Here is a 57,671-nt window from a genome sequence, read left to right as displayed (position 1 = left end):
TAGCAGGAATCCGTGGGCAAGGCCACGACGCCGCCGGACTGGATGATTTGTGCCGCCTGCTTGATCAGGCGCAATTGCGGATTCTCAGGGTGAATATGAAAAAATTGACTCATGTGTAAGCATTCTGGCGAACCAGCTTGTTAAGTTAGCATTATTGTACGCCGCGCAGCGCGGCAATACGTTGTTCGAGAGGCGGATGGGTGGCAAACAGCGCGCCCCAGCCGCCATTGCCGCCGCTGATGCCCAGCGCCTGCATCGATTGAGGCAGCTCGCCCGGCGGTACGCCGCCCAGGCGGGCCAGCGCATGCATCATCGGCGTGGGGCTGCCCAACAGTTTGGCCGAACCGGCATCGGCGCGAAATTCGCGCTGGCGCGAGAACCAGGCCACGATGATGGAAGCGAGCAAGCCAAAGATCACTTCGCACACCATGACGGTGACGAAATAGCCGATGCCGCGTCCGCCGCCTTCGCGGTTGTTATTTTTCAACAGCACATTGTCGACAAAGAAACCCACCACGCGGGCCATGAAGACGACAAAGGTATTCACCACACCCTGGATCAGGGTCAGGGTGACCATGTCGCCATTGGCGACGTGGGCGATCTCGTGGCCCAGCACGGCTTCGACTTCATCGCGGTTCATGCTTTGCAGCAAACCCGTCGAGACAGCCACCAGCGCCGAATTTTTGAAGGCGCCCGTGGCGAAGGCATTCGCCTCACCTTCATACACGGCCACTTCCGGCATGCCGATGCCGGCCCGCTCGGACAGGGCGCGCACGGTATTGACCAGCCACAATTCGGTTGACGAGGTCGGGTTGTCGATCACGCGCGCGCCCGTGCTCCACTTGGCCATGGGTTTGCTGATCAACAGGGAAAAGATCGACCCCGTGAACCCCACCACCAGCGAAAACACCAGCAGGCTGCCCAGGTTCAGAGTGCTGCCGCGTGCCGGGTTGCCCACGCCCAGCAAGCTGAGGACGAGCGACAGCACCAGCATCACGGCCAGGTTGGTGACAACAAAAAGGACGATACGTTTCATGGGCGATGGCTCCGAAAAACAATAATAACTAAAAGATAAGTATGTGGTCGCGACTTTTCAAGCCCTGCTCGGCAGGCGCCGGCCAGCCGTACCTTAGAACCAGTCGTGCCAGATCGGGGTCACGTTGGCAGGTAAAGGCGGCAGCTTGGCAAAATCCACGCGCGACTCGCCTGGCGCATGGAAATCCGTGCCGCGCGAAGCGAGGAAGCCGTAGGCGTTGGCCAGCTGCGCGTATTCCGGATACTGATCCGGACTGTGACTGCCCGTGACGACTTCGATAGCCACGCCGCCGAGCTGCTTGAATTCATCGAACAGCACGCCTTGCGCCATGTCGCTGAAGCGGTAGCGGCCCGGATGGGCGATGACGGCCACGCCGCCCGCGCCGCGTATCCAGCCCACCGACTCGGCCAGGGTGGCCCAACGGTGCTCGACATAACCCGGCTTGCCTTCCGACAGGTATTTCTTGAACACGTCAGGGATATTCGCGCATTTCCCCATTTCCACGATGTAGCGGGCGAAATGCGTGCGCGACATCAAATCCGGGTTGCCGACAAATTTCAAGGCCCCTTCATAGGCGTCGGGGATGCCGGCCAGGTCCAGCTGGCGGGCGATTTCGCGGCCGCGCGCGTCGCGCCCGGAGCGTGTCTGGTGCAAGCCCTGTACGAGACCCGGATTGTTTTCATCGACTTGCAAGCCCACGATGTGCACGGTCTGGCCGGCCCAAGTGATGGAAATTTCCACGCCGGCCACGAAACGCATGCCCAGGTCCAGCGCGGCCGTGCGCGCGGCGGCGATACCGGACACTTCATCGTGGTCCGTGAGTGCCCACACATCGACGCCCGCGCGGCAAGCGTACGCGGCCACGGCGGCAGGCGCGAGCACGCCGTCGGAAATATTCGAATGACAATGCAGGTCGACTTTAAGCATGTGAAAACAATACCCTGCACGGGCTCAGCATGAAAGAAGCTTTCATTGTACGCTGCTTGCCCGATAAGGAAGTCGCGTTAGCGACACAGTTGCGCCAATGCATTACTGCGCCAGGAAGGTTTCCACCAGGCGCGCCAGCTCCGCCGGCTGGTCATGGTGCAGCATGTGGCCCGCGTCCGCCATCATTTCGCAGCGCACATCCTTGATGCAGGCCAAACGCCGGTCGATTTCGATGCGCGCCTCGTCCTTTGGTCCCATCCATTGCCACATATTCGTCTCCATCGCCTCCACCCACAGCACGGGCGCCGTGATGCGGCGCCAGCACGCCATCACTTCTTCCACCTGATACAGGATGGGATTGACGCGCTTGTGCTGCGGGTCGCCCATGATGTCCCACTCGCCCGCCTCGTTCTGCGCCGACCAGTGTTCGGCCAGGAAAGCTGCGCGCGCGTCCGGCAGGCGCGGATTGGTCTTTTGCAGGCGCTCGGCCACGGCCTGTTGACTCGGATAGCTGCGCATGGCGGGCGGCTCGCGCAATTCGTCCAGCCACTTGGCGTAGCGGCCCGGCGCCTGCTCCGGCTCCGTCGCCATCATGCCGAAGCCTTCCAGGTTGATGAAGCGGCTGATGCGCTCGGGCCGCACGCCCGCATACAAGCCGGCCACGTTGGCGCCCATGCTGTGACCGAGCAACTTGACGGGTGCGTCCGGCGAATAGTGCAGCAGCATGGCGTCCAGGTCGGCCAGGTAATCGGGGAACCAGTAAGTATCGGACTGCGTGTAGTCGCTGAGGCCAAAACCGCGCCAGTCGGGCGCGATCAAGTGCCAGTCGCCTGCCAGCTCGTCGACGACGAACTGGAACGAGGCGGCCACGTCCATCCAGCCGTGTACCATGAACAGGATGGGCGCGCCTTCGCGGCCCCAATGACGCACATGCGTGCGGGCGCTGCGGATGTTGATGAATTCGGAACGGGAAAGTTTCATGGGTTTCATCTCATTGCCTGCCTTGAAAGTGGCGCGGATGGCGCCACATGCTGTGTCTGTAAATAGTACGAACATAAAAGTACGACCGTTCGATAATTATACCGGATTGGTGGTCGGCGCCAGGATTTGCCCTGCAACAGCGTAAAATAGCGTACATAGCAGGTAAGCCAAGCAAAACTTCCGCGTCCGGCCCAGCCCGGCGCTTCCACCACCGCCATAGGCTAACGATGACACTCTACCAATTGGGCGCCGATGCGCCACAGATTGACGCTTCCGCTTTTGTTGCCGACACGGCCAACGTGATCGGCAAGGTGACGCTGGAAGCGAATACGTCCGTATGGTTCGGCGCCACCATCCGCGGCGACAATGAACGCATCACCGTGGGTGCCAACAGCAATGTGCAGGAAGGCGCCGTGCTGCACACGGATCCGGGCTACCCGCTCGACATCGGCCAGAACGTGACCATCGGCCACCAGGCGATGTTGCATGGATGCACGATTGGCGATGGCGCCCTGATCGGCATCCAGGCCGTGATCCTGAATGGCGCGAAGATCGGCAAGGGCTGCCTGGTCGGCGCAGGCGCCCTGGTCACGGAAGGCAAGGAATTTCCCGACAATATGCTGATCATCGGCTCACCGGCGAAAGCCGTGCGGGCCCTGACGGTAGACGATATCACCAGGCTACAAGGCAACGCCGTGAACTATGTGCAACGCGGCCAGCTATTTAATACGCAACTCAAGAAGATTGGATAAGAGAATGACGACTGAAACCACGGGCGCTGTCAGCGCAGCCGCCACCACCCAGGATACCTTGCAAAAATTTATTTTTGACAACGCCGCCGTGCGCGGTCAGTTCATCGACGTCTCCGGCACCTGGCAGGAAGTAGTTGCGCGCCACGCCTACCCGACGGCCGTGAAAAAAGTGCTGGGTGAAATGGTCGCCGCCGCCGCTCTGCTGTCGGCCAACCTGAAATTCAACGGTTCCATCATCATGCAAATCCATGGTGACGGTCCCGTGCGCCTGATGGTGGTCGAGTGCGATTCGGACTTGCGCCTGCGCGCCACGGCCAAGCTGGACCCGGACGCCGCCATTCCCGAGGTCGCCACCGTGCCGCAATTGCTCAACGCCACGGGCAAGGGTCGCTTCATCATCACCCTGGACCCGGCCGACAAGGTGCCAGGCCAGCAACCGTACCAGGGCATCGTGCCGCTGGACGGCGACGACATGGCGACCGTGATCGAAAACTACATGTTGCGTTCGGAACAACTCGACACGCGCTTGTGGCTGGCCACGGACGACAGCGTCTCGCGCGGCCTGCTGCTGCAAAAGCTGCCGCACCACGGCGGCAAGGCCGAAGCGACGCCTATCTCCGAAGAAGACGCGCTGGACACATGGCACCGCGCCGTGATGCTGGCGTCGACCCTGAAAGAGGAAGAAATCCTCGCCACCGACATCGAAACCCTGATGCAACGCTTGTTCTGGGAAGAAACGATCCGCGTCTTCGACCCGCTGCACCCAAGCTTCCATTGCAGCTGCACGCGCGAAAAAGTGGGCAATATGCTCAAGATGCTGGGCGAGGAAGAAGTCAACGGCACGCTCGACGAAGTGGGACAAGTGGGCGTGAACTGCGATTTTTGCGGCCAGCACTACGAATTCGACAAGGTCGATTGCGCGCAGCTGTTCATCACGGATGCGCCGGCCGAAGTCTTGATTCCCCCCGCAGCGAGTATTAACTAAGCATTACAGTTTCGCCATCATTCCCGCGCCGCCCCTCAGGCGGCGCCATTGTTTCGACTGTCATCTTCCCGTCATCAGTTCGTCATCAGCCCGTCACGCGCCGCCGTTACGCTGCGCAGCTTGTATTACTTCCCACTTTCCACAGGCTGATGATGACCACCCACTTGACGCTGGCCCTGCGCCGCCATTCCTTCCACGTTTTGCTAGGCGCCTGCGCCGCAGGCATCTCCCTGCCGGCGCTGGCGCAAACGGCCGTGGCCGCCGCCGTGGCATCCGCCGCCACCGACATGGCCGCTGCCGCCCCGGCTGCCGCTGACGACAATGCCCCGATGACCACCGTGGAGATTTCCTCGCGCAAGACGCGTTCTTCGGTCGCCCTGAGCAAGAATGAAATCCAGAAAATCCTGCCCGGCACGAATCCCCTGAAAGCCCTGCAAACCTTGCCTGGCGTCAGCTTCCAAACGGCCGATCCGTGGGGCAACAACGAGCAAAACCTGTCGCTGTTCGTGCATGGTTTTTCCGGTCAACAACTGGGCTACACCATGGATGGCGTGCCGCTGGGCGACCAGCAGTACGGCAACTACAACGGTCTGTCGCCGCAGCGCGCCGTGATCAGCGAAAACGTGCGCAGCGTGGTGCTGTCGTCGGGCGCGGGCGATCTGGCGACAGCCTCGACCAGCAACCTGGGCGGCACCATCGAAACCTATTCCAGCGACCCGCTGGCCACGCAGGGCGCCAGCGTGCAGCAAACGGTGGGCAGCCACCGCACCTCGCGCACGTTTGCCCGCTACGACACGGGCGCCTTCGGCGACGGCAGCAGCGCCTACTTTTCCATCCTGCACCACGAAGCGCGCGCCTGGGATTTCGATGCGCGCCAGGGCGGCGACCAGTTCAATGCCAAGTACGTCAACCGCAGCGAGGCGGGCAAGCTGACCCTGTTTTTCAATTATTCGGACAAGATCGAGCCGAACGAAGACAGCACCGTGCACGTGAAGGGCGAGACGAGCGCACCGTACACGCGTCCCTTCCTGTATCCGGATTTCAAGGCGGCCCTGAATTACCTGTCGCCCACGGGCGCCACGCCTGCGGCGGACGGTAACAATTATCGCAATTACTACAGCGATGCGCAGCGCACCGATTACCTGGCGTACGCCAAGTTCGACGCCAACCTGTCCGAAGGCACGACGTGGTCGAACCAGGTGTATTACCACAAGGATGATGGCGCAGGCGTGGTGGCCGGCCCCATCGGCGTGGCCGGCTTGCCGGGCCTGTTCAGCGTGTACTACCCGAAACAGAACCTGAAACAGGTGTTCGGCAACTCGGGCTACGCCGTGCGCACCACGGAATACGACATCAAGCGGGGCGGCTTCATTTCCACGCTGCGCAAGGAAATTGGCGAGCATCAACTGGAAGCGGGCCTGTGGCTGGAACAGAACCGCTCGTCCGCCTACCGCCGCTGGTATGCGCTGGACGTCAACAAGCCCACTTCGCCGTACGACCGCCCCAGCAATCCTTTGATCACGCAATATGGCAGCGAGATCGACAACAAGGTGGTGCAGCTGCACTTGCAGGATGAATGGCGCATCCGTCCCGATATCGCCTTGCAGGCCGGCTTCAAATCCAGCCTGCAGTTTGCCGACGGCCAATTCCCCGTGCAACCGGCCAAGGGCGCCATTGCGGGCGGTTCGACGGCCTTGCCGGTCGGCACCATCAACACAAAGAAATGGTTCTTGCCGCAAGTGGGCGCGCGCTGGGACTTCACGCCGCAAGACCAGTTGTACTTCAATATCCAGAAAAACATGCGCCAGTTCGTCACCTACGGCGGCGGCGGGGCTTCGCCATGGAGCTTGTCGAGCCAGGCCGCGTTCGACCTGTTCAAGCGCGATGCCAAGCCGGAAACGGCCCTCACTTATGAAGTGGGCGTGCGCGGCAGTCACCCCTTGAATCTGGGCGCCATTACGGCCATCGATGGGCAAGTCAATGTCTACCACGTCGATTTCAGCAACCGTTTGCTGCAGATCAGCCCGACGCCCGTGATTTCCTCCATCATCGGTGGCAACCCCGTGCTGGCCAACGTGGGCAGCGTGCGTACGGACGGCATCGATATCGCCGGCACCGTTCACTTCGGCAATAATTTTTCGTTCTACAATGCCCTGTCATACAACCGCTCGCAGTACGCGGACAATTACAACAATGGCGCCGCGCTGGTACTGACGGCAGGCAAGAACGTGCCGGGCTCGCCGGAATGGCTGAACAAGTTCGTGGCTTCGGCCACCATTGGCGATATCGAAGTGCAACTGACGGGTGACTATGTGGGCAAGCGCTACGCGACGTACACCAATGATTTGTCCGTGCCCAGCTATTTCCTGATGGGCCTGGGCGTGTCGGGCAAGCTGCCGGCCATGGCCAGCTGGCTGAAAAACCCGCGCTGGCGCGTCAACATCAGCAACCTGGCCAACCGCGAAGGTTCGCTGAACGTGGTGGTGGGCGCGGCCGACAAGACGTATAACACCTTCCCCATCGCCCCGCGCCAGGGCTTCCTGACCTTGACAGCGGAGTTCTGATGCGCGCGCCGCATCTCGCCCCGGTGTTGCCGCAACGCCACTTTTCTCGCCGCAGCTTCGTCCAGGCGGCCGTGGGCGGCCTGGCCCTGGCCAGCGCGCCCGGCTTTGCCACCGGCCTGCTGGAAACAAAGCCAAGCCGTCCGCTGGTGTTCGCCCACCGGGGCGCCAGCGCCCTGCGCCCCGAGCACACCTTGGCCTCGTATGCCAAGGCTATCCTCGACGGCGCCGATTACGTGGAGCCAGACCTGGTCGCCACGCGCGACGGCATCCTCGTGGCGCGCCATGAAAGCAACCTGATCGACACCACCGACGTGGCGCGCCGGCCTGAATTTGCCAGCCGGCGCGGCAAGAAGCTGGTCGACGGCGAATGGCACGAGGGCTGGTTTGTCGACGACTTCACGCTGGCGGAATTGAAAACCCTGCGCGCCATCGAACGGCTGCCGAAAGTCCGCACCGGCAACACCTTGTACGATGGACAATTCCAGATCCCCACCTGGGAAGAAATCATCGATTTTGTTGCAGCGCAATCTGCCGCCAGCGGACGCATCATCGGCCTCGTGCCGGAGCTGAAAAGCTCGACGTACTTCCGCGATGCAGGCCTGGCGCTGGAAGACCGTTTCCTGTCGACCATGCTGGCGCACGAGTACACGCGCCGCGCGCCCATCGAGATCCAGTCCTTCGAAGTGGCGAATCTGAAGTACCTGCGCGAGAAGCTGGGACGGCGCGCCAACGTGCGCCTGATGCAACTGGTGGTGGGCGGCGATGTGCGCCCGATAGACGTGGCCAAGGCAGGCGGCAAGCTGACGTTCGGACAAATGACGACGCCGGCCGGCTTGCGCGACATCGCTGCCTACGCGGACGTGGTGGCGCCGCCCACGCGGGCCATCATCCCGCTGGGCGCCGACCAGCGCCTGGCCAAGCCCTCGTCCATCGTCGACGCTGCGCACCAGGCGGGCTTGCTGTTGCACACCTGGACTTTCCGCCCGGAAAACCGTTTCCTGGCGGCCGACTTCCGCGACGGGAATGGCGAAAATGCGCGCAACGAAGCCGGTTCCGTGGCGGAAATGCGGCGCTATATCGAAACGGGACTGGACGGCTTTTTCAGCGACGATCCGGGCCTGGGACGCATCGCCGCAGGATAAACATTTCGTAACAAATTCATTTTCAGGGCGTGGCCGGCGGCTACGCCCTTATTATTCATTTCTTGAATTACTGAAATTGGAATTTGAAATTAGACATATATCGCCAACTCCACTATTGTGCAATGCAACAACAGACCATTCATGGAGGGCATATGTCCACTTTTACCAACACCTACAGCAACGACAACGACAACTATTTCAGCAACCTGGGCCGCGCCACGCGCGCCTTCCTGGGCGCCCTGCTCGCTTCCAAGCCATACAGCGAACTGGCACAGAAGGAAATCATCGGCACCAGTACCAGCAGCACCGAAGAGCAACGCTATGTGCGTCCAAGCATGCGCGACATCGCCCTGCTGAACTCGGAAGCGGCACGTTATGAAAACCTGATGCCGAATCTGGCCAGCGAACTGCGCTTCCTGGCATCGCGCGGCTGATCAACCTTCAATTACTTACACACTTAGAGACTATATGATGATTCTCGAAACCACCCTGATCGCCCTGGCCGTTGCCGTCACCGCCATCCGTTTTTACCTGATCTCGACCGGCAAGGGCGAGCTCTAAGTAAAACGTCGTCGGCCGGTTCCGGCTCGCCGCGCGGACTGGTTTGCTGGTGGCTGGCCAGCGCCAGAGTTCCTTGCGCGTTTCGACAAAGTCGAACGACGACAGCGCTTGCTGCGCTGCCGGTCAATGGTCAATGGTCAATGATCAATGGCTCATGCCCGCACTTCTTCAAAACGGCGCTACACGTTGTTGCTACAGCCGCGCTGTGATTCTTCGTATTCCATTTCCCATTCCCGCTGATGGTGTGCACCGAGCCTGACACCGAGCGGCGCCAAGGTGCTGATTAAGTGGGTACTTAGCGCCCGGTTTCTTTCAAGTAAGCATTACGCGTAACGACGGCCGTATTGCTGAAGTCGCTAAAGGCGCCATCGAGGCCAGCGCGGAAAAAGCCCAGCAATTCAACTGCCGGGTCGCCTTTGTAGACGCCAGCTAGATATTTCGCCTCATTGCGGAAGGTATAACTGTGGACGAACAAGCCGGCTTTATGGGCGTCGGCGATCAGGCTCGTTGGCGTGGCCTTGTTGACGTCGGCGGCCGAACCGGTGTACGGCGTGCCATCGGCATTGCTGGCTTTGAACGGCGAAATCGTCAAGGCCATCACTTGCGGTTTCCAAGGACCGATACCGTCGGCATAGGTCTTGATTTCGGCCAGGCCCGCCGGCGTCAGCATTTCGCCGAAGAAGCGGCCGTCGCCAGCCAGCGTCCAGCTATACGGACGGCCAGAGACGAAATTATAGACATCGTTGGTGCGGTAAATCATTTCACCGGTTTTGTAATTGATGTCATTGCCATCGACCAGTTGTACCATTTTGGCCGTCAAACCGGCAGCGCGCATATATTTCAGGCTGGCGGGATCAAAACTCTGGACATAGATCGCCGCTGTTTTGCTGTTCAGATTATTGTCTTTGACGATCTTGACAATCGCATCTTCGAACGGATGGCTGCCGCTGCCGCAACCGTTGGCGATTGCCTGGGCATTATTCCATACAGGGTTTTTCGATTCCGGATAGACCGAAATCGTGCGACCGCTCGATGCGCTTTTGGCTTTGGCGATATCGATCACTTCTTGCATCGTCAGGATAGGATATTTGCCATTCAATTCGCTCGGACGCGATTCGCGCGCATCGTAGGTCGTGCCGGCAATCCATTGTTTCAGTTCGACAGCCGTAAAATCGCTGATCGACCAGTCGCCCGTATGGTCTTCGCCATCGACGATCAGCGATTTCAGCACCGATTTCGGATTGGCCGGATCGGTCAGATCGCTCAGGTATTGTGCCGGGCCGCCGTAGGTGGGCAAGGAATAGCTGACATTGACCAGACGGCCTGGCACCGTGCGTTTGCGTGCGGCGACCTGAGCATTCGTCAGTGCGACGCTGCTGATATTGGTGTTGTCGCTGAGCCAGGGATTGTGGCGCGCCATCAGCACGCAGTCTTTCGACATGTGCACATCGAGTTCCAGCGAATCGGCGCCGGCATCGGCCGCCGCCTCGTAGGCCGGGCGGGTTTTTTCGGGGTACAGGCCCGACAAGCCGCGATGGGCGATTACCAGCGGCGCCTTGCCGTCCAACGTCAACAGGGACTCGGTACTATCACCACCACAAGCGGACAAGGTCAGCGCCGACAGGCATAACAAGGTGTTTTTTTTGATGGTCATGTTAAGCGCAATTCCTGGTTGATTGTAATTATGGGATCGTGGACCGCGCATTGCTCCAGCGCGCCCGGAAACCATGCTACCTATTGTAAAAACCAGTTGTGACATAGCAGTGACCGCCAGATGACAGCCTGATGACAACAGGCCAACCTGCGCTTGCGGCATCGATTTCGTATATGCTGGAGCGGCTAAGACATGCGGAGGCGCATTGGCGGCCTGCGGCTCAAATTATCGCCGGCCGAGATCAATATCGGTAGCGTCGTGCGGGAAACGGAAAGCGACTTTTTTATGGCCGGGTGTTTCGACAGCTAACACCCAGCGCCAGCGCATGGAAAGTGCTGCTAGCCGGCACGTGATCGAACGCAGCCAGTGCCAGTAACAAGAAACCGCTGCGTATCCATAAAATGTGGCATGCGTCAGCCTGGCAATCGGTCCAGGCTGGCAAGCGGGAAGTCGTTAGTACTCAGTGTGGCGCAGCAGCGTCCACCGGCGTTTCCAGCAGTGGCGGGGTCTGGCCCTTGCGCACGATCTGCACGAAAATCTCATTCTGTTTGACCATGCCCAGCTCATAGCGGGCACGCTCCTCGACGGCGCCCGTACCATCTTTCAGGTCGCGCACTTCGGATTCGAGCTTGGCGTTGCGCGCCTTCAATTCCATGTTCTTCTTGTTGGCCACCGCCACTTGGGCTTCCATGTCGGCAACACGCAGCCAGCCGCCTTTACCCATCCAGAGGGGAAATTGGATCAACAGCAGCAGAGCTGCCAGGGCGAGCGTAATCAGGCGCATGGGGCATTCAGTTAAAAAACCGGCCGGATATCTCCGGCCGGCCAGTGGGTTTTACATCAGCTTACTTCAGATTATAGAACGCATCGCGGCCAGGGTAGCTGGCGATGTCGCCCAGATCTTCTTCGATGCGCAGCAGCTGGTTGTACTTGGCCATGCGGTCCGAACGCGACATCGAGCCGGTCTTGATCTGCAGGGCGTTCGTGGCAACGGCGATATCGGCGATGGTCGAGTCTTCCGTTTCACCCGAGCGGTGCGAAATGACGGCCGTGTAACCGGCGCGCTTGGCCATTTCGATGGCGGCGAAAGTTTCCGTCAGGGTGCCGATCTGGTTGATCTTAATCAGGATCGAATTGGCGATGCCTTTCGAGATGCCTTCTTTGAGGATCTTGGTGTTGGTGACATACAGATCGTCGCCGACCAGTTGCACTTTCTTGCCCAGTTCCGCCGTCAGGATCGCCCAGCCGTCCCAGTCGCTTTCATGCATCGCGTCTTCGATCGAGATGATCGGGTACTTGTCGCACCAGGTCGCCAGCAGGTTGGTGAACTCGGTAGCCGTCAAGCTCAGGCCTTCGCCTTCCATTTCGTACTTGCCGTTCTTGTAGAACTCGGACGCGGCGCAATCGAGACCGATGGCGATCTGCGTGCCTGGCTCGTAACCGGCTTCTTCGATGGCCTGGATGATCAGCTTGATGGCTTCTTCATGGTTGGCCAGCGATGGCGCGAAACCGCCTTCGTCGCCCACGTTGGTGTTCAGGCCCTTCTTGTGCAGGATCTTTTTCAGCGTGTGGAATACTTCCGCGCCGTAGCGGACGGCTTCCTTGAACGACGGGGCGCCCACGGGAATGATCATGAATTCCTGGATGTCCAGGTTGTTGTCGGCGTGTGCGCCGCCGTTGATGACGTTCATCATCGGCACTGGCATCTGCATGGCGCCCGAACCGCCGAAATAGCGGTACAGCGGCAAGCCCGCTTCTTCAGCGGCAGCCTTGGCGACCGCCATCGAGACGGCCAGGATGGCGTTGGCGCCCAGGCGCGATTTGTTTTCCGTGCCGTCCAGGTCGATCAGGGTACGGTCCAGGAACGCCTGCTCATTGGCGTCCAGGCCCATGATGGCTTCGGAGATTTCGGTATTGATGTTTTCGCATGCTTGCAACACGCCCTTGCCGAAGTAACGCTTGGCGTCGCCATCGCGCAATTCCACGGCTTCGCGCGAACCGGTCGAGGCACCCGACGGCACGGCCGCACGGCCCATCACGCCCGATTCCAGCAACACATCGCATTCGACGGTCGGATTGCCGCGCGAGTCCAGGATCTCGCGACCGATAATATCAACAATAGCACTCATGTCATTCTCCAAAGTTAAGCGTAACAGGGGCTGCACACTGCGTTCTGATGCGCAATTGCACAAAGGGGCAAAGAAACTCCCGGCGGTAACCATCGGGCCGGGAGCTGTCTTACGGGTAATACTGTCGCAATCGACCGCGTTATTGCGCGGCGGCGTTGGCTTCTTTGTGCGCCAGCGCTGCCTTGATGAACGAGGTAAACAAGGGATGGCCGGTGCGTGGCGTCGACTTGAACTCGGGATGGTATTGCACGCCCATATACCATGGGTGGGCATTTTCACCCGTGCGTGGCAATTCCATGATTTCGCACAAATCTTCGCTAGGCGTGCGGGCCGAGACGATCAGGCCAGCCGCTTCGACACGGGCCAGGTAGTGATTATTGGCTTCGTAGCGATGGCGGTGACGCTCGGTCACCACGCTGCCGTAGATCTCGGCGGCGAGGGTGCCCGGATTGACGGCGCAGGTTTGCGCGCCCAGGCGCATGGTACCGCCCAGGTCCGAGTTTTCATCGCGCAACTCGACTTTACCATCGTGGTTTTGCCACTCATTGATCAGTGCAACGACAGGTTGATCCGTATCAAGGTCGAACTCGGTCGAATTCGCGTTCGGCATGCCTGCCTTGTTGCGCGCGTATTCGATCAGGGCCACTTGCATGCCCAGGCAGATGCCCAGGTAAGGGATCTTGTGCTCACGGGCAAACTGGGCCGCCTTGATCTTGCCTTCCACGCCGCGCTTGCCGAAGCCGCCCGGTACCAGGATGGCATCGTACTTGGCCAGGTTGTCGCAACCTGTCGTTTCGATTTCTTCCGAATCGATGTACTCGATGTTGACGCGGCTTTCCGTGTGGATGCCGGCGTGGCGCAGCGCTTCGATCAGCGACTTGTACGACTCGGTCAGCTCGACATACTTGCCGACCATGCCGACGGTGATTTCCGCCTTCGGGTGTTCCATCGTGTAGATCAGCTTGCTCCAGATCGACAGGTCGGCCGGCGCAGGATCGAGGTCCAGCGCTTCGCAGATGATGGCGTCGAGGCCCTGGTCGTGCAGCATTTGCGGCACTTTGTAGATGGTGTCGACATCCCACACAGAAATGACGGCCTGCTCTTCGATGTTCGAGAACAGCGAGATTTTCGCGCGCTCGTCTTCTGGAATGGCACGGTCGGCACGGCACAGCAGCGCGTTCGGCATGATGCCGATTTCACGCAGTTTTTGCACCGAGTGCTGCGTCGGCTTGGTTTTCAGTTCACCGGCCGAGGCGATGTAAGGCACCAGGGTCAGGTGGATGAAAGCCGTGTTCTTGCGACCGGCGCGCAGGCTCAGCTGACGCGCCGCTTCCAGGAATGGCAACGATTCGATATCGCCGACAGTGCCGCCGATTTCGCACAGGGCCACGTCGTAGCCTTCGGCGCCGCGACGGATGTAGTCCTGGATTTCATTGGTGATATGCGGAATCACCTGCACGGTCTTGCCCAGATATTCGCCCCGGCGTTCCTTGCGGATCACCGACTCATAAATCTGGCCAGTGGTGAAGTTATTCACCTTTTTCATGCGGGTGGAGATGAAGCGCTCGTAGTGACCGAGGTCGAGGTCGGTTTCGGCCCCGTCATCGGTGACGAATACCTCACCGTGTTGCATAGGGCTCATCGTGCCAGGATCGACGTTGATATACGGGTCGAGCTTGAGCATGGTGACTTTAAGGCCGCGCGATTCGAGGATCGCGGCGAGGGAGGCGGCGGCAATCCCTTTTCCAAGGGAAGACACAACGCCACCAGTGACGAAGACAAATTTGGTCATTGCAGATGGTGCCGAACGGCACGTGCGGGAAATTGAAATTATACACTAAAGCCCGCCTTCGGCGCTCTCCACACGTGGAAATTTGCGCCAAATGATGACTATCGCCCCCGCTCCTGCGGCCTACACACAACAAAATTACTCAATGGCAATAATTGAAATATTTTCAATTCTTTAATTTGTGTGGGCGAGCGAACAGACCCTGCCGCGCCCTTGCGGCAGACTGGAATTTTTCAACGGAGGTCCATCATGAGCTACGAAGAACGCGACGCCTACGGCATGTATGTCAACCGCGGCCACAAAGGTCCCGGCCCCGAACTGATGGGTGCCGACACCCTGATCGGCGACCATGTGCACAACGCCAAGGATGAACACCTGGGCGAAATCAAGGAAATCATGATCGACATGCGCAGCGGCAAGATCGCCTACGCTGTGATGTCGCACGGTGGCGTCTTCACCATCGGCGAAAAGCTGTTCGCCGTGCCCTGGGAAGCGCTGGTGCTCGACACCGTCAACAAGCGCTTCACGCTGAACGTCGACAAGGAGCGCATCGAAAACGCCCCCGGCTTCGACACGGATAACTGGCCGAACATGGCCGATACCACGTGGGCCAATTCCATCCATAGTTACTACGGCACGACGCCGCGTTGATAACACCTGACAAAACTTACTGCGCGGTGCGCTTTGCGGCCGGCGATGCTCACTGTGCTATAGCACAGCTGCGCTTCTCGGCCACAAATCACATCCGCTCGCTACAGTTTTGTCAGGCGTCGCAGCTTTAGTAAAAAAACTAGAACCGGTACTCCAGTCCCGCCACATACGTCCTGCCCCGTGCCGTGCTCAGCGGCGTATTCTCTTGCGACTGCGACGGCATCGAGTTCAGGCGGTTCAGCGCTTCCGAAAAATCCTTGTTCATGGCGTTCTGCACCGACAGACGCAGGAACAGGTTTTTCGTCACCTGGTAGCTGGCGTACAAGTCCACCACGGCCGGGATCTTCGGATTGTCGGCCTTGACCACTTCGCCCGTCGCCTCGTCGGCCTCATTCTCCGGCGACAGGCGGCGGTTCGAACCTGTGTGCTTGAAGATGGCGCCCACTTCCAGCTTATTGTCCAGCAAGCGTGTGCCCACGTCGAGGTTGTAATACACGCTGGGGAGCTCGCTGATGTCGGCCGCGCCAAACCACGCGCTGGCGATCGAGGTGGGCTGGCGCGTCGTCTCACGCGTGTACGACAGGCGCGCATAAGCCGGCCCCAGCTGATATTGCGCTTCCAGTTCCCATCCCCGCGAGTACACGGGCGTGGCCGAGTTGATGTAGATATACATATTGGTCACGTACTCATCCACATTTTGCCAATCCTTGGCGATCACTTCCGCGATATTGCACTTGCGGCCGCTGTCGCACACGAGGAAGGACTGGCTGGTGATATAGCCGTCGATCTTGCTCTTGAAATACAGGGCCTTGAAGTGTAGCGCGTCGTTGGCGCTCAGCAAGCCATGCAGGCTGGAATTGAAGCCCAACTGGTAAGTCGTCGCCTTCTCCCCTTTCAGGAAGGGGTTCATGGAAGCGCCGCCATCGTTGGAGAAAAACACTTCCTGCGGATTCGGGCCGCGCATGGTGCGCTCGGCGCTGGCAAACGGCTGGAACCACGGCACGACCTGGGCCGACAGCATCAGCGAAGGATTCACGCCGTGTTCTTGTAGCGCAATGCGCGACGCGCCTTGCGGGAAGCACTGCACGCGCAAATCGCAGGCAGGTTTGTAGCCCGTCAGCTCGAAGCTCGTATAGTTGAGCCCGGCATTGACTTGATAGATGCCACGATTGTATTGCAGGCCGACATACACGCTGTCGATCTTTTGCCGTCCTTCCGGCCCGAAAGTATTGTTTTCAATCGATTGCTGGTACGCCTCGGGGTTGTCGGGATCGTCGACCAGGCTTTCCACATGTTTGCTGTATCTGTTACGCATCAGCTTGCCGCCCAATGTCACCAGCGCGTCGCCGCCGGCCAGCTTGAAGCTGCTGGTGTTATTGATATCGAAGGCATCGGCGCGGTTGGCCGCATTCGTGTTGATAAAATTAATCAGCGCCTCGGGCATGTATTTCTGGTTGCCACGGCTGCTGCTGGCAACCACATTGAGGTCGATCAATTCCGAAAACGGCGTGTAGTGATATTTTACGTAGTAATCGTCGCTCTGGATGTCACGGCGCGTAAAGCTGCTGCGGTAATCGCGCGCCGACAATTCCAACGCGTGGAAGTCGCTCAATTTGAGGTCCAGCTTGAGCAATTGCGACTTGGGCTTTTGCTGGTAATAGCGGTTATAGCCGAAACCGAATTCCTCGCTATTGATTCCCTTGGCATTCTTGTAGTTATTGCCGATCACGCTGGCACTGGTGGCGGCCATGAAACCCACGCTGCCGCCATCGAAGGCCGGGTTTTTCATGGCCACGGCCAGCATCGCGCTGCGCCCCACGCCATTGCTGCCGGACGACAGCTTGCTGCGCGCCCCCGTTTTCTGGCCAGAAAACACCACATCATCGACGCCGATGGTGCGGAAGTTGGCGCTGCCGGCCAGCGCATTGACGCCATCGCCGCCGATGACATTGCCGCGCGACACATCCACGCCGATGATGAAATTCGGGTCGATCAGGGCGCCGAACTGGCTGCTGGGAACGCCGCCATGCGAGACCGACGATGGCGCGCTGCCATAGTAATTCTGGCTCACGCCATCGACCATCATGTTGACGCGGCCCAGACCCGACAGGCCGCGGATATTCACGCTGACGGCGCCCTGCGCCGGATCGATCTGGGTAAACGTGCCCGGCATGCTGCGCACGATCTGGTCCACTGGCTGCAAGCGCGTGTCCGGCCCGCGCGCACTGACGGCGCCCGGCTTTTCCAGCGCCTGGCGTTCCGCAGGGACCGCCTCGCCCGACACATTCAGCGGCGAAAGCTCGACCTTGCCGCCGGTATTTTCTTGCGCCCACGCCTGTTGCGCGAACAACGCCATGCAGACGCCCACGGCTTGCGCCATTGTCTTGATATGCATACACCCTCGATTTGTTATGGATAGATTTTTTAATGAAAAGCAATCGGCATCCTCATGCCTTGTCTTGTCCTGCTTCCAGCTTGAACGAGACGGGCAAGGTGACGGTCACCGTGCCCTGGTGTAATACGTTGTCGGGCGGCGCCGGCAACGGTTGCGCGCGCTGCAGCACTTGCAGCGCTTCGCGGTCGAGCAGCACCGTGCCCGATGAAATGATCAATTCGCTGGCCAGCAGCTTGCCGTCGCGGTCCACCTGGAAACGCACCCAGGCGGCGCCGGCCCGCTTGCGCTGGCGCGCGTCACCCGGATAACGCTTGAAATGGGCCAGGTGGCTGAGCACCTGGCTTTGCCAGCTGGCCGGCGCCGCGCTGGCGGGCGGCGTATCGCTGTTGAACGGCGCAGCCTGCGGACCGCGCACGGGGCTTGGCGCCGGCGTGGCGCTGCTGCTGGCTTGCGCGGGTAATGACGCTTCCTTGGTGGCGTCCTTGCCCGGGTCCGTCACCGGACTGGCCGCCGCCTTCGCGTCTTTTTCCGCCGCGACGATCTCCGGCGCGGCGGCGCGCGCCAGCACCGGCACCGCCTCTTGCCGGGTCGTGCTCTTCGGTGGCCGAGCGGCGCTGGAGGCGGCCGACTGGCGCGCCCCTGCCGCTGCGGCCTGTCGTCTCTCCGGCGACGTCGCTTGCGCGGCAAACACCACCATCACGCTGGCGGCCGGATTGGCGGGCGCCACGGCAATGGGCTGCCAGCCGGCCCACAGCAGCAGCGCCAGTGTCATGGCGACCACCAGCGACGTGGCGATGCCCCAACTCAATAGCGGACGCAGCGCCAGCATGGTCGGCCCTTTCACCCGCCCTCCCGGCCGACCAGGCCCACTTTCAAGTAACCGGCCTGGCGCAAGGCATCCATCACGCCCAGCACGTCTTCATACGCGGCTTGCTTGTCGGCCTGGAAAAACAGCGTGCGCTGGCGGTCGCCGCCCGTCGCGGCATCGAGCAAACGGCCCAGCTGCTCGCGCGCCACGGGCGACTCGCCCAGGTACAGGCTGTGATCGGCTTTCAGGGAAACGAACAATGGTTGCTCGGGACGCGGCTCGGGCTTGGCCGTGGCGGCCGGCAAGTCGATTTTCAAGTCGACGGTCGCCAGCGGCGAGACCACCATGAAAATGATCAGCAGCACCAGCATCACGTCGATGAAGGGCGTGACATTGATCTCGCTCAATTCCGGCATATCGGCCGTGTCGTCGTCCGGGGAAGGAAACAGAGAAGCCATGGCTCAGGCCTGCTTGCGCGTGTCGAGGTCGCGGCTCAGCATCAGCAGCACTTGCGCGGAAGCGGCGCGCAGCTGCGCCTTGTACTGGTTGATGCCACGGCTGAGCACGTTATAGATGACGACGGCGGGAATCGCCGCCACCAGGCCCAGGGCCGTCGCCAGCAAGGCTTCCGCGATGCCGGGCGCGACGGTGGCCAAATTCGTGCTCTGGCTGACGGCGATGCCGATGAAGCTGTTCATGATGCCCCACACGGTGCCGAACAGGCCGACGAAGGGCGCCACGGCGCCGATGCTGGCGAGCAGGCCGATGCCTTGCGTCATCGCGCGCACCTGCTGCGCGATTAACTGTTCCTGGCGAAAGCCGGCCCGTTCTTTCAACGCCGCCGCCGGCGCATTCGCGTGCGACAAGCTCAGTTCCTGCTGCACCTCATCGAGCAAGCGTTGCGCCAGAAAAGACGCCCCGCTCTTTACTGCCGCGTCCGGCAAGGACGTGGCCGTCTTCAGCACGGCGACGGCTTGCGCCGCCGCGCGCCGGGCTTGCAGCAAACTGGCGCCCTTCACCAGCAGGACCACCCAGGTGGCCAGCGCGGCGATCAATAAACCGATGAGGACGCTTTTCACCACCTGGTCAGCAGCGAAAAACATGCCCAGCGGCGACATGTCGTGCGGCAGCGCGGACGCTTGCGCCGTGGCATGAAAGAGGGAAAGAGCGATGCCGCAGGTGGCGGCCTTGATACACAACAAAGAGAGTCGCATGGAAGCTTCAACAGGTAACAGACATGGCTGCGCCAACGGCGCGCACGCGCATGCAAAAAAAATCGGACGGACTGCCTGGCTGCTATGGAGGAGCTTGCTGGGGGAGAGTGCCGGGCAGAGCGCCCGGCGGAGGTGAAACGACTTACTTGGCGCTGGCGATGGCGAGTGCCGTAACCGGCGTGAACCACACAAAGTCCGCCTGCGGCGCCAGCACCGTGGCGCCGCGCTGCGCCAGCACCAGCACCAGCGGCGCCGGGCCGCCCGTCAAGTCCTGCACGTGCAGCGGCACGCCCAGGTCCTTGTGCGCATGGTAGGCGCCGGCGATCAGCACGGCCGGCGCGGGCGCAGCCAGCAGGCGTTCGGCCATGCGGCGGTCACGCTGCTGCTGCACCGACAGCATGGCGGCCAGGCGTGGCGCGTCGATCTGGTTGTCATGCATGACACGGATGATGTCTTTCAGTTTGTCATGCACCTTGCCATCGTTGGCCAGGTTGGAATGAGTGCCCTGCACGGCCGGCTTGTCGACAAACAATTGCTTGATTTCGCTGCGGTCCAGGTTGGCCGACCAGACGGGGTATGGCGCGCGCATCACGGTCATGACGAGGTCGCCATATTGCTCCCACTTCCAGCTGGGCTGCCAAGCCAGCAGCTCGGCCACGTGTTCGGGGCGCACGACGGGGTCCGTCTGCAGCCACGGCTTGACCTTGTCCACCTTGGCTTGCTGGTCCGGATTCAGCATTTCCAGCAGTACGCTGCCTTGCGGACGCTGGCCCTGCAATTGCTGCAGCAACCACTGCTCGATCTGGTGATGGCTGAGCTGGTCATGCTGCTCGCCGATGATCACGCGCGGGGCGGCGGCCAGCTGGGCCAGCAATTGCTCGGCGCTCAGGCGCTTGCCGCTGCGCAGGTCGACGATCTCGCCCAGCTGGCGCACGTCTGGCGTAGAAACGGTCGTGGCGGTCGTGGCGGCAGCCGTGCCAGTGGCCGGTGCGACGCTGCTGCAGGCGCTCAGCGCCAGCACGCAGGCGGGCAGGACGGCAGCGAGGGACAGGGGGAATTTCATGGGTATGGCCTTTCGGGTAAAGCGCGCATCGCAAATAGGTACAGGCGGGCATTTTAATAGAAATGATTCTCATTTACAACTCATACACGACACACCATGCAGATTTTTTTTACAACTGGCAAAAAATCAATATGGTGCTTCGATGAAATCCCCGGGCGCGGAGTAGAATAAAAAAAACGGAGGACTCGCGTGAATCAAACTGAGCAGTTGGCGGTACTGAAAAAACCGCTGCCCGCATCCCTTGCTGCCGTACTTTCCCTGATCTTTGCCGACCGCTTTTCCATGACGCAAGCCATGCGCGAACACCATGGCCGCGACGAGTCGAGCTATCCCCCCATGCTACCGGACGCCGTCATCTTCGCCCATTCCACCGAAGAAGTAGCGGCCGCCGTCAAGCTGTGCAGCGCGCACGACGTGCCCATCATCGCCTATGGCAGTGGCACCTCGCTCGAAGGCCACGTGCTGGCCCTGCATGGTGGCATCACGATTGATCTGTCGCAAATGAACGCCATGCTCGCCGTGCACAATGAAGACTTGACGGCCACCGTGCAGGCGGGCGTAACGCGCAAGCAACTCAATGAAGAAATCCGCGACACGGGCCTGTTCTTCCCCATCGACCCTGGCGCCAACGCGTCCCTTGGCGGCATGGCCGCCACGCGCGCCTCGGGCACGAATGCCGTGCGCTACGGCACCATGCGTGAAAACGTGCTGGCCCTGACGGTGGTAACGGCCGATGGCCGCATCATCAAGACGGGCACGCGGGCGAAGAAATCCTCGGCCGGCTACGATCTGACGCGCTTGTTTGTCGGCAGCGAGGGGACCTTAGGCATCATCACGGAAGTGACGGTCAAACTGTACCCGCTGCCCGAAGCAATCTCGGCAGCCGTCTGTTCGTTCCCTGGCACGGGCGAAGCCGTCAACGCCGTGATCCAAACCATCCAGATGGGCGTGCCTGTGGCGCGAGTCGAGTTTCTCGATGAAAACGGTGTAAAAGCTATCAATGCCTATGACAAGATGGCGCTGCCGCAAAAACCTTTGTTGCTATTTGAATTCCACGGTACGCCGGCCGGCGTGGCTGAGCAGGCGCAGTTGGTGCAAGCCATCACGGCGGAACACGGCGCCAGCGATTTCGCGTGGGCCAGCCGACCCGAAGACCGTTCGCGTCTGTGGGCCGCGCGCCACAACGCGTATTTCGCCCTGCTGCAGATGCGCCCCGGCAGCCGCGCCATTTCCACCGATTGCTGCGTGCCCATTTCGCGCCTGGCCGAATGCATTTTGGCCACCAAGGCCGATTGCGAGGCGCAGGGCCTGGTCTACGCCATCATCGGCCACGTGGGCGACGGCAATTTCCACGTGCAGATGCTGGTCGACCCGAATGATCCGGCCGACATCGCCCGTGCGGAAAAGGTCAACAGCGACATGGTCACGCGTGCCATCGGCATGGACGGCACCTGTACGGGCGAGCACGGCGTAGGCATGCACAAGATGGCTTTCCTGGTGGAAGAACATGGTGTCGGCGCCATCGACACCATGCGCGCCTTGAAACATGCGCTGGACCCAAAGAACATCATGAATCCGGGAAAGATTGTCAGATGGTAGGTCTGTCCCTTCTGGATCGGCATTTTCCCCACTGGGGAAAATGCCCCCTGAGGGTACGCTCCCAGTCCTTGCCGTTGGGCTAATTTTTACAACTCCATGCGCATCGGCACGAAGGCGATGCCATCCATTTCCACCTTCGGCCCCGTGGCGACAAAGCCCAGGCGTTCGTACAAGGGCAAGGCATACAGGGAGGCGTTCACCGTAAAGCCCGTCGTATTGCCGGCGGCGATGGACGCGTCGCGCGCGGCCTGCCACAGGCGGCGCGCCATGCCGCGTCGATGCAAGGCGCGCGGCACGAACATGTGGAACAGATGCGTGTTGTCGCGCATGGCCACCACGCCGGCCAGTTCGCCGTCGAGATGCGCCAGCTGATACGCGTAGCGCGACTGCGACAGATAGCCTTCGATGGCTGGCTGGCGGCAATGTTCGATGAACTTTTCCGCCCCCGCACCATCGGGATGCAAGGTCAAAAAGGGCATCAGATCGTCGATCAGGGCGACGATGGCGGGCGCGTCGGCGACCAGGGCGGGACGCAGTGTCGGTTCGGGCAAGGTTGTCATTTTCAAATAATGCCATGCCCTCCTCCCCGCCGGCAACTCTCAACAGAAATCGCGGCTGCTGATCCTCAAGCGTCCCAGCAAATGCGACATGTCGACCAGGCGCTTGGCCACCAGGTTGCATACCTGCCCTTCGCGCTGCCACACGCCATACACGCCCAGCAGCGGCGCGCTCAGCACTTCGCGCCGCTGGCTTTCCACCAGGTCGGGCCAGACGATGACGTTGACCGTGCCCGTCTCGTCTTCGAGTGTCATGAAGATCACGCCCTTGGCCGTGCCCGGGCGCTGGCGCACGGTGACGATGCCGCACGCGCGCGCCAGCTGGCCATTCGTGTAGCTGGCAAGCGTCGCGGCGGGCAGGAAACGCTGCTCCAGCAATGACTTGCGCAACAGCGCCAGCGGGTGGCGGCCCAGGGTCAGGCCCTGCGCGCGGTAGTCGCTGACGATGTTCTCGCCTTCCGTTGGCGCGGCTAGCACGGGCAAGTCTTCCTCTGGTGTGGTGGCGCGCAACAAGTCCTTGTCGGGCACGGCGCCGGCCGCCTGCCATAGCGCCTCGCGCCGGTGGCCGGCCAGCGCGTGCAGCGCATTGCCGGCAGCCAACACCTGCAAGTCATGACGGTACAGGCCGCCACGCCGCGCCAGGTCGGCCACGTCGACAAAGGCGGCGATGGCGCGCGCATCCTCGATGCGCAGGGCGGCCTCGGCACGCATGCCGAACAGGCTGTTCAAGCCCAGGCGCACGGCGGGAGCGGCTTCCTGTGCTTCCTGTGCTTCCTGTGCTTCCTGTTCTTCCTGTTCTTCCAACTTCGCCTCCCAGCCGCTGACGGCCACGTCGACGGGCAGCACTTGCACACCGTGCCGGCGAGCATCCTGCACCAGTTGCGAGGGACTGTAAAAGCCCATGGGCTGGCTGTTGAGCAAGGCGCACAGGAAGGCGGCCGGTTCATGGCATTTCAGCCAGGAACTGGCGTAGGTCAGCAAGGCGAAGCTGGCCGCGTGCGACTCGGGAAAGCCGTATTCGCCAAAGCCTTCGATCTGACTGAAGATGGATTCCGCAAACTCCCGGCTATACTCATTTTTGACCATCGTTTCGACGATGCGTTCCTTGTAATTGTTCATGCCGCCCTTGCGTTTCCAGGCCGCCATGGCGCGCCGCAACTGGTCCGCTTCGCCGGGCGTGAAATCGGCCGCGATGATGGCCACCTGCATCACCTGCTCCTGGAAAATCGGGATGCCCAGGGTGCGTCCCAGCGCCTTTTCCAAGCCCTTCGGATATTCGACGGGTTCTTTCTGCTGGCGCCGCTGCAAATACGGATGCACCATGCCACCCTGGATGGGGCCGGGGCGCACCAGCGCCACTTCGATGACGAGGTCGTAGAATTGGCGGGGACGCAGACGCGGCAACATGCTCATCTGCGCGCGCGACTCGATCTGGAACACACCGATGGTGTCCGCCTGGCACATCATGTCGTAGGTGGCGGGGTCTTCGGCGGGAATATCGTGCAGGCGAAATTGCTCGCCGCGTCGCGCACTCACCAGTTCCAGGGCGCGGCGCAAGGCCGACAGCATGCCCAGCGCCAACACATCGACCTTCATCAAACCCAGTTCCTCCAAGTCGTTCTTGTCCCACTCGATGACGCTGCGCTCGGCCATGCTGGCGTTTTCAATCGGCACCAGGCGCGACAACTTGCCTTGCGCAATCACAAAGCCGCCCGGATGCTGCGACAAATGGCGGGGAAAGCCCAGCAACTGCTGCGCCAGGCCGGCCCATTGCTGCGACAATGCCGCCTCCGGATCGAGCCCGCATTCGGCCAGGCGCTCCAGCAAATCGTGCTTGCCGTCGAACCAGCGATGCGCCTTGGCCACCTTTTCCACGATGGCCAGGTCGATCCCCAGCGCCCTACCGCTGTCGCGCAAGGCGCTTTTCGGCCGGTAGCTGATCACCACGGCGGCCAGCGCGGCCCGCTCGCGGCCATATTTTCCGTAGATATATTGAATCACCTCTTCGCGCCGCTGGTGCTCGAAATCGACGTCGATATCGGGCGGCTCGTTGCGCTCGCGCGACATGAAGCGCCCGACCAGCGAATTGCCGCGCGCCGGGTCCACTGCTGTAATTTGCAGGCAATAGCAGACGGCCGAATTGGCGGCCGATCCCCTGCCCTGGCACAGGATGTTTTGTGAGCGGGCAAAACGCACGATGTCATACACGGTCAGGAAATACGCTTCGTAAGAAAGCTCCGCAATCAGTGCCAGCTCCTGCTCGATCTGCTGCTGCACGTTTGCTGGAATGCCCAGCGGAAAGCGGATGCGCGCCCCCGCATAGGTTTCCTCGCGCAGATAGGTCGCCGGCGTGTGGCCGTGCGGCACTAGCTCGTCGGGATAGTCATAGTGCAAGCTGTCGAGGGAAAATTCGCACATCTTGGCGATGCGCACGGTTTCCGCCAGCGCTTGCGGCGGATACACATTGGCCAGGCGCAAGCGCGCGCGCAGATGCTGCTCCGCGTTTTGCGCCAGCGCATACCCGCACTCATCCACGGGCTTGCCCACGCGGATCGCGCACAGGGTGTCGAGCAAAGGCTTGCGCGAACGCACGTGCATGCACACATGGCCGACGGCCACCACGGGCAAGCCCAGCGCCTGCGCGGCGTCCTGCACGGCGCTGCGGTGCGCGTCATCCTGCGCCCGCTGCAGCAGGTTCAGGCCGATCCAGCTGCACTCGCTGCCAAAGGTGGACGCCATCCACGCGCCCTGCGCGCGCAGCGTCTCAGGCCGGGCCGGATAGCTGGGCAGCAAGATCATCAGACAACCGGGCAAACCCCGCAAATGGGCAAACTCGGACGACGGCGCGGCGAAATCGTCTGGCGTCAGCAAATAACGCCCCTTGGCCGCCCGCGTGCGCGCCATGGTGATCAGTTCCGACAGATTGCCATAGCCATCGGAATCCCGCACCAGCGCCAGCAGGGACAGGGCCGGGCTGCCGTCGGCCTGCGTCAAATGAAAATGCGCGCCGATGATCAAGGGAAAACCGGCTCGCTTGGCCACCGCATGGGCGCGCACGACGCCGGCCAGCGAACACTCGTCGGTGATCGCCAGCGCGTGATAACCGAGCTGGACAGAGCGCGCCACCAGCTCTTCCGCATGTGAGGCCCCATGCAGGAAGCTGAAATTACTCAGACAGTACAACTCAGCATACTCGGGTAAGACTGCGCCCCACATGATCTACCTCAATACTGTATATAAACACAGTATATTATACTTATCTGGAATCGGGCTTATCGTTTATGCTGGTGTTTTACCTTTTGCCTCGACCGCCATGACCGTCCATCTCTTGAAATGTTTCGGCGCCGCACCCGGTGGCGGCAATGCGGCGCTGGTCGTAGAAAACGAGCACGGCAGCGTAACGGCGCGCCAGGCCTTCGCCCGCGAACGGCAAGTGAGCGCCTGCGTCTTCATCGACCGGCAAGCGGACGGCGGCATCGTGCTCGACTATTTTTATCCGCACACGCGCAGCCCCCTGTGCCTGCATGCCAGCCTGGCGGCCGCGCATGTGCTGCTGACGGCGCCTGGCGCGCCGGCAACGCTGACGGTGACGACCGCCATGCGCGGGCAAGCCTTGCAACTGGTGCGCCGTGCGGACGGTTTATCGGACGGTTTATCGCATGGATTATTCATCGGCCTGGCGCCGCAACCGACGCCTGCCGTCAGCGTGGAAAAATACATTCCGTCGGAACTGATGGGCCAGCACATGCACCTGACCTCGCCGCCCGTGATCGCCTCGGTCGGCAGCCCGAAGCTGCTGCTGGAAGTGGCCGACCGCACCATACTGCGCGCGCTGCGGCCGAACCTGGAGCTGATCGCCGACTGGAGCGCCTTGCATCAGGTCAATGGCTGCTATGCGTATTGCCGCACGGGCGAGAGCGAATACGAGGGGCGCAACTTCAACCACCTCGACCCGGCACTGGAAGACAGCGCCACGGGCGTGGCGGCGGGCGCGCTGGCAGCGCACCGACAACAGTCGCTGCGTCTGCATCAGGGCCACGTGACGCAGCAAGCCTGTTTGATCCAGGTGCAATACAGCGCGCAGGCAATCTGGGTGGGCGGCATGGTGCAACGCAGCACCTGAACGGGGCATGCTGCACCGGTACAAGGCAAGCAAGGCAGCGGCGAAAAGATAATCAACCAGGAAACAACAGTTACAACAAATTTGTAATAACAAAACAAAGTATCGCTGGTGAATGCTGAAATGATGGCACTAGAATCAAGTCACGAATATTGCTCATCAGCCACTTGGAGATACTGCGTGCCGACCCTCACCACCTTACGTAAAGCCATCCTCATCAGCCTGTACGGCAGCGCCGCCCTGGCTGCCTTCAGTCCCGCCGCCATGGCCCAGACAACGGAAGCGGGCGCCACGGACGGTCCCGTGCAAACGGTCAGCGTGGTCGGCTCGCGCCGGGTCGCCAGTTCCGCCACCGATACGATGGTGCCAGTCGATATCATTCCCATTTCCAGGGTGGCCGAGCAAGGCGGCCAATTCGACCTGGCGCAATCGCTGCAATACATTTCCCCTTCCTTCAACTCCACGCGCCAGACGGGCGCCGATGGCGCCGACCTCGTCGATTCAGCCGCCCTGCGCGGCCTCGGCTCCGACCAGACCCTGGTGCTGGTGAATGGCAAGCGGCGCCACACGACGGCCCTGGTCAATCTGTTCGGCGCGCGCAACCGCGGCAACACGGGCACGGACATGAATGCGATTCCTTTGCTGGCGATCAAGAACGTGCAAGTGCTGCGCGACGGCGCCGCCGCCCAGTACGGCTCGGACGCCATTGCCGGCGTGATCGACATCGAACTGAAGAAAAGCCTGGGCTGCGAAGCGGTGGCAGGCTACAGCCAGTATGCCGAAGGCGACGGCAAGAATTACATGACCTCCGCGTATTGCGGCATCGCGCTGGGCGACAAGGGCACCCTGGCCATCACGGGCGAATACCTGGACCGGGGCCGCTCGAACCGGGCCGACGCGGACAGCCTGCGCATCATCGGCGACACCAAGTCCAAGAACAAGACGCTGTACCTGAATGGCGACTACGCCACCAGCAGCACAGGCAAGCTGTATTTCACAGCCGGCGTGCAGACGCGCGACGCATCCAGCGCCGCGTTTGGCCGGGGCGGCATCGGCAGCGACGACATTCCGTCGCGCAATTCCGCCGCCATGTATCCGAATGGTTTCGTACCGTTCATTAACGGCAAGATCGACGACCAGTACGCCACCATCGGCCACCGCAGCCAGATCGGCGAATGGCATGCGGATTTCTCGCAGACCTATGGCTACAACAAGATGCGCTATGACATCAGCAACACCTTGAACGCCTCGATCGCCAACCTCGACTTATTAAATGGCGGCAAGGGCGTCAGCGCCAGCCGTTTCGACGCGGGCGGCTTCTCGTTCCAGCAACTGACCAGCAACGCCGATTTCAGCCGCTACTACGACACGGTGATGCGCGGCATGAACGTGGCCTTCGGTGCCGAATACCGCAGCGAAGAATACAAGATCATGGCCGGCGAACCGGGCTCCTACAGCGACGCCGACGGCGTGGGCGTGGGCGGCAATGCGGGCAGCCAGGGCTTTCCCGGCTTCCAGCCCGGCGACGCCACCAAGGCCAAACGCCACAGCATCGCCGCGTATGGCGACGTGGAGCTGGATTGGACGGAACGCCTGAAAACCCAGGCGGCCCTGCGCTATGAAAAATTCAGCGATTTCGGCTCCACCGTGACGGGCAAGCTGGCCGCCAGCTATAAAGTGGCGCCCAACGTGCTGCTGCGCGGCTCCGCCAGCACGGGCTTCCGCGCACCATCGCTGCAGCAAGTGTATTTTTCGTCCACCTTCACCGATTTCATCGGTGGCGTGCCCACCGACGTGGTGCTGGCGCCGAATGGCGGCGCCGTCGCCAACGCGGCTGGCATCCCGAAACTGAAGGAAGAAAAATCCACCAGCTTTACGCTGGGCACCACCTGGACGCCCACGCAAGCGATTTCCGTCACGGCCGACCTGTACAACATCAAGATCAAGGACCGCATCGTGCTGTCGGGCCGCTTCAATGCAGACAACTATCCGGACCTGGCCGCGCGCCTGGCCCTCTTGGGCGTAGGCGAGGCGCAATTCTTCGTCAATTCCATCGACACGCGCACGCGCGGGCTGGACCTGACGGCTTCGCACAAGGGCGAACTGGCCGGCAACCGCCTGAACACCTTCCTGGCCTTGAATTTGAGCAAAACGGAAGTGACGAAAGTCAAGACGCCTGACTCGCTGCAAGGCTATGAAGACGTGCTGCTGTCCGAGCGCGAACGCCTGTTCATCGAACAGGGCGGCCCGCGCGCGAAAGCCACGCTGGGCTTCGACTACATCACGGGCAAGCTGGAATCGGACTTGCGCATCATCTACTTTGGCCCGCAAACCCTGGGCACCTTCAGCGGCACGGCCGCAGGCGTACCCAACGCCCGCTACAAGGCCAAGACCTCGGCCGACCTGAGCTTTACCTACAGCATCAGCAAGAACACCAAGCTGACTTTCGGCGGCAACAACATCTTCAACGTCAAGCCCACCACGCAAAACGCGGATGAAACGGACAATGGTTTCAAGTACGACAGCGTGCAGTTCGGCCTGAACGGCGCCTCGTATTTCGGGCGGCTGTGGGTGAAATTCTGATCGCGCTGTCCGCATAAGAAAACAGCGGAAAATAGCGAAAAACAGCGGCTGCGCCAGCATGGGCAGCCGCTGTTTTTCATGCTGGCATCCATACACTCACGTCCAGCCTGGATTGTCGCTTGATTTGACATGATGAAACAGCGACTCGTAAGGCCAGCCGTCCCCAGCCACGACAGTGCAATCGGTGGCGCGTACGCAGTCATGCAGCAATTTGACTGGATCAGCAATAACTGGAACAGGTAACGTATCGAATATCCGTTTCCTGGCAGCAGGCAATTCGACGTATTCCTCCACGTAGTCCTGCTCGCTAAAGCGAGCGGTCCGTCGCATCTCTTGCAAGTTGCCACCATCTGAAAACTTGAGCAGGTCGCGCCAGTAAGGCAACGCCAGCATCATGGCAATCAGCTCGGTGAGATTGGAAGCGATACAGCCGGCCTGCCCCCCGGATGTAACATACAGGACAGGGCGTCGTTCGACCTCGCCATCGCCGTACGCAAGAAAAACGCCACCGCTGCTTTCACCTGCCAGTACCATGAAAGGATTTTCTGGCTGCAGCGTGATCCAGGAACTGTCCCGCGCAGCACGGCCAAGGTCAACATCGCACTGCGATGTGAGCTCGTCCATTACAGCTTGCGATTTTTGCATATCAGCAAGAATAATCATAATAGAGAACCAAGCTTCAGTGCGATAGGTGAAAAGCCATGGACTATCCGCTTGCTTCATAGGGGAACGTGCCCCTTGGCCTGCCCCGGCGGCTCCCGAGGGGCACGCCCGCAGTGAACAATCTTTGCCCTGCGGCAGAAAGAACGGATAATAGCGCCTAACTCATAAGCACAGTATTGGATTACCTCATGGAAATTAAAGTCAACTTTCTCGATAAGCTGCGTCTCGAAGCCAAGTTCGACGATTTCACCGTCATCGCCGACCAGCCCATCCGTTACAAGGGCGATGGTTCGGCGCCTGGCCCGTTCGATTACTTTTTGGCATCATCGGCACTGTGTGCCGCGTACTTCGTGAAGTTGTATTGCGATACGCGCAATATTTCCACCGAAAATATCCGCCTGTCGCAAAACAATATCGTCGATCCCGAAAACCGTTACCAGCAGATTTTCAAGATCCAGGTCGAATTGCCGGCCGATATCTCGGCCAAGGACCGCCAGGGCATCCTGCGCTCGATCGACCGTTGCACGGTGAAAAAAGTGGTGCAAGCGGGACCCGAGTTCGTCATTGAAGAGGTCGAGAACCTCGATGCCGATGCCCAGGCCTTGCTGACCTTGAATCCGGCCCCTGGTGCGAGCACCTATATCGTCGGCAAGGATTTGCCGCTGGAGCAAACCATCGCCAATATGTCGGGTCTGCTGGCGGGCCTGGGCATCAAGATTGAAATCGCCTCGTGGCGCAACATCATTCCCAACGTGTGGTCGCTGCATATCCGCGACGCGCACTCGCCCATGTGTTTCACCAACGGCAAGGGCGCGACCAAGGAAAGCGCGCTGGCGTCGGCACTGGGCGAGTATATCGAACGGCTCAGCAACAACCATTTCTACGCCGGTTCGTTCTGGGGCGAGGACATTGCCAACGCACCATTCGTGCATTACCCGAACGAGCGCTGGTTCAAGCCGGGCCGCAAAGATGCGCTGCCGAAGGAGATTCTCGATGCCTACTGCCTGGATATTTACAACCCCGACGGCGAACTGCGTGGTTCGCACCTGGTCGACACCAATTCCGGCAATGCGGAGCGCGGCATCTGCTCGCTGCCGTATGTGCGCCACTCCGACGGCGAGGTCGTGTATTTCCCATCGAACCTGATTGAAAACCTGTACGTCAGCAATGGCATGAGCGCCGGCAATACCCTGGTCGAAGCGCAGGTGCAATGCCTGTCGGAAATTTTCGAACGGGCTGTCAAGCGCGAAATCCTCGAAGGCGAGATCGCCCTGCCCGACGTGCCGCAGCAAGTGCTGGCGAAGTATCCGGGCATCCTGGCCGGCATCCAGGGATTGGAAGAACAAGGCTTTCCCGTGCTGGTGAAAGATGCGTCGCTGGGCGGCGTGTACCCGGTGATGTGCGTCACCCTGATGAACCCGCGCACGGGCGGCGTGTTCGCCTCGTTCGGCGCGCACCCGAGCCTGGAAGTAGCGCTCGAGCGCAGCCTGACGGAATTGCTGCAGGGCCGCAGTTTTGAGGGCTTGAACGACTTGCCGCAGCCCACGTTTGCCAGCGAAGCCGTTACCGAGCCGAATAACTTCGTCGAACACTTCATCGATTCCAGCGGCATCGTCTCGTGGCGCTTCTTCAGCGCCAGGGCCGATTACGATTTTGTCGAGTGGGATTTTTCCGGCCACGGCGAGAACTCGAATGCCGAGGAAGCGGCCACCCTGTTCGGCATCCTCGCCGACATGGGCAAGGAAGTGTACACGGCCGAGTACGACCAGCTGGGCGCCACCGCCTGCCGCATCCTCGTGCCCGGTTATTCGGAAGTGTATCCGGTTGAAGATTTGATCTGGGACAACACCAACAAGGCGCTGCTGTTCCGCGCCGACATCCTGAACTTGCACCGGCTGGACGATGCCAGCCTGGAAGACCTGCTGGAGCGCCTGGAAAACAGCGAGCTCGACGAGTACGGCGACATCGCCACCCTGATCGGCATCGAGTTTGACGAAAACACGGTGTGGGGCCAGCTGACGACGCTGGAATTGAAGCTGCTGATTCATCTGGTCTTGCAGCAATTCGAGGAAGCGAAAGAGCTGGTGGAAACCTTCCTGCAGTACAACGACAACACGCTCGAGCGCAAACTGTTCTATCAAGCCTTGAACGTGGTGCTGGAAGTGGAACTCGATGACACGCTGGAGCTGGACGATTACGTGCTCAATTTCCGCCGCATGTATGGCGACGCCCGCATGGACGCGGTGCTGGGCTCGGTGGACGGCAGCGTGCGCTTCTTCGGCCTGCCCCCGACCAGCATGCAGCTGGAAGGCCTCGACAGGCACCAGCGCCTGATCGACAGCTTTAAAAAGCTGCACGCGGCGCGCGCCAAGGCTACACCCCGCTAGGACGGAAAATCAGGGCTGGCAAGCGGCTAACGACAATCAGCCGCCCGCCAGCGCCGCAATCTCTTTCTGCATGTTCGCTATCGCCCGCTCGTTGTACTGGTCGGCGAAATACGCATCGCCAAACAGCTGGCCCGCCTGCGCCTTGGCGCACAGGTGCTGCAGGGCCAGGCCCCGCTGCTGGTTGAAGCGCACGGGGTCCACATGCGCATATTCGCGGCCGATGGCTTGCGTGTACGCGTGGTAGACCTCTTCATCCTGGCCCAGGATGGCCAGGTCGGCGCTGAGCATCGCATCCTTCAGCACGTGGCTGATGCCGGGTCCCTGGAAATGGTCGGTGGCGCGTATCAATTGCGCCACATCGAGGTTGTCCCCGGCATCGAGGCCGCTGGCCAGCCATAGCTGGGCGCTCGCCTCTTCGCTGGAATACAGGGCGTCTTCGTCGTGGCTATAAACGGCGTCATGGAACCAGAAGGCTTTCTTGACCAGCGCGCTGTCGCGTTTGGGCGCATAGGTATTGTCGGCCCACACGCGGATTTCCGACAGGCCGTGCACCAGGTGGTCGAGGTTGTGATAGTGGCGGTCCGTGCCGCCATATGCCTGCGGCCCTGTCAGGTGCGCGAACCAGTGATCCGCCAGCGCGATGTCGGCTTGCGAGGCGGTGGCGTAATTCCACAGCGCTTCCCACTCCTTGCGCAGGCAGTCGAGTATCCACGCCTGATAGGCCGGGCCGGGGACGAATTTCTTCATGGTCCAGTTCCAGCCCACGGGGCCTTCCAGCGCCTTGACGAAGCTGGAGCTGACGGAACCGAGGTCGCGCGGCGGCATGACGAAAATCGTCTTGGCGCCCTGCAGCACGTCCACATTCGTTTGCTGGATCAGGTTTTCATAGTCGAAATCGGCCGTCGTGCGGATGCCGCGGATCAGATAATCGCAGCCATGCTTTTTCGCCGCGCGCGCCGTGTAATCGCCCTTGACGATGACCACTTGCACATTCTCCCAGCCGCACTCGCGCGCGCTCTGCTCGATGATGCGCTTGCGGTCTTCGGCGGGAAATTGCGGCTTCTTGGCGGGGTTTTGCGACAGGAACACGATCACCTCGTCGGCAAGCGAACGCGCTTCGCCGATCACCCACATATGGCCGTTGGTGATGGGGTCGAGGGTTCCTGAAAATCCGATTCTCTGCATGTGCGCTCCGTGGTCTGGTTCTGCTTGTTTCGCAGACAATATAGGGCCACGGCGCGCACGTCAATGCACGCGGTTAAAGATCCGCCTCATCGCGCCGCGATCTGGAGGGAAATCTGCCTCATTTTTTCGCCGTCAAGGGGAATTCCACGCGCACGCACAGGCCGCCCAGGCGCTCGGATTTGTCCAGCACCAGGCGCGCGCCATGGCGCTCGGCGATGGCCTTGATGATGGCCAGCCCCAGGCCGCTGCCGTTGGCGTCCGTGCCGGGTACGCGGTAAAAGCGGCTGAAGACGCGTTCGCGCTCCTCGGGCGGGATGCCGGGGCCGCTGTCTTCCACCGATAACGTCACGCCGACGGAGCTGGCGCGCAAGTCGATATCGACCGTGCCGCCCTGCGGCGTGTACTTGATGGCGTTGTCGACCAGGTTGCGTAGCATGATGTTGAGGGCATCGGCCTGCCCCGCCACCCTGGCCGGGTCCATGTGGTGCAGGCCCAGGTCGATCTTGCGCGCTTGCGCGATGCCAGCCATGTCGCCCAGCGCGCGCTTGACGACATCGTTCAAATCCACCGCCTGCAACTGGTCGCCGCTGGCGGCACTCGCCTCCTGGCGCGCCAGTACCAGCAACTGCTCGACCAGGCGCGTGGCCCGCTCGATGCCGGCGCTGACGCGCGAAATCGCCAGGCTGCGCTTTTCTTCCGATTCGGCCCGCTCCAGGCTGAGTACCTGCAGTTTCAGGGCTGCCAGCGGTGTGCGTAATTCATGTGCGGCGTCGGCGACGAAATGCTGCTGCGCGTCGAACGCCGTTTTTACGCGACCGAACAGCAGGTTCAATTCATGCACCAGCGGGCGCACTTCATCGGGCAAGCCCGCTTCCGAGACGGGCGACAGATCGTCCGCCTGGCGCGCCGCCACTTGCTTGCGCACGCGCGAAACGGGCGCCAGCGAACCGCTGACGACCCACCACACGACCAGCATCAATATCGGCGCCATCAGGGCAATCGGCCCCACCGTGCGCAGCGCCAGGCTGCCGGCCATGCGCTTGCGCACGGCCATGTCCTGGGCGATCTGCACGGTCTGGGAACTGGTTTGCACGGAGAAGATACGGTAAGTGGTGCCGTTGGCTTTCACATTCGAAAAACCCAGCACGGCGCGCTGCGGCAATTCCGCGCGCGTGATCGAGCGGAAGACTTGCACGCCGTCCGGCGTCCACACCTGCACCACCATGTCGTTGTTGACGGGGTCGGCCGGCAAGGCTTGCGCATGGTTGGCCAGCGGCGCGCCGGAGCGCAGCGACAGGGCCATCTGCTGCATGTGGTAATCGAAGATCTGGTCGGCGTCGTACAGGGCGCTGCGGTAGGCGATCGACGCCTGCGCCAGGGCCGCCATGATGATGGCCGCCAGCAAAAACCACAGCAGGCGGCCGCGCAGCGAATGCGTCACCGTGACCTTCATCCTCATGCCTTGGGCACCATGTAACCGAGGCCGCGCACGTTTTGGATCAAATCGCTGCCCAACTTCTTGCGCAAGCCATGAATATACACTTCCACGGCATTGCTGTTGACTTCATCCTTCCAGCTGTACAGCTTTTCTTCCAACTGCGCGCGCGACAGCACGATGCCGGGACGCGCGATCAAGGCTTCCAGCACGGCCCATTCGCGCGCCGACAGGTTGACCGGGTGGCCCTCGGCGATCACTTCGCGCGTCAGCGGATTAATGGAAACGCCCTGATGTTCGAAGATCGGCTCCGGCCGCCCCGAGGCGCGCCGCAGCAGGGCGCGGATGCGCGCCAGCAATTCGTCGAGATCATACGGCTTCAAGACGTAATCGTCGGCGCCCGCGTCAAGGCCCGCGATGCGCTGCTCGACGGCGTCGCGCGCCGTGGCCACCAGCACCGGGGTATCGAGCTTGCGCAAACGCATCGAGCGCAGCACGTCGAGACCATCCTTGCGCGGCAAGCCCAGGTCCAGCAGCACCAGGTCATAGGTCTGCGTTTGCAGGGCTGTGTCGGCCATGTCGCCATCCTTGACCCAGTCCACCGCGTAATGCTCGGCGCGCAGCAAGTCGAGCACCACCTCGCCGATCATCGTGTCGTCTTCTACCAGCAATAAGCGCATGACTTGCCTCTCTATCTCGTTATTCTCGTTTTCAACCCAAACGCACGGGGATGAAGATCTTATCGGGGCCGCGCTGTATCAGCAAGGCCACCGACTTGGCGGATTTTTCCACCACATCGCGCACCTGTTCGACGGTGTTGACGGGACGACCATTCACCGACAATAGCACGTCGCCCGGCTGGACTCCGGCATTCGCGGCAGCACCGCCCGCGTCTTCCACCAGCAGGCCGGCGCTGATGCCCGCCTCGCGTTTTTCATCCGATTGTAACGGACGCAGGGCCAGGCCCAGCTTTACCTTGCCGGCCGCGCTATCGCTTTTCGCCACCTCGGCCACCTTGTCGGCCGCATTGCCCAGGGTTGCCGTCAGGCTGACAATCTTGCCGTCACGCCAGACATCCATGCTGATCTTGTCGCCTGGCAAGGACGTGCCCACCAGCGCCGGCAAGTCGGCCGAGCCGATGATGCGCTGGCCATTCACCTTGCGCACCACGTCGCCCGATTTCAAGCCCGCCTTGTCGGCCGGGCTGCCGCGCTCCACATTGGCCACCAAGGCGCCTTCCGGCGTGGCCAGCTTGAACGAGTCGGCAAAGCCCTGGTTGACTTCCTGCACCGTCACGCCCAGCTTGGCGTGGCTGGCCTTGCCCGTGGCGACGATCTGGTCCTTGATGCGGCCGGCCAGGTCGATCGGGATGGCGAACGACAGACCCTGAAAGCCGCCCGTCTGGCTATAGATCTGCGAATTGATGCCAACCACTTCGCCGCGCGTGTTGAACAAGGGACCGCCCGAGTTGCCGGGGTTTACCGCCACGTCGGTCTGGATAAACGGCACATTGCTGTCGTCGGGCAGGGAACGGCCCTTGGCGCTGACCACGCCCGCCGTCACCGTGCTGTCGAAGCCATAAGGAGAACCGATGGCCAGTACCCACTCGCCCACTTTCAGGTCGCTCGAATGACCGAGCGGCACGATGGGCAAGTTGTTGGCATCGATCTTCAGCACGGCGATATCGGTCTTCGGATCGGTGCCGAGCACCTTGGCGCGGAATTCGCGGCGGTCGTTGAGCTTGACGGTCACTTCGCGCGCATCGCGCACCACGTGAGCGTTGGTCATGATGATGCCGTCCGGGCTGACGATGAAGCCGGAACCGAGGCCGTGCGTGGGCACGTCGCGGCCACCGCGCTGCCCGCCTTGCGGCCCCTGAAAGCGGCGGAAGAATTCGAAGAACGGGTCGTTGCCGAAATCGTCATTGCCGGCCTGGGCCGAGGGGTCATAGGCCACCTTGGTGCTGCCCGTCACGCTGATATTGACGACGGCCGGGCTGTTGCGCGCGGCGATCTGGCTAAAGTCGGGCAAGGCCACCAGCGGCGCGCTGGCAGCGGGCGCGACAGCGGCAGCCACCGGGGCGGCGGGCGTGCCAGCGGCGGCATTCGCGCCGGCATTGTTCTGATGCATCACCATGGCGCCACCGGCGCCCAGCACACCGATCGCGGCCAGCGCGGCTACGGTGCGTTTGATTTTCAGCGATGCGGTATTCGTTTGCTGTTCCATGAATTGCTCCTCATTCAATGAGATTTTGATGTATGCAATAGTGGCCCACGAGTCTTAGGCGGTGCTTAACATTTTTCCATTTGGAAACAGGCGTTTGCGCCTTTAAGCATGGTTTAATCTTGCGCACCGCATGCACCCTGCATGGCGGGCGATGAAGGGCCCGAACGGGCTCTGAACGTGACACTGGCCGGATCAACCGGCCAGTATTTTACTGCATGGGGAGGGGATGCCCCCTCCCGCCAACGCCAGCGCGTGGCGCCGAAATCAACTCAACTTAGCTCAGCTCAGGCTGCCTGGCGCTGTTCCAACGCATTAACGTTAGCGGCGGTGGCGTGGATGTCGCTGCCGGTGCCGATCTCGATCTTGCGCGGTTTCAGCGCTTCCGGCACTTCACGCACCAGGTCGATGGTCAGCATGCCGTTTTCAAACGTGGCGCCCGTGACTTTTACATGGTTGGCCAGCTGGAAACGCTGTTCGAAATCGCGGGCAGCGATGCCGCGGTGCAAGAACGTGCGCTCGACGCCATCTTTCTGCTTGCGGCCCGTGACGTGCAGCGAGTCGCGTTCGGTGATAATGTCGATCTCTTCGCGCGAGAAACCGGCCAATGCCATCACGATGCGGTATTTATCTTCCGACACCAGTTCGATGTTGTAGGGGGGATAGCTGGGCTGTGCATCGGCGCGCTGTTCGTTGAGCAGTTGGGCCAGGCGGTCAAAGCCAATGGCGGAACGGTACAGGGGAGCAAGGTCAAAAGTACGCATGATAAATATCCTTTTCAAATGAAGCGATAAGAGGGGCGGACCTCACCGTGAGCATCCGCTTGCTACCCAATCTAAGGACGATCAAGCGGTCTTCAAGGCCTTGAAATTGGCGAAAAGCGCCCCAGACGACGCTAAATTTGTAAGAAATTTTTACACGGCCAGCCCGAGGGGATTTTGCATGGCGTCCCCTATGCGGGACCGGCTTTTGGTGTATGCTGGCGGCATGAATAATGACACCGACATCCAGCTCAGCGGCCCCTTCAAGGCCACCGACGGCTACGGCCGTGCCCACGACATCAAGGCCATCCGCATCTTCGACGAAGGCTACGGCATCATCGACGTCTACGTCGATTTCGCCGCCCCGCTCGAAACAGGCGCTTACAAGGACAAGACCCTGGTCGGCCACATCCTGGCCCGCTTGCGCAGCCTCGGCTACGTCGGCCCCGACTTCGGTCATGGCGACCTGGGCTTGCAAGACAAGAAACTAATCGTTCTGGAAGCGCCCGAGGAATTTTCCGCCTTTGCCGTGGGCAAGGGCTGGAAGGATCTTTCGGCCGAGTTTGACGAAGACTGAGTACACCTGACCACATCTACTGCACGCCGCGCCAGCTTCTGCTGCCGCGGCGTTTTTCATGGGAGACAACTTAGTTCAGCTTAATTGATATAACGCGCGCTCCAGGCGGCGATGACGTTGGCGACATAGGCGGCATCATTGCGCCCCGTCAATAAGTGGTCGGCGTCATCGAGCGAAACGAAACTTTTCGGGTGCTTGGCTGCCGTAAAGATATCCATCGCATTCGACAGGCTCACCGTCGTGTCGTTCGGCGCGTGCATCACCAGCAGGGCCCGGCGCAGGCCGGCGATATGCTCTTTTAAGCTGTGGCTGCCCGCGTCGTCGACGAATTGCTGGCGAATGCGAAATGGCCGCCCTTCCAGCTGCACCAGCGCTTCACCCTCGGCGGCGATTTGCTCCAGGTGCTCACTGAACATGCGCGTCACATACGCGGGCGTGCTGGGGGCGGCCAGCGTCACCACGGCCGTCGCCTCCGGCACTTGCGCGGCAGCGGCCAGCACGGCGGCGCCACCCAGGCTGTGGCCGATCAGCAATTGCGGCGCAGAGTGTCTGGCCCGCAAGAAATCGGCAGCGGCAAGCAAATCGTCGACATTCGACGAGAAATTGGTGGCGGCAAACTCGCCCTCACTGGCGCCCAGTCCCGTGAAGTCGAAGCGCAAGACGGCGATGCCATGCTGCGTCAAGCCTTGCGCGATACGCCGCGCGGCCAGCACGTCCTTGCCGCAGGTAAAACAGTGGGCGAACAGCGCGTACGCGCGGATGACGTCGTCGGGCGCATCGAGGCGCGCCGCCAGCACATGGCCATGCGCACCGGGAAAGTCTTGCCGGGTGGATTTCATTGTCTCGGATCAAAGCTGCCGCGCAGCGCGGCCGATGGCGCATTGTAGCGCCGCCAGGCCGCCAGCTGTTTTAAGTACGCGTGGGTATGTCGATACCTTTCATGACGGCAGGGCGGGCCAGAAACGCTTCCAGCGCGCGCTGCACATTCGGGAAATGGTCGAAACCGACGAGATCGCCCGCAGCATAGAAACCCACCAGGCAGCGCACCCAAGGGAAGATGGCGATGTCGGCAATCGTGTACTGCCCGCCCATGATCCAGTCGCGGCCCTGCAGGCGCTGCTCGAGCACACCCAGCAAGCGCTTGGCCTCGCCGATATAGCGTTCCAGCGGACGCTTGTCTTCGTAGTCCTTGCCGGCAAATTTGTGGAAGAAGCCCACCTGGCCGAACATGGGGCCGATGCCACCCATCTGTAACATCAGCCACTGTATCGTTTCATAGCGCAGGCCCGCATCCTGGGGAATGAATTTGCCCGTTTTCTCGGCCAGGTACAGCAGGATGGCGCCCGATTCGAACAGGGCCAGCGGCTGGCCATCGGGACCGTTGGGGTCGAGGATGGCGGGAATCTTGTTGTTCGGATTGAGGGACAGGAATGCGGGCGACAGCTGGTCGTTTTGCTCGAAGCTGACCAGGTGCGGCTCGTACGCCAGGCCCAGCTCTTCCAGCAGGATGGAGACCTTGATGCCGTTCGGCGTCGGCAGCGAGTACAACTGCAGGCGCTCGGGATGCCGGGCAGGCCATTTCTCGGTGATAGGGAAGTCGGAGACTTGGGACATGGGAATCCTTATTGAGGTGAATGACGCGGCGCAAGCAAGTATAGCCAAGCAGGGCAATGTGCGTTGCGCGCCGCTTGAAACGCTCTGGCCGCCACTCAGCCAAACAAACCATGCAGGAACCAGCGCGGTGCGGCGTCCTCTCCGCTGCCTGCGATGCGTTCGCGGTAGACCCAGTAATGGGCGTGGTCGAGGCCTTCGGCGATGAAATAATCGCGCGCCTGCGACTGGCCCCACCAGCCCGCCTCGATGCGCTCGGCGACAGAGACCATTTTCAAAGGCGAGCCATAGAAGGGCCGGTGCTCGCGCATCAACAGGGCCACCGGTTGCGCCAGCAGCCAGCCGGGACGGGGCATGCCGGGCAAACCGGGCGGCAAGTCCGGCAACGCGCTTTTGCCGACGACCTTGGCCGGCAGCGGCAGCCACTGGTTGGCTGCTTCGGGGCGGTAATCGGCGCGTGGTGCTGCCTGCAAGACATTCTCGGCGCCCAGGCGCGCCACCAGCAATTCCATCAGGCGCTGGCGCTCCTGCGGCGTGCCACCCGGTTCGGGAAACAGGCTCTCGCTGGGCGGCGCCATGGGCTGCACCTGCAGCGCTTCCAGGGTCAGGCCGATCACGGGCGCATCCAACACCAGCTGCGCCAGACGCTCCTTGAGCAAGCGCACCAGGTGCTCGTCGCGCCAGACGGCCTCGCCTAGCGCCAGCTCGATGACGGTGGGCGGGCGCGCCACCCTGCCCCGCTCGTGCGCCAGCAGCAACTGAATGCGCTCGACGGCGAATTGCCGCGCGCACAGCCAGCCCGTCATTTGCTGCAGCAGGCGGCGCGCGCCGAACAGTAAGGCGTCTGCATGCTCCACGCGATCGAACAATTCCAGGCTGGCGCGGAACGTGGGTGGGGCTTCGAGCCACACGAACAATTCCGTTCTGTGGCCATGCGCATCGTCGAGCATATCCAGCAAGGCCACGCCGCAACGGCGCTGCAAACCGGGCCGGGGCAACTGGCGCAACTGCCCCAGAGTGCGGCAACCGATACCTTCGAACCAGTCGAGATAGGGGCGCGCGGGCGGCAGCAAGGTGCACGGCAGGCGGTCGAGGCGGCGCACGAGACTATCCATGCCTAGCACGCGGCCCCGGCGCGTACCGGCGCGCGCCAGCAGCCAGGCACCGCGCGCCGTGGGCGCGCACGACAGCTGTGCCGTGTAGCCCAGCGCGCGCAAACTGGCCGCAATCTGCCGGCACAGGGCGCGCACGCCGCCGAACAGGCGCAAGCTGGCGCCCGCGTCGACCAGCAGGGTTGCTTCCTCGCCCTGCGCCACCAGCGGCGAGTATTGCAGCAGCGCCAGCCCCACCGCTTGCAGGGCTTGCGCTTCCAGGTCCAGCGAGCGCTCGTGCAGGCGCGCCTGCGGCGCCAGCATCAGCGCGCCCGCGCGGCGCATGCCCGGCCGGATGCCGGCCGCCCGCGCCAGCGGCGACAGGGCCATCACTTGCTCCTGCTCCAGCACCGCGCCCAGCTGATCAGCCGACCAGCGCGGGCAAAACACTTCGAGCGGGAGCCGGGGCAGGCACAGGCCGATCCAGAGTCGCATGGCGTAGCAATAATGAAGGGGGTTGCAGGGGCAAGAACAGGGGCGCGTCGCGCTGCGGCCCGCGGCGCTTGATGAAGCCGATCTCGATGCCGCCGGCGGCCGGGCGCACGGACAGGCGCAGCGGCGCCGGCGACGCATCCTGCGCGCCGTGCAGCGGGCGCAGCATGCAAAACAGGGTATTGCCGCCTTGCGCGGCCAGGTGCAGCCGGCGCAGGCTGTCGCCGCGCACGTGCGACTGCCAGAACAGCAAGGCGCCGCAACTGCCGCTGCGCAAGATGTTTTCCGCCGCCCACAAGGCATCCTTGCTGCCGGCGCTCTTCAGCCACAGCAGCTGCGACGGCGCCAGACCCTGCGCAGCCAGGGCCAGCGCCTGCGGCGGATGGGGCGGCTGCAACAGCACGATGGGCAAGCCCGGCAGCTGCGCCAGCGCGGGCGCCAGCAGACGCAATTCACCGCTGCCCGGCTGCTGCACCAGCAGATCGATGAGGCTACCGCTGGGCCAGCCGCCGCCCGGTAGTTGCGCGGACAAGACGGCAAAACCCGTGTCCAGGCAGCGTGCGGCGCCCTGCCCCAGCTGCGATGCGCGCCACAGGGACGGGTGCAAGGCTTCCGGCGAGGCCATCAATTGGGAATGTTGCATAGTTAGTTATGAGGATAAATACTGTATGCATATACAGTACTATTCAGTCCCTCTTTTGGCAAGGCTTATCTGCGTATTATCTGCCTGTCACCACCGCAGGGGCCGTCCCGCCATGTCCGAAAAACCCCGTTTCTGGCATCGATTGCTGTACCATAAGCACTCTCCTTACCGCCTGGCAACACACCAGTCGGCTCCCTCCGTCCATAAGGAAACGCATTTGACCACCATCCAACTCATCAGCGCGATCATCTTCGGCCTTGCGCTCATCCACACCTTCACCGCCAAGTCGTTTGAAACCCTGGCGCAGCGCCATCCCCGCCATGCAGGCCTGCTGCATCTGTTGGGCGAAGTGGAAGTCGTGTTCGGCTTCTGGGCCTTCATTTTGATCATCATCATGGCCTTTGTCTCGGGCAGCGAGGCGGCCATCGAGTATGCCGAATCGCGCCAGTACACGGAACCGCTGTTCGTCTTTGTCGTCATGGTGGTGGCCGCCTCGCGCCCCGTGCTCGACGCCGTGCAGCGCCTGCTCAAAGGGGTGGCGCGCGTGATGCCGCTGCGCACGGAACTGGCCCTCGTCTGGCTGGGCCTGGCGCTCGTGCCCCTGACGGGCTCGATGATCACGGAACCGGCCGCCATGACCCTGGCCGCGCTGATGCTGGCGCCGCAAATCTTCCGCCCGGGCATCCCCGAATGGCTGAAATACGGCGCGCTGGGCGTGCTGTTCGTCAACGTTTCCATCGGCGGCACCCTGACCTCATACGCGGCGCCGCCCGTGCTGATGGTGGCCGCCACGTGGAACTGGGACAGCGCTTTCATGGCCAGCCATTTCGGCTGGAAAGCCGCCATCGCCGTGCTGGTCAATGCCACGGGCGTGAGCATATTGCTACGCAAATATCTGCATAGCAACACGTCCGATATCAAGCCGAAAGCCGGCGAGGTGGAACCGCCGAAAGTGCCGCTGGCCATCAGCCTCGTGCACATGATCGTGCTGGGCGGCGTGGTGGCCCTGGCGCACCATCCCGTGCTGTTCTTCGGCTTGTTCTTGTTCTTTCTCGGCTTTGTGCAGGCGTATGAGCGCTATCAGAGCCCGCTGATCCTGAAAGAGGGCTTGCTGGTCGGCTTCTTCCTTGGCGGCCTGGTGGTGCTGGGCGGCATGCAGCAATGGTGGCTGCAGCCCATCGTCTCGAGCCTGAAGCCGCTGGCCCTGTTCTTCGGCGCGCTGGGCTTGACGGCGATCACCGACAATGCGGCCCTGACTTACCTGGGCTCGCTGATCGTCGGCATGACGGACGAAGCGAAATACATGCTGGTGGCCGGCGCCGTGGCCGGCGGCGGCCTGACCGTTATCGCCAACGCGCCGAACCCGGCCGGCGTATCCCTGCTGCGCCGCGGCTTCAAGGATGAATCGATCGGCGCTGTCGGCCTGCTGGCCGGCGCCCTGCTGCCGACGGCCGTGGCGGCCCTGGCCTTCCTGGCCTTGTAAGCATCTTCATGGGGCGGCTGCCGGCCGCCCCTGCTACCCCTCAGTTTCCCTCCTCGGTTTCCCCCTCAGTTTCCTTCCTCAGTTTCCTTCCTCAGTTTCCTTCCTCAGTTCCCTTCATAAACGAGAAAGTGCAGGCGGTCATAGAACAGGCTGTAGGCATAGTCGAACGTGCCCACGCTGCGAAAACCCTTGTGCAGATACACTTGCAGCGCTTCGCTCTTTTCCCACACCGTCAAGGTGATGCGCGCACAGCCCTTGCGGCTGGCCAGGTCGCGGATTTCATGGAACATCTGCCGGAACAGGCCCTGGCCCCGATATTTCTCGTCGATGGCCAGGCTGCTGACGAAACAGTCGTCGGCGCGCGCATGCGCAAGCACGAATGCATCATAGGCATCGTCGAGCGCCTTCATGTCATCGCGGTAATACGAGACGGCGCCGCAAGCCTGGAACTCGTCCATCGTCGCGGCCGTGAAGAAGCCGATGAAGCGCCCGTCCTCGTCATGCAGGCCATGGATGTGCGCCAGGTAGGGGTCGATATTCTGCCGCCGCTGCAATTCGACGAACTGCAAATTGAGTTTATTGCCAAACGAGCAGTATTCGAGGTAACTGGTGGCAAACAGCAGCTTCGCCATGCGGTTCTTCGTCTCATCGCCCAGCAGTTCGCCCGCCACCAGCTTGAGCGGCGCATGCGACAGCAAGCCCGCCTGCACCTCGTCGCCGGACGGAGCGGCATCGCCGACGGCCGGCATGCGGCTGCCGTGGCGGCCCACGGTGGGACGCCAGAAATTGCCCGCGGCAATATGCTGCGAACGGTGGGCCAGCAGGTAGCGGCAAAAGACGGCATTCACGCGGTCCAGTTGCGGGTCGTCCGACAGCACCGAATAATAGTGGAAGTGATCGATGTCCGCCCGCAGCTGAGCCGCATACGCCATGCGCGGCACTTCCTCGATGTCGAACACATCAACAATGTTGACCAGGCGCAAAGGATCGTCGAGTTGCCAATCGATTTCATCGAGCCGCGCCACGCAGCGCGCATACGCGCGACGCTCCTCGTCGCTGAGGGGAATGTGTATATCGGTAATGATATCGTCCAGCAAACGCATGCCGCGGATGCCGCCCGCCACCGCTTCCCGCGCGCCGTCATACAGCACGCAATAGCGCTGGTAAAACTCGGCATGGCTGAGCAGGGTCACGCCCAGGTTTTTCTTCCATTCGGCATAGAACTGGCCGAACAGCTGCGCCTCGAATTGCGGGCAGGAACGGGGGATTTCCCCGTCGATGCGCGCATAAGCGAGATTCACATTACGCTGAATCACCCGCAGCGCGGCATCGTTCTTCTTGGCGATCAGCATGCCCGTTTCATCGAGAAACAGATTCATCCAGCTGACATGCTGGCGCTCTTCGCCGTCACCCTCCTTGTGCTGGAAATAATCGGGCACTTCCGGCTTCATCAGGAAAATCGTCGCCGGATTATGCGGGATCGTATCGACATCCATATACATGCCGCCGTATTCGCACATGATGAGGATGCGGAAATAATCGGACAAGGTGGCGAAGTAGCGCTGCGTATGCAGGGTATCGAGTATGTCGAAGCGGGCCGGCGCAAAGTCCAGCGCCAGCGCGCGCAGCGAGTTGATATGCAGTGTCGTGCCGCCGATGGCATAGCGGCCTATCGTATAGCGCCCGGCGCCGCCCGTAGGGCTGAAACGCGCATCATGGCGCAATTGCTGCGCATCCCAGGCCCACAGGATGGAGACATACGGCGCGCCGCCATTCTGCCGCACCTCTTCCAGCGCCGCGCCCCACTGCTGGATCGCCTCAAAGGCGATGGCCGGCAACGGCCCGCCCATCCAGATGCGGTGCAGATAACGCTCGTCATCGCCCAGCGCCCGCGTGGGGATGCAACTGAGCGAGGAACAGCTTGCGGCATTGAAATGCGTAAAATTGGCGGCAACGAAGCTGCGCAGGGCGGCGGTGCCCGCCTGGTGCTCCACGGCCAGTTGTTCCAGATCTCTGCCGGCCGGCCGGACATCGGCCAGGGTGATGTAATCGAGTTTCAGCCGGTGGATGCGAAACTCGTACTCCAGGTTGAAAATCTTTGCTTGTTCGTGTTTCGAGGCCAGGTCATCTATTTTCATGGGCGCACCATCTTCCGCAGGAGAGTGTCAGTAAACGTCGCAGGAGGTAAAACAAGGTCGAGAACATGCGCATCGTTGCGCCATCAGTGCCGGGCCAGCCGCACCTCGCTTTCCCGGCGCCCCGCCATGCCCCGCGTAAACAGCAGCAGGCAGGCGGCGATGACCACGATGACGGGGATATTCAGCAGCGCATACGTTTCCAACGCATAGCCGAAGCGCTGGCACAGCACGTTGTACAGCTGCAGCCAGGCCGACAAATAAATGCAGTACAGCAAGCTCATGGCGGCCGTCGTCAGTGTCATCGATTCCTTGCTGGCCGTGAGCGCGCTGCGGATCAGGGCGCCATTGAACAGGCCGAAGCCGATGGAATAGACAAACATGCACGCCGCAAATACATCGACGTGATGGCGGCCCGCGCCGGCGCCCAGCATGCCGGCGGCCGCGATCAGCCCGCCCAGGCGCAGCAGATGCACGAGCGGGAAATCCTGCCGCAGGCGCTGGATAGCGATGCTGCTGAGCACAAAACCGGACAAAATCACGCATTGCAGCGCGATATAGGTGGCATAGGAGGCGCCCATCTCCTGCAGCACGAAGATGGGCGAAAAGCCGATCCAGGCCGTCAGCGGCACGGTGGCAAGCCCGGCCGTGAACATGCCGAACATGAAGCGCCCGTTGCTGAAAATGGCGATATAGCTGCGCACGATGGCGCGGCCATCCAGGCGCGGCTGTGTCGGCGCCGCGCGCGGCATGGTCTTGAACAGGCCCAGCAAGGACAGCAGCGCCAGCAGGCCGGAAAGGAAAAACACGTAGCGCCAGTCCAGCCGGCTGATGATGGCGCTGCCAAGGATGGGGCCGGCCAGGGGCGCGAGGATGGTGGTGCTCGACAAAATGCTGCTGAGCTTGACGGCCGCCATGTCATCGAACAGTTCATGGATCATGGCATAGCCGACGAAGATGAAGCAGCAGCCCATGCCCTGGATGAAACGCAGAGCGAGAAATTGCTCGATCGAAGCGGCAAACGGCACCGCCAGCGTGGCCAGCAAGAACAAGGCATTGCCAGTCAGCACGAGTTTGCGCTTGCCGATGCAGTCGGCCAGCGGACCCAGGAAAATCTGCAGCGAGCTGCCGCCCAGCAGATACAGGCTCAGGGACAAGGGAACGAATTTTTTCTCCGCCTGGAACTCGTCGACGATGCCCAGCATCGCCGGCATGATCATATCGTTCGACAGATAGATATTCAGTTCAAAGACGAGGAAAAACGCAAAAAACCACAACAACTGCCTGGACTTGATGGACATGGCGCGTTCCGTAACGTGGGTGGCTGCCGTCAGTGCATGTCTACCGTCGGGGCATGGGACGGCGGACACGATACACACTGAAAACGTGTACCAATTGTATACCAGTTAGTATTTTTAGCGCCTATTTTTGTGATTTTTAAATACCGCAGCAATACCACTCATGAGAAATCGAGGGTAGGCCGGCATTCGGTGGCGGAGTTGAAAAGGGCGCGACAGGCGCGCTGGCGCGGCCGAGCGGCGGCACGGCCAGCGCTGCGGGTAACAGAGGAACGGTGCGTACCAGTGCCTGCAGCGACGTTGCGGCGCGGCACGGTGGCTTATCGGCGGTGGTGGCTGGCGAAGAAATCGAGCAGCATCTTGCTGGCGTCGGGCTTTGCCTTGTCGTTGAACGGCAGACTGGCGTCGCCACCGCTCCACGCGTGTTCAAGGTGCTCGACCTGCGCCACGCGCAGCAGCACATCCTTGCCCACCTGATAATCGTGCAAGGCATACGCATGCGCCGGGTTGCGTCCGCTCGCCGCACCGCCAGGCAGACGCTGCGCCGTCACCAGCGTATCGGCTGGCATGCGGTTGACGCGCACGCTCTGGCGCACCAGTTGCGTCTGGTTAATGGGCCGCACCACCTTGTCGGCCTGCCCTTGCAGCAGGATGGTGGGCAGGCGGGGAAACGCGGGCTGGCGCGCCAGCACTTCATCGATGGCCGCGTCGGCACGGGCGGCAGCGCCATGCTGCATCACCTGCAGCGCGCCGATCAGATTATGCCCGGCGCCAAACACGGGTCCGGAATGCAGGCCCAGCGCGGCAAACAAATGAGGATGGTTCAGGGCCACGATATGCGCCATGCCGGCACCGGCGGAAATGCCGCAGATATAAATGCGCGCGCGGTCGATCGCATAGCGGGCCGCCACCTGCTCGATGGCGCCGACGATCAGACGCACGTCGCCGCCGCCCTCCTGCGTCAGCTTGTCGTACCACTTCCAGCAGCGGCGCGCATGCGAACGCAACGATTGCTGCGGATACAGCACGGCATAGCCCTTGCGCTCGGCCAGGCGGTTCATGCGCGTGCCTTCGGCAAACTGCGTGGCGCTCTGCTCGCAGCCGTGCAGCATCACCAGCAGCGGCCGGCCCCGGCTGCGCATGGCGGCGCTCGGCGCCTTCTCGGGCAGGTACAGAAAATATGGCAGGCGCCGGCCCGGCAACTGCCCCAGTTCCGGCAACGGCGCATAGTGGGCGGCCAGCCACTTGCCCGGCGGGGACGCTGTTCGCTTGCGCACGCGCGGGGGCGACAGAGGCGTGGCGAACGGCGCCAGCGAGGGCACGGCATCGCTGGCGGGCCTGGCGCGCGGCTTGGCGACGGTTTTCGCCACTGCCTTGGCGCCGATTTTGCTCACGACCTTGCTCACGGCCTTGCGAGGCTTGGGCTTGGCTGGCACGGGCCCGAACAGCACCTTGGCCAGCCTGTTCGCCGTGCGCTGCTGCGCCTTACCGGCGCGCAATAGCCCACGCAGCCATTTGGTGGCGGGCTTCACCATGGCAAGCGGCGCGCGTGTCGTTGTGGAGCGTAGCGCAAGTTCATCTCACTGCATCGTTGCATCGTCAGCATGTGCGGCCTCCTCCGTAGAACGCATAGAGTACCGCAATTGGCGGACAACACCGTACGTTTGCACACCGATAAAAGTGCCGCAGACACCATTGAGGCAGATCAAACGCGACCTTATGTGCATGCGTAATCTGGGGACTCGATCAGCACTTCACGAGGAGAGAACACCATGAGCTATCTGGACCGCGACATCCTGGGCATATACCGCAACCACGACGGCCCGGGGCCGGCCTTGATGGGGGCCGACACCCTGCTCGGCGACGATGTCTACAATCACAGCGACGAGGAACTGGGCGACATCAAGGAAATCATGCTCGACATGAGCACCGGCCAGATCGCCTATGCCGTACTGTCCTTCGGCGGCATCCTGGGCATGGGCGACAAGCTGTTTGCCGTCCCTTGGGAACACCTGACCCTGGACCCCGTCAACAAGCGCTTCCTGCTCAACGTGGAAAAAAAACAGCTGAAAGACGCACCCGGCTTCGACAAGAACAACTGGCCCGACATGGGTAGCGATGCGTGGAACCAACAGATGGAAGCGTTCTATGGCAGCGGCAGGCGCTACGGCAGCGGCGCCATGGCGGGCAGCCACATGCCATCCAGCAGCGACCTGCGCAGGGGCGCCAGTTTGCAATCAGGCAGCGACGGCAGCATGTCCGGCACCTCCATGAGCGGCAGCCGCGCCGGCACGGGCAGCAGCCAGGGCGACGTGGGCTCGCGTTCCTCGCTCAGCGATGATGAGCTGGATGAACGTAGGTCAGATTAATAGCGCGTAATGCGACACCACCAGCGACACCGCCCCACCTCGGCGGCCCCGCTAATCCGACCTACGCTACAGAGGAGAAAAACCTAGCGTTGCATCGACTCCCATACTTTTTGCAAGCGCTTGGCAGAAACTGGCATCGGCGTGCGCAATTCCTGCGCAAACAGGGACACGCGCAGTTCTTCAAGCATCCAGCGGAACTCGACCAGTTTCGGGTCCGTATTCTTGCCCGCCTGGCGGTCCTTGGCCTGACGCAAGTATGGTGCGGCCGCCGATTGCCATTCGGCCATCAACTTGGTGTCGCGCGCGGGGTCGGCGCGCAGCTTTTCCAGGCGCACATTGATCGCCTTCAAATAACGAGGGAAGTGCGCCAGCTGCGTGTACTCGTTTTCCGTCAGGAAGCGTTTATGCACGAGTCCCTGCAGTTGCGACTGGATATCGGCCGCCGCTGCTGCGGGAATATTCTGCAAGCGCTTGGGCAAGCCGTGGAATTCCGTCAGCACTTGCGACAGCAAACGGGCAATTTCATTTACCAGCAGGACCAGGCGCGACTTGCCCTCCGCCTGACGCTTGGCAAACGAGGCGGCGTCCAGCGGCAGCGGATCTTGCAAGCAAGCAATATCGAGCGCCTTGTTGATGATTTGCTCGCGCAACTCTTCCTGCGACCCCAGGGCCATGAATTGCATGCCCATCTGCTGTAAACCAGGGATGCTTTTCTCGACGTACTTGATCTGCTCCTTCATTTGCAGCGCGAACAGGCGGCGCAAACCGATCTTGTGCGTGCGGGCAGCTACCGTCGGGTCGTCAAACACTTCCAGGTCGCAATGCGTGCCCTTGTCGACCAGCGCAGGGAAACCGATCAGTGTCAGCTTGCCCTGCACGATTTCCAGCAATTCCGGCAACTCGCCAAAGGTCCAGCCCGTCAAGCCCATGTGCTGCGACACAGTGGCATTGACGGAAGCCGGCGTTGCTGTAGCGGCTGCGCCCTTGGCTGGCGCGGCGTTCGCGCCCTGCGCTTGCGCTTGCAGCCGCGACGCCACTTGCGCGCCCGCCACACGGGCAGCAGGCGTACCCGTGCCGGAGACGCCCGACACTTCGGCCAGCTTCTGGAAACTCTGGCGCGCCTGGCCACCGAACTCCGCCTGCAGGGTGGCCAGGTTGCGGCCCATGTCCAGCTGGCGGCCATGCTCGTCGATCACCTTGAAATTCATGAAGTGATGGGCAGGCAGGGTTTCCGGCTTGAAGTCCGTCGTCAGCACATTGATCGTGATCTGCGTGCGGATGTCTGCGATGATGGCGTCGATCAGGTCACCGCGGCCAAACACGCCCGCCTCGTGCACGCGCTCGCAGAATTTGGCCGCGTAATCGGGCAGCGGCACGCAGTGGCGGCGCAGCTTTTGCGGCAAGGATTTCAGCAACAGATGCACTTTTTCCTTCAGCATGCCCGGCACCAGCCATTCGCAGCGCTCGCGCGGCAACTGGTTCAGCGCATACAGGGGCACGCTCAAGGTCACGCCATCGCGCACGCTGCCCGGCTCGAAGTGGTATGTGAGCCCCATTTCCAGGCCCGTCACGGACATGGTTTTCGGGAACAGGTCGGTGGTCACGCCGGCCGCCTCGTGGCGCATCAGCTCTTCGCGGTTCAAATACAGCAGCTTCGGGTTTTCGCGCGTGACATCCTTGTGCCATTTTTCGAAACCGGCGCCATTGCACACGTCCGCCGGCAGCAGCTTGTCGTAGAAGGCGGCGATCAGTTCATCGTCGACCAGCACATCCAGGCGGCGCGATTTGTGTTCGAGGTTTTCGATGTCCTTGATCAGCTTGTGATTGTGCGCAAAGAATGGCGCGCGCGTATCGAAGTCGCCACCGACCAGCGCGTCGCGGATGAAGATTTCGCGCGCTTCCGGCAAATTGAAATTGCCGTAATTGATGCGGCGCTGGCTGTACACCACCAGGCCATACAAAGTCGCGCGTTCCGACGCCGTCACTTGCGCCGAGCGTTTTTCCCAGCGCGGCTCGCCCCAGGATTTCTTTAGCAAATGCTCGCCGACTTTTTCCAGCCATTCGGGCTGGATCTGCGCCACGCATCGCGCGTACAGCCGCGTCGTGTCGACCAGTTCGGCCGCCATGATCCACTTGCCCGGCTTTTTCAGCAGCGAGGAACCTGGCCAGATGTGGAACTTGATGCCGCGCGCGCCCAGATAGCCTGCGCCCGGCTCATCCTCGCCCTTGAAACCGATATTGCCCAGCAAACCGGTCAGCAAAGCCATGTGCAGGTTGTCGTAGGTAGCCGGCGCTTCGTTCAGGCGCCAGCCCTGTTCCTTGACGATGGTCAGTAGCTGCGAATGCACGTCGCGCCATTCGCGCAGGCGCATCTGCGACAGGAAATTCGTGCGGCAATTGTCTTGCAGCTGGCGGTTGGTTTTCTTGTGCTCGATGGCAGACTCGAACCAGCGCCAGATTTTCAGGTAACTGAGGAATTCCGACTTTTCATCGGCAAACTTCTTGTGCGCCTCGTCGGCCGCCTGCTGGTGCTCCATCGGGCGGTCGCGCGGATCTTGCACGGACAGGGCCGAGGCAACGATCAACACTTCCGTCAGGCAGGCGTTATCGAGCGCGGCCAAAATCATGCGGCCCACGCGCGGGTCCAGCGGCAGCTTGGCCAGCTTGTTGCCCAGTGGCGTGAGCTGGTTGACCTCGTCGACGGCGCCCAGTTCCTGCAGCAGCTGGTAACCGTCAGCCACCGCGCGCGCCAGCGGCGGCTCGATGAAGGGGAAGGTTTCCACGTCCGTCAGATGCAAGGATTTCATGCGCAGGATGACGGCGGCCAGCGAAGAACGCAGGATTTCCGGCTCCGTGAATTTCGGCCGCAGCAGATAATCCTGCTCTTCGTACAAACGGATGCAGACGCCATCGGCCACGCGGCCGCAACGTCCGGCGCGCTGGTTGGCGGCCGACTGGGCGATCGGCTCGACCTGCAACTGCTCCACCTTGTTGCGGTAGCTGTAGCGTTTGACCCGCGCCAGGCCCGCGTCGACCACGTAGCGGATGCCGGGCACGGTCAGCGAGGTTTCCGCCACGTTGGTGGCCAGCACGATGCGGCGCGCATTGCTGGTCTTGAAGACGCGTTCCTGCTCTTCGGCCGACAGGCGCGCGAACAGCGGTAATATTTCCACGTGCGGCGGATGGTGCTTGCGCAGCGCTTCGGCGCAGTCGCGGATTTCGCGCTCACCGGGCAAGAATACCAGCACGTCGCCCGAGCCGATGCGGCACAGCTCTTCCACGCCATCGACGACGGCATCCATCAAGTCGCGCTTTTCGCGCGCAGCGGCGGTGCGCTGGCCCGGCCGGTCTGTTCCCGAACCGACATTCGCGCCCGAACCTGGCATGGCTACCTGCTCGCGCTCCACGGGACGGTAGCGCACTTCCACCTGGTACAGACGACCCGACACTTCGATCACGGGCGCGGGTTTTTCCGGCGTGCCGAAATGGCGCGAAAAGCGTTCCGCATCGATGGTGGCCGAGGTGATGATGATTTTCAGGTCAGGCCGGCGCGGCAGCAGCTGTTTCAGATAGCCAAGCAGGAAATCGATGTTCAGGCTGCGTTCATGCGCCTCATCGATGATGATGGTGTCGTAATTTTTCAACAACGGGTCGGTCTGCGTCTCGGCCAGCAAGATACCGTCCGTCATCAACTTGACGGACGCGCCACGGCTCAGGGTATCGGTAAAGCGCACCTTGAAACCCACGGTTTCGCCCAGAGGCGTACCGAGTTCCTGCGCGATGCGCTTGGCCGTCGAGGAAGCGGCGATACGCCGCGGCTGCGTGTGGCCGATCATGCCCTTCTGGCCACGTCCCAGTTCCAGGCAAATCTTCGGCAATTGCGTCGTCTTGCCGGAACCCGTCTCGCCCGAGACGATGATGACCTGGTTTTCCGTCAGCGCCTTGGCGATTTCAGCGCGCCGGCCCGAGACGGGCAAGTCTTCCGGATAGGTAATCGGTGGCAGCGGATTGCGGAAGGCTTTTTCCGCCTCGCGCGCGGCGCGGGCCGTATCACGGCTTTCGCGGCTTTCCTGCCCCTCGCGCGACGGGCGCGCGGCCTGGGCCTTGCCCTCACCCGCGCGCTGCTGCTGTTGCTGTTTCTGCTGTTCCGTGCGCGGCGGCTGCTGCCTTTGCTGGCTCACGGGCGGACGCTGGCGGCCCTGCGCAGGCGTGGCGACAGGCGTGGAAACATCCCCGCTGGCGGGCACATTTGCAACGATGGAAGGAGGGGAAGACTTATTGCTGGCTGAAGACATTGTTTTTTACAGGTATTTTAAGCGCGCACATCGCGCAGCGAATTATAATGCGCTTAATGGAAAACCCTACCCAATTCGTCCAATGGCTGCGCTCCGTCGCGCCCTACATCCACGCCTTTCGCGGCAAGACCTTCGTGGTCGCCTTCCCCGGTGAACTCGTCAGCGCCGGGGCGCTGCAGGTGCTGGCCCATGATTTGTCTCTGCTGCATGCGCTGGACATCAATGTCACCGTCGTCTACGGCTCGCGGCCGCAAGTGGCGGAACAACTGGCCTTGCGTAACGTCGAAGGCCGCTTTCACAACGGCGTGCGCATCACGGACATCGCCGCGCTGGAATGCGCGAAGGAAGCGGCCGGCGAGCTGCGCCTCGATATCGAGGCCGCGTTCAGCCAGGGCTTGCCGAACACGCCCATGTCGCATGCGGCCATCCGTATCATTTCCGGCAACTTCATCACGGCACGCCCGCTGGGCGTGATCGATGGCGTGGACCTGGAACTGACGGGCATCACGCGCAAGGTCGACGCCGAAACCATCCACTCCATCCTCGGTTCGGACGGCCTGGTGCTGCTCTCGCCGCTGGGCTTCTCGCCGACCGGCGAAGCGTTCAACCTGACCATGGAAGACGTGGCTTGCAGCGCCGCCATCGCCCTGCATGCGGACAAACTGATTTTCATCACGGAAACGCCGATGATGGAAGACGCCACGGGCGTGGAAATCCGCGAACTGTCGTCGCACCAGGCCGAAGCCGTGCTGATGGCCGGTTTCTTGCCGGATGCCACGGCGTTCTACCTGAAACATTGTGTCAAGGCCTGCCACAACGGCGTCGAGCGCTCGCACATCGTACCCTTCTCGATGGACGGTTCGGCCCTGCTGGAATTGTTTACCCATGATGGCGTGGGCACCATGATCAGCCATGAAAACCTGGAAAGCCTGCGCCAGGCCACCATCGAAGACGTGGGCGGCATCATCAAACTGATCGAACCGCTGGAAGCGGACGGCACCCTCGTCAAGCGGGGCCGCGAGCTGATCGAGCGCGAAATCGATTATTTCTCCGTCATCGAGCATGATGGCGTGATCTTCGGCTGCGCCGCCCTGTACCCCTTCCCCGCGCAAAAGATGGCGGAAATGGCATGTTTGACCGTCAACCCGGAAGTGCAAGCCCAGGGCGATGGCGAGCGCATCCTGAAACACATGGAAAACCGCGCGCGCGCCGCCGGCCTGAACAAACTGTTCGTACTGACCACGCGCACCTCGCACTGGTTCAAGAAGCGGGGCTTCGTGCCGGCCACCGTCGACGATTTGCCGAAGGACCGTCAGCATATGTATAACTGGCAACGTAAATCGCAAGTGCTCATCAAGACACTGTAAAAATGAAAAATCCCGGCATGCCGGGATTTTTTATTGCTTGAATTTTATTACTTGATATTCAGCGGAGCGAACGATTTGACCAGGTCATCGAGCGCCTTCAATTGCGCCAGGAATGGTTCCAGCTGGTCCAGTGGCAGGGCGCTGGGGCCGTCGCAGCGGGCGTTGTCAGGATCAGGATGGGCTTCCAGGAACAGGCCGGCGATGCCGACGGCCAGGCCGGCGCGGGCCAGGTCCGCCACTTGCTGGCGGCGGCCGCCCGAAGCGGCGCCGCCGGGGTCGCGCTGCTGCAGGGCGTGCGTGACGTCAAAAATGATGGGCAAGTCGTCGCACGTCTTTTTCATCACGCCAAAGCCCAGCATGTCGACCACCAGGTTGTCATAGCCGAGGCAGGTGCCACGGTCACACAGGATCAATTGCTCGTTACCCGCTTCCTTGAATTTCTCGACGATATTGGCCATCTGGCCAGGGCTCAAAAATTGCGGCTTCTTGATGTTGATGACTTTACCGGTTTTCGCCAGGGCCACGACGAGGTCCGTCTGGCGCGCCAGGAAGGCGGGCAGTTGCAGCACGTCGACCACTTCGGCCACCTGCTGCGCCTGCCATGGCTCATGCACGTCGGTAATCACGGGCACGCCGAACGCCGCCTTCACATCCTGGAAGATGCGCATGCCTTCTTCCAGGCCAGGGCCGCGGTAGGAATGGATGGAAGAACGGTTGGCCTTGTCGAAGCTGGCCTTGAACACATAGGGAATGCCCAGTTTTTGCGTCACACGCACATATTCTTCGCAGGCGCGCATGGCGAGATCGCGCGATTCGAGTACGTTGATGCCGCCAAACAGCACGAAGCTGCCTTCATTGCTGACGTCGATGCCATTGACTTTCACTGAGGTCATAGAGAATTCCATATTAGTTAATTGCTACTACTTACTTGGACAAGGCGCAGCCAGCGGTTGGCGCGATAAGGCATCTTACTAGCTAGGGCGGCACAGATCAAATTTGATCCAGCGCAAGGGCACGATAAACGCCATGCAAGCTGGCCGTGACGGCCCCGCGAGGGCAGGCGCAAAGTGCCTTATAATCACGTTTTATCTCTACATTGATTCAGGAGCACTGATGGCCCGCACGATCCACTGCATCAAACTCAACAAGGAAGCCGAAGGACTGGATTTCCCACCGTACCCGGGCGAACTGGGCAAGAAAATTTACGAATCGGTGTCGAAAGAAGCGTGGGCCGCCTGGCTCAAGCACCAGACCATGCTGGTCAATGAAAATCGCCTAAACCTGGCCGACGCGCGTGCCCGCAAATACCTGGCCACGCAGATGGAAAAACATTTCTTCGGCGATGGCGCCGATGCGGCCATGGGCTACGTTCCACCAACGGAATAAGTTTTTCGCCTTGAATGCCCGTGGCCGACGCGCCACGGGCAGCCTTCCGTCCCGCCTTCCCGCTTCACGCCGCCTGACGCTGTTTCACGGCAGACCTTTCCCGTTTCGTCGCACATCGCTCGCCGCCCACGCCGCCGGCTGACACAGTACGTCCATCGACAACCTCATTCCAAGGCGGACACCATGTTGCAGCAAATCTTCAGCCACACTCCCCTCTACGTCTGGGCCATCCTGGGCTTCCTCGTGTACCGCGGCGTGCTGGCCAGCCGCGCGCGTGAAGTGAGCTTGCGCAAGCTGTGCATCATTCCCCTGGTCATGCTGGCCCTGTCCCTGAGCGGCGTGTACGGCAGTTTCGGCTTAGCGGGCATGGCGCCATTCGCCTGGGCCGCCGGCGCCCTGGCCGGTGCGGCGCTGGCGTGGTCGCTGGCCGATCCGCGCAAGATAACCGTCATTCCCGAGCGGGCCAGCGTGCAGCATCCCGGCAGCTGGGTGCCGTTGATCTTGATGATGAGCATTTTTTGCATGAAATATGCGGTCGCCGTGACCCTGACCATCGCCCCGGCCTATGCCCATGCGACCAGCTTCAGCGTGCCTGTCTGCCTCGCCTACGGTGGCTTCAGCGGCATCTTTTTGGGTGGCTTGCTGCGCACCGTGGCCGTATACCGTCAGGCGTACATGACAAGCGGCCCGCAAGGGGCCGCCGTGTAAGACAGGTGCAAACGCCGGCAACTGCCGGCGAGCATCTTAGTATGCCAGGGTA

47 protein-coding genes (2 of these 47 running past the window's edge) are annotated in these 57,671 nt (G+C 61.7%); 16 read left to right on the top strand and 31 right to left on the bottom strand.

The features are described 5' to 3' along the window. The 4 genes from ACP7DE_RS08815 to ACP7DE_RS08800 all read right to left on the bottom strand — a co-directional run. Window positions 1–113 carry the start of an L-threonylcarbamoyladenylate synthase gene (locus ACP7DE_RS08815; RefSeq protein WP_426071733.1) on the bottom strand. 511 nt of this gene lie to the left of the window's left edge, so 113 of the gene's 624 nt are visible here — the first part of the coding sequence; the start codon lies at window positions 111–113; the stop codon falls past the left edge of the window. Window positions 114–151: 38 nt separating this feature from the next. Beyond that, entirely contained in the window at window positions 152–1,036 is an 885-nt protein-coding gene (gene htpX / locus ACP7DE_RS08810) for a protease HtpX (RefSeq protein WP_426071732.1), read from the bottom strand. A gap of 93 nt (window positions 1,037–1,129) precedes the next feature. After that, window positions 1,130–1,963, bottom strand: coding sequence for a 3',5'-nucleoside bisphosphate phosphatase (locus tag ACP7DE_RS08805; RefSeq protein WP_426071731.1), 834 nt, complete (start codon window positions 1,961–1,963; stop codon window positions 1,130–1,132). A gap of 102 nt (window positions 1,964–2,065) precedes the next feature. Further along, the gene (locus tag ACP7DE_RS08800) at window positions 2,066–2,944 is read right to left on the bottom strand and encodes an alpha/beta fold hydrolase (protein ID WP_426071730.1); all 879 of its coding nucleotides are present in this window, start codon (window positions 2,942–2,944) and stop codon (window positions 2,066–2,068) included. Between the two features lie 227 nt (window positions 2,945–3,171). On the opposite strand from ACP7DE_RS08800, the gene ACP7DE_RS08795 reads away from it, so the two are divergent. From ACP7DE_RS08795 to ACP7DE_RS08775, 5 genes are all read left to right on the top strand, one after another. Further along, window positions 3,172–3,696, top strand: coding sequence for a gamma carbonic anhydrase family protein (locus ACP7DE_RS08795; RefSeq protein WP_426071729.1), 525 nt, complete (start codon window positions 3,172–3,174; stop codon window positions 3,694–3,696). Window positions 3,697–3,700: 4 nt separating this feature from the next. Beyond that, complete coding sequence (gene hslO, locus ACP7DE_RS08790) at window positions 3,701–4,681, top strand: Hsp33 family molecular chaperone HslO (protein WP_426071728.1); 981 nt, start codon at window positions 3,701–3,703, stop codon at window positions 4,679–4,681. 149 nt (window positions 4,682–4,830) lie between these two features. After that, the gene (locus ACP7DE_RS08785; protein WP_426071727.1) at window positions 4,831–7,245 is read left to right on the top strand and encodes a TonB-dependent receptor; all 2,415 of its coding nucleotides are present in this window, start codon (window positions 4,831–4,833) and stop codon (window positions 7,243–7,245) included. After that, the gene (locus ACP7DE_RS08780; RefSeq protein ID WP_426071726.1) at window positions 7,245–8,387 is read left to right on the top strand and encodes a glycerophosphodiester phosphodiesterase; all 1,143 of its coding nucleotides are present in this window, start codon (window positions 7,245–7,247) and stop codon (window positions 8,385–8,387) included. Before ACP7DE_RS08785 ends, ACP7DE_RS08780 begins: the two co-directional genes overlap by 1 nt. A 152-nt stretch (window positions 8,388–8,539) precedes the next feature. Next, window positions 8,540–8,821 (top strand): hypothetical protein, encoded by a 282-nt coding sequence (locus tag ACP7DE_RS08775; protein ID WP_426071725.1) that lies wholly within the window; start codon window positions 8,540–8,542, stop codon window positions 8,819–8,821. Between the two features lie 422 nt (window positions 8,822–9,243). Here ACP7DE_RS08775 and ACP7DE_RS08770 read toward each other — a convergent pair whose 3' ends face one another. The 4 genes from ACP7DE_RS08770 to ACP7DE_RS08755 all read right to left on the bottom strand — a co-directional run bounded on the left by ACP7DE_RS08770 (window position 9,244) and on the right by ACP7DE_RS08755 (window position 14,523). Beyond that, window positions 9,244–10,602 (bottom strand): glycerophosphodiester phosphodiesterase family protein, encoded by a 1,359-nt coding sequence (locus tag ACP7DE_RS08770; RefSeq protein ID WP_426071724.1) that lies wholly within the window; start codon window positions 10,600–10,602, stop codon window positions 9,244–9,246. Between the two features lie 460 nt (window positions 10,603–11,062). Next, on the bottom strand, window positions 11,063–11,386 hold the full coding sequence (gene ftsB / locus ACP7DE_RS08765; protein ID WP_426071723.1) for a cell division protein FtsB: 324 nt from the start codon (window positions 11,384–11,386) through the stop codon (window positions 11,063–11,065). A 61-nt stretch (window positions 11,387–11,447) separates the two neighbouring features. Continuing rightward, complete coding sequence (gene eno, locus ACP7DE_RS08760; RefSeq protein ID WP_426071722.1) at window positions 11,448–12,731, bottom strand: phosphopyruvate hydratase; 1,284 nt, start codon at window positions 12,729–12,731, stop codon at window positions 11,448–11,450. A 139-nt stretch (window positions 12,732–12,870) separates the two neighbouring features. Next, window positions 12,871–14,523 carry a CTP synthase gene (locus tag ACP7DE_RS08755; protein WP_426071721.1) on the bottom strand — a complete coding sequence of 551 codons (1,653 nt, stop codon included), beginning with the start codon at window positions 14,521–14,523 and terminating at the stop codon, window positions 12,871–12,873. A gap of 246 nt (window positions 14,524–14,769) precedes the next feature. On the opposite strand from ACP7DE_RS08755, the gene ACP7DE_RS08750 reads away from it, so the two are divergent. Next, window positions 14,770–15,171 carry a PRC-barrel domain-containing protein gene (locus tag ACP7DE_RS08750; RefSeq protein ID WP_426071720.1) on the top strand — a complete coding sequence of 134 codons (402 nt, stop codon included), beginning with the start codon at window positions 14,770–14,772 and terminating at the stop codon, window positions 15,169–15,171. Between the two features lie 139 nt (window positions 15,172–15,310). On the opposite strand, the gene ACP7DE_RS08745 is transcribed toward ACP7DE_RS08750, so the two are convergent. From ACP7DE_RS08745 to ACP7DE_RS08725, 5 genes are all read right to left on the bottom strand, one after another. Then, window positions 15,311–17,566, bottom strand: a complete 2,256-nt coding sequence (locus tag ACP7DE_RS08745; RefSeq protein WP_426071719.1) for a TonB-dependent receptor domain-containing protein — start codon at window positions 17,564–17,566, stop codon at window positions 15,311–15,313. Window positions 17,567–17,618: 52 nt separating this feature from the next. Further along, the gene (locus ACP7DE_RS08740; protein WP_426071718.1) at window positions 17,619–18,410 is read right to left on the bottom strand and encodes a TonB family protein; all 792 of its coding nucleotides are present in this window, start codon (window positions 18,408–18,410) and stop codon (window positions 17,619–17,621) included. Continuing rightward, entirely contained in the window at window positions 18,407–18,832 is a 426-nt protein-coding gene (gene exbD, locus ACP7DE_RS08735; protein WP_426071717.1) for a TonB system transport protein ExbD, read from the bottom strand. Before exbD ends, ACP7DE_RS08740 begins: the two co-directional genes overlap by 4 nt. Before the next feature lie 3 nt (window positions 18,833–18,835). Beyond that, window positions 18,836–19,588 (bottom strand): tonB-system energizer ExbB, encoded by a 753-nt coding sequence (gene exbB, locus ACP7DE_RS08730; protein ID WP_426071716.1) that lies wholly within the window; start codon window positions 19,586–19,588, stop codon window positions 18,836–18,838. 142 nt (window positions 19,589–19,730) lie between these two features. Continuing rightward, a complete protein-coding gene (locus ACP7DE_RS08725) occupies window positions 19,731–20,651 on the bottom strand; it encodes a ChaN family lipoprotein (protein ID WP_426071715.1) in 921 nt (306 codons plus the stop codon). Between the two features lie 189 nt (window positions 20,652–20,840). On the opposite strand from ACP7DE_RS08725, the gene ACP7DE_RS08720 reads away from it, so the two are divergent. Continuing rightward, on the top strand, window positions 20,841–22,250 hold the full coding sequence (locus ACP7DE_RS08720) for an FAD-binding oxidoreductase (protein ID WP_426071714.1): 1,410 nt from the start codon (window positions 20,841–20,843) through the stop codon (window positions 22,248–22,250). An 86-nt stretch (window positions 22,251–22,336) separates the two neighbouring features. Here ACP7DE_RS08720 and ACP7DE_RS08715 read toward each other — a convergent pair whose 3' ends face one another. Together ACP7DE_RS08715 and ACP7DE_RS08710 are read right to left on the bottom strand one after the other, a co-directional pair. Then, window positions 22,337–22,810 (bottom strand): GNAT family N-acetyltransferase, encoded by a 474-nt coding sequence (locus tag ACP7DE_RS08715; RefSeq protein WP_426071779.1) that lies wholly within the window; start codon window positions 22,808–22,810, stop codon window positions 22,337–22,339. Between the two features lie 39 nt (window positions 22,811–22,849). Further along, the gene (locus ACP7DE_RS08710; protein WP_426071713.1) at window positions 22,850–26,023 is read right to left on the bottom strand and encodes an error-prone DNA polymerase; all 3,174 of its coding nucleotides are present in this window, start codon (window positions 26,021–26,023) and stop codon (window positions 22,850–22,852) included. Window positions 26,024–26,120: 97 nt separating this feature from the next. Here ACP7DE_RS08710 and ACP7DE_RS08705 point away from each other — a divergent pair, with 97 nt between their 5' ends. Further along, window positions 26,121–26,930 (top strand): PhzF family phenazine biosynthesis protein, encoded by an 810-nt coding sequence (locus tag ACP7DE_RS08705; RefSeq protein ID WP_426071712.1) that lies wholly within the window; start codon window positions 26,121–26,123, stop codon window positions 26,928–26,930. Between the two features lie 177 nt (window positions 26,931–27,107). Beyond that, on the top strand, window positions 27,108–29,510 hold the full coding sequence (locus ACP7DE_RS08700) for a TonB-dependent receptor plug domain-containing protein (RefSeq protein WP_426071711.1): 2,403 nt from the start codon (window positions 27,108–27,110) through the stop codon (window positions 29,508–29,510). A 96-nt stretch (window positions 29,511–29,606) separates the two neighbouring features. On the opposite strand, the gene ACP7DE_RS08695 is transcribed toward ACP7DE_RS08700, so the two are convergent. After that, entirely contained in the window at window positions 29,607–30,233 is a 627-nt protein-coding gene (locus ACP7DE_RS08695; RefSeq protein ID WP_426071710.1) for a hypothetical protein, read from the bottom strand. 128 nt (window positions 30,234–30,361) lie between these two features. On the opposite strand from ACP7DE_RS08695, the gene ACP7DE_RS08690 reads away from it, so the two are divergent. Next, window positions 30,362–32,560 carry an OsmC domain/YcaO domain-containing protein gene (locus ACP7DE_RS08690; RefSeq protein WP_426071709.1) on the top strand — a complete coding sequence of 733 codons (2,199 nt, stop codon included), beginning with the start codon at window positions 30,362–30,364 and terminating at the stop codon, window positions 32,558–32,560. Window positions 32,561–32,596: 36 nt separating this feature from the next. Here ACP7DE_RS08690 and coaD read toward each other — a convergent pair whose 3' ends face one another. From coaD to ACP7DE_RS08665, 5 genes are all read right to left on the bottom strand, one after another. Further along, a complete protein-coding gene (gene coaD, locus ACP7DE_RS08685; RefSeq protein WP_426071708.1) occupies window positions 32,597–33,745 on the bottom strand; it encodes a pantetheine-phosphate adenylyltransferase in 1,149 nt (382 codons plus the stop codon). A gap of 118 nt (window positions 33,746–33,863) precedes the next feature. Beyond that, complete coding sequence (locus ACP7DE_RS08680; protein WP_426071778.1) at window positions 33,864–35,198, bottom strand: ATP-binding protein; 1,335 nt, start codon at window positions 35,196–35,198, stop codon at window positions 33,864–33,866. Between the two features lie 2 nt (window positions 35,199–35,200). Continuing rightward, complete coding sequence (locus ACP7DE_RS08675; RefSeq protein ID WP_010400558.1) at window positions 35,201–35,860, bottom strand: response regulator; 660 nt, start codon at window positions 35,858–35,860, stop codon at window positions 35,201–35,203. Between the two features lie 31 nt (window positions 35,861–35,891). Next, on the bottom strand, window positions 35,892–37,406 hold the full coding sequence (locus tag ACP7DE_RS08670; RefSeq protein WP_426071707.1) for a Do family serine endopeptidase: 1,515 nt from the start codon (window positions 37,404–37,406) through the stop codon (window positions 35,892–35,894). Between the two features lie 284 nt (window positions 37,407–37,690). After that, complete coding sequence (locus tag ACP7DE_RS08665) at window positions 37,691–38,167, bottom strand: Hsp20 family protein (RefSeq protein WP_426071706.1); 477 nt, start codon at window positions 38,165–38,167, stop codon at window positions 37,691–37,693. Between the two features lie 223 nt (window positions 38,168–38,390). Here ACP7DE_RS08665 and ACP7DE_RS08660 point away from each other — a divergent pair, with 223 nt between their 5' ends. Further along, the gene (locus ACP7DE_RS08660; RefSeq protein WP_426071705.1) at window positions 38,391–38,741 is read left to right on the top strand and encodes a hypothetical protein; all 351 of its coding nucleotides are present in this window, start codon (window positions 38,391–38,393) and stop codon (window positions 38,739–38,741) included. Between the two features lie 80 nt (window positions 38,742–38,821). Here the strand turns inward: ACP7DE_RS08660 and ACP7DE_RS08655 are convergent, their stop codons facing one another. The 4 genes from ACP7DE_RS08655 to imuA all read right to left on the bottom strand — a co-directional run bounded on the left by ACP7DE_RS08655 (window position 38,822) and on the right by imuA (window position 42,578). Beyond that, window positions 38,822–39,580 carry an alpha/beta hydrolase family protein gene (locus ACP7DE_RS08655; protein WP_426071704.1) on the bottom strand — a complete coding sequence of 253 codons (759 nt, stop codon included), beginning with the start codon at window positions 39,578–39,580 and terminating at the stop codon, window positions 38,822–38,824. Between the two features lie 70 nt (window positions 39,581–39,650). Continuing rightward, window positions 39,651–40,355 carry a glutathione S-transferase N-terminal domain-containing protein gene (locus ACP7DE_RS08650; RefSeq protein WP_426071703.1) on the bottom strand — a complete coding sequence of 235 codons (705 nt, stop codon included), beginning with the start codon at window positions 40,353–40,355 and terminating at the stop codon, window positions 39,651–39,653. Between the two features lie 95 nt (window positions 40,356–40,450). Beyond that, entirely contained in the window at window positions 40,451–41,938 is a 1,488-nt protein-coding gene (locus ACP7DE_RS08645; RefSeq protein WP_426071702.1) for a Y-family DNA polymerase, read from the bottom strand. Beyond that, a complete protein-coding gene (gene imuA, locus ACP7DE_RS08640; RefSeq protein WP_426071701.1) occupies window positions 41,868–42,578 on the bottom strand; it encodes a translesion DNA synthesis-associated protein ImuA in 711 nt (236 codons plus the stop codon). Before imuA ends, ACP7DE_RS08645 begins: the two co-directional genes overlap by 71 nt. Window positions 42,579–42,795: 217 nt before the next feature. Between imuA and ACP7DE_RS08635 the strand changes: the two genes are divergently transcribed. Further along, window positions 42,796–44,061 carry a putative Na+/H+ antiporter gene (locus ACP7DE_RS08635; RefSeq protein WP_426071700.1) on the top strand — a complete coding sequence of 422 codons (1,266 nt, stop codon included), beginning with the start codon at window positions 42,796–42,798 and terminating at the stop codon, window positions 44,059–44,061. A 104-nt stretch (window positions 44,062–44,165) separates the two neighbouring features. Here the strand turns inward: ACP7DE_RS08635 and ACP7DE_RS08630 are convergent, their stop codons facing one another. The 3 genes from ACP7DE_RS08630 to ACP7DE_RS08620 all read right to left on the bottom strand — a co-directional run bounded on the left by ACP7DE_RS08630 (window position 44,166) and on the right by ACP7DE_RS08620 (window position 49,029). Continuing rightward, a complete protein-coding gene (locus tag ACP7DE_RS08630; RefSeq protein WP_426071699.1) occupies window positions 44,166–46,199 on the bottom strand; it encodes a GNAT family N-acetyltransferase in 2,034 nt (677 codons plus the stop codon). 83 nt (window positions 46,200–46,282) lie between these two features. Beyond that, on the bottom strand, window positions 46,283–47,497 hold the full coding sequence (locus ACP7DE_RS08625) for an MFS transporter (protein ID WP_426071698.1): 1,215 nt from the start codon (window positions 47,495–47,497) through the stop codon (window positions 46,283–46,285). 317 nt (window positions 47,498–47,814) lie between these two features. Further along, window positions 47,815–49,029, bottom strand: coding sequence for an extracellular catalytic domain type 1 short-chain-length polyhydroxyalkanoate depolymerase (locus ACP7DE_RS08620; protein WP_426071697.1), 1,215 nt, complete (start codon window positions 49,027–49,029; stop codon window positions 47,815–47,817). A 237-nt stretch (window positions 49,030–49,266) separates the two neighbouring features. Between ACP7DE_RS08620 and ACP7DE_RS08615 the strand changes: the two genes are divergently transcribed. Further along, window positions 49,267–49,863, top strand: a complete 597-nt coding sequence (locus ACP7DE_RS08615) for a PRC-barrel domain-containing protein (RefSeq protein ID WP_426071696.1) — start codon at window positions 49,267–49,269, stop codon at window positions 49,861–49,863. A gap of 83 nt (window positions 49,864–49,946) precedes the next feature. Here the strand turns inward: ACP7DE_RS08615 and hrpA are convergent, their stop codons facing one another. Then, the gene (gene hrpA / locus ACP7DE_RS08610) at window positions 49,947–54,158 is read right to left on the bottom strand and encodes an ATP-dependent RNA helicase HrpA (RefSeq protein ID WP_426071695.1); all 4,212 of its coding nucleotides are present in this window, start codon (window positions 54,156–54,158) and stop codon (window positions 49,947–49,949) included. 56 nt (window positions 54,159–54,214) lie between these two features. On the opposite strand from hrpA, the gene argA reads away from it, so the two are divergent. Further along, window positions 54,215–55,525, top strand: a complete 1,311-nt coding sequence (gene argA, locus ACP7DE_RS08605) for an amino-acid N-acetyltransferase (RefSeq protein WP_046685875.1) — start codon at window positions 54,215–54,217, stop codon at window positions 55,523–55,525. A 47-nt stretch (window positions 55,526–55,572) separates the two neighbouring features. Here the strand turns inward: argA and kdsA are convergent, their stop codons facing one another. Further along, a complete protein-coding gene (gene kdsA, locus ACP7DE_RS08600) occupies window positions 55,573–56,418 on the bottom strand; it encodes a 3-deoxy-8-phosphooctulonate synthase (RefSeq protein WP_426071694.1) in 846 nt (281 codons plus the stop codon). Between the two features lie 220 nt (window positions 56,419–56,638). Here kdsA and ACP7DE_RS08595 point away from each other — a divergent pair, with 220 nt between their 5' ends. Together ACP7DE_RS08595 and ACP7DE_RS08590 are read left to right on the top strand one after the other, a co-directional pair. Continuing rightward, complete coding sequence (locus ACP7DE_RS08595) at window positions 56,639–56,911, top strand: oxidative damage protection protein (protein ID WP_034750797.1); 273 nt, start codon at window positions 56,639–56,641, stop codon at window positions 56,909–56,911. 183 nt (window positions 56,912–57,094) lie between these two features. Beyond that, window positions 57,095–57,619, top strand: coding sequence for a DUF6622 family protein (locus ACP7DE_RS08590; RefSeq protein WP_426071693.1), 525 nt, complete (start codon window positions 57,095–57,097; stop codon window positions 57,617–57,619). A 36-nt stretch (window positions 57,620–57,655) separates the two neighbouring features. On the opposite strand, the gene rpiA is transcribed toward ACP7DE_RS08590, so the two are convergent. After that, on the bottom strand, window positions 57,656–57,671 hold the end of the coding sequence (gene rpiA / locus ACP7DE_RS08585; protein ID WP_426071692.1) for a ribose-5-phosphate isomerase RpiA. Its footprint extends 662 nt past the window's final position; only the last 16 of its 678 coding nucleotides appear in the window; its start codon lies beyond the right edge, outside the window — the gene reads right to left on this strand; it ends in the stop codon at window positions 57,656–57,658.

Source organism: Janthinobacterium sp. DSP2-3-3 (genome assembly GCF_049897325.1).
Lineage (GTDB): Bacteria > Pseudomonadota > Gammaproteobacteria > Burkholderiales > Burkholderiaceae_D > Janthinobacterium.
This window is presented reverse-complemented; position numbering and strand designations above follow the sequence as displayed.

What these genes read in the sequence shown, in the direction of transcription:
- htpX (WP_426071732.1), bottom strand. Translation starts at nt 1,036, where the DNA reads ATGAAACGTATCGTCCTTTTTGTTGTCACCAACCTGGCCGTGATGCTG.
- ACP7DE_RS08805 (WP_426071731.1), bottom strand. Translation starts at nt 1,963, where the DNA reads ATGCTTAAAGTCGACCTGCATTGTCATTCGAATATTTCCGACGGCGTG.
- ACP7DE_RS08800 (WP_426071730.1), bottom strand. Translation starts at nt 2,944, where the DNA reads ATGAAACTTTCCCGTTCCGAATTCATCAACATCCGCAGCGCCCGCACG.
- ACP7DE_RS08795 (WP_426071729.1), top strand. Translation starts at nt 3,172, where the DNA reads ATGACACTCTACCAATTGGGCGCCGATGCGCCACAGATTGACGCTTCC.
- hslO (WP_426071728.1), top strand. Translation starts at nt 3,701, where the DNA reads ATGACGACTGAAACCACGGGCGCTGTCAGCGCAGCCGCCACCACCCAG.
- ACP7DE_RS08785 (WP_426071727.1), top strand. Translation starts at nt 4,831, where the DNA reads ATGATGACCACCCACTTGACGCTGGCCCTGCGCCGCCATTCCTTCCAC.
- ACP7DE_RS08780 (WP_426071726.1), top strand. Translation starts at nt 7,245, where the DNA reads ATGCGCGCGCCGCATCTCGCCCCGGTGTTGCCGCAACGCCACTTTTCT.
- ACP7DE_RS08775 (WP_426071725.1), top strand. Translation starts at nt 8,540, where the DNA reads ATGTCCACTTTTACCAACACCTACAGCAACGACAACGACAACTATTTC.
- ACP7DE_RS08770 (WP_426071724.1), bottom strand. Translation starts at nt 10,602, where the DNA reads ATGACCATCAAAAAAAACACCTTGTTATGCCTGTCGGCGCTGACCTTG.
- ftsB (WP_426071723.1), bottom strand. Translation starts at nt 11,386, where the DNA reads ATGCGCCTGATTACGCTCGCCCTGGCAGCTCTGCTGCTGTTGATCCAA.
- eno (WP_426071722.1), bottom strand. Translation starts at nt 12,731, where the DNA reads ATGAGTGCTATTGTTGATATTATCGGTCGCGAGATCCTGGACTCGCGC.
- ACP7DE_RS08755 (WP_426071721.1), bottom strand. Translation starts at nt 14,523, where the DNA reads ATGACCAAATTTGTCTTCGTCACTGGTGGCGTTGTGTCTTCCCTTGGA.
- ACP7DE_RS08750 (WP_426071720.1), top strand. Translation starts at nt 14,770, where the DNA reads ATGAGCTACGAAGAACGCGACGCCTACGGCATGTATGTCAACCGCGGC.
- ACP7DE_RS08745 (WP_426071719.1), bottom strand. Translation starts at nt 17,566, where the DNA reads ATGCATATCAAGACAATGGCGCAAGCCGTGGGCGTCTGCATGGCGTTG.
- exbD (WP_426071717.1), bottom strand. Translation starts at nt 18,832, where the DNA reads ATGGCTTCTCTGTTTCCTTCCCCGGACGACGACACGGCCGATATGCCG.
- exbB (WP_426071716.1), bottom strand. Translation starts at nt 19,588, where the DNA reads ATGCGACTCTCTTTGTTGTGTATCAAGGCCGCCACCTGCGGCATCGCT.
- ACP7DE_RS08725 (WP_426071715.1), bottom strand. Translation starts at nt 20,651, where the DNA reads ATGAAATTCCCCCTGTCCCTCGCTGCCGTCCTGCCCGCCTGCGTGCTG.
- ACP7DE_RS08715 (WP_426071779.1), bottom strand. Translation starts at nt 22,810, where the DNA reads ATGACAACCTTGCCCGAACCGACACTGCGTCCCGCCCTGGTCGCCGAC.
- ACP7DE_RS08710 (WP_426071713.1), bottom strand. Translation starts at nt 26,023, where the DNA reads ATGTGGGGCGCAGTCTTACCCGAGTATGCTGAGTTGTACTGTCTGAGT.
- ACP7DE_RS08705 (WP_426071712.1), top strand. Translation starts at nt 26,121, where the DNA reads ATGACCGTCCATCTCTTGAAATGTTTCGGCGCCGCACCCGGTGGCGGC.
- ACP7DE_RS08695 (WP_426071710.1), bottom strand. Translation starts at nt 30,233, where the DNA reads ATGAAGCAAGCGGATAGTCCATGGCTTTTCACCTATCGCACTGAAGCT.
- ACP7DE_RS08690 (WP_426071709.1), top strand. Translation starts at nt 30,362, where the DNA reads ATGGAAATTAAAGTCAACTTTCTCGATAAGCTGCGTCTCGAAGCCAAG.
- coaD (WP_426071708.1), bottom strand. Translation starts at nt 33,745, where the DNA reads ATGCAGAGAATCGGATTTTCAGGAACCCTCGACCCCATCACCAACGGC.
- ACP7DE_RS08680 (WP_426071778.1), bottom strand. Translation starts at nt 35,198, where the DNA reads ATGAAGGTCACGGTGACGCATTCGCTGCGCGGCCGCCTGCTGTGGTTT.
- ACP7DE_RS08675 (WP_010400558.1), bottom strand. Translation starts at nt 35,860, where the DNA reads ATGCGCTTATTGCTGGTAGAAGACGACACGATGATCGGCGAGGTGGTG.
- ACP7DE_RS08670 (WP_426071707.1), bottom strand. Translation starts at nt 37,406, where the DNA reads ATGGAACAGCAAACGAATACCGCATCGCTGAAAATCAAACGCACCGTA.
- ACP7DE_RS08665 (WP_426071706.1), bottom strand. Translation starts at nt 38,167, where the DNA reads ATGCGTACTTTTGACCTTGCTCCCCTGTACCGTTCCGCCATTGGCTTT.
- ACP7DE_RS08660 (WP_426071705.1), top strand. Translation starts at nt 38,391, where the DNA reads ATGAATAATGACACCGACATCCAGCTCAGCGGCCCCTTCAAGGCCACC.
- ACP7DE_RS08655 (WP_426071704.1), bottom strand. Translation starts at nt 39,580, where the DNA reads ATGAAATCCACCCGGCAAGACTTTCCCGGTGCGCATGGCCATGTGCTG.
- ACP7DE_RS08650 (WP_426071703.1), bottom strand. Translation starts at nt 40,355, where the DNA reads ATGTCCCAAGTCTCCGACTTCCCTATCACCGAGAAATGGCCTGCCCGG.
- ACP7DE_RS08645 (WP_426071702.1), bottom strand. Translation starts at nt 41,938, where the DNA reads ATGCGACTCTGGATCGGCCTGTGCCTGCCCCGGCTCCCGCTCGAAGTG.
- imuA (WP_426071701.1), bottom strand. Translation starts at nt 42,578, where the DNA reads ATGCAACATTCCCAATTGATGGCCTCGCCGGAAGCCTTGCACCCGTCC.
- ACP7DE_RS08630 (WP_426071699.1), bottom strand. Translation starts at nt 46,199, where the DNA reads ATGAAAATAGATGACCTGGCCTCGAAACACGAACAAGCAAAGATTTTC.
- ACP7DE_RS08625 (WP_426071698.1), bottom strand. Translation starts at nt 47,497, where the DNA reads ATGTCCATCAAGTCCAGGCAGTTGTTGTGGTTTTTTGCGTTTTTCCTC.
- ACP7DE_RS08620 (WP_426071697.1), bottom strand. Translation starts at nt 49,029, where the DNA reads ATGGTGAAGCCCGCCACCAAATGGCTGCGTGGGCTATTGCGCGCCGGT.
- ACP7DE_RS08615 (WP_426071696.1), top strand. Translation starts at nt 49,267, where the DNA reads ATGAGCTATCTGGACCGCGACATCCTGGGCATATACCGCAACCACGAC.
- hrpA (WP_426071695.1), bottom strand. Translation starts at nt 54,158, where the DNA reads ATGTCTTCAGCCAGCAATAAGTCTTCCCCTCCTTCCATCGTTGCAAAT.
- argA (WP_046685875.1), top strand. Translation starts at nt 54,215, where the DNA reads ATGGAAAACCCTACCCAATTCGTCCAATGGCTGCGCTCCGTCGCGCCC.
- kdsA (WP_426071694.1), bottom strand. Translation starts at nt 56,418, where the DNA reads ATGACCTCAGTGAAAGTCAATGGCATCGACGTCAGCAATGAAGGCAGC.
- ACP7DE_RS08595 (WP_034750797.1), top strand. Translation starts at nt 56,639, where the DNA reads ATGGCCCGCACGATCCACTGCATCAAACTCAACAAGGAAGCCGAAGGA.
- ACP7DE_RS08590 (WP_426071693.1), top strand. Translation starts at nt 57,095, where the DNA reads ATGTTGCAGCAAATCTTCAGCCACACTCCCCTCTACGTCTGGGCCATC.